The organism is Bradyrhizobium sp., assembly GCF_004799445.1.
Lineage (GTDB): Bacteria > Pseudomonadota > Alphaproteobacteria > Rhizobiales > Xanthobacteraceae > Bradyrhizobium.
This window is the reverse complement of the sequence record NZ_SSNA01000146.1, coordinates 1-57319: the sequence shown is the minus strand read 5'-3', so window position 1 is coordinate 57319 and position 57319 is coordinate 1. Positions and strand designations below refer to the sequence as shown.

The 57319-nt window shown below is 63.2% G+C and carries 50 protein-coding genes and 2 pseudogenes (1 of these 52 cut by a window edge); 23 read left to right on the top strand and 29 right to left on the bottom strand.

Annotation, left to right across the window (positions count from 1 at the left end; all coding sequences use genetic code 11):
* From E8A46_RS20185 to E8A46_RS20175, 3 genes are all read left to right on the top strand, one after another.
* A protein-coding gene (locus E8A46_RS20185) for an acetyl-CoA C-acetyltransferase (protein ID WP_291564977.1) crosses the window boundary here: on the top strand, positions 1 to 1025 show its 3' portion. It extends 163 nt beyond the left edge of the window; 1025 of the gene's 1188 nt are visible here — the last part of the coding sequence; the start codon falls outside the window, past its left edge; the stop codon is at positions 1023 to 1025.
* 130 nt (positions 1026 to 1155) lie between these two features.
* The gene (gene arsA / locus E8A46_RS20180) at positions 1156 to 2910 is read left to right on the top strand and encodes an arsenical pump-driving ATPase (protein WP_291564975.1); all 1755 of its coding nucleotides are present in this window, start codon (positions 1156 to 1158) and stop codon (positions 2908 to 2910) included.
* A gap of 296 nt (positions 2911 to 3206) precedes the next feature.
* Positions 3207 to 4094 carry an amino acid ABC transporter substrate-binding protein gene (locus E8A46_RS20175; protein ID WP_291564992.1) on the top strand — a complete coding sequence of 296 codons (888 nt, stop codon included), beginning with the start codon at positions 3207 to 3209 and terminating at the stop codon, positions 4092 to 4094.
* A gap of 81 nt (positions 4095 to 4175) precedes the next feature.
* On the opposite strand, the gene ispG is transcribed toward E8A46_RS20175, so the two are convergent.
* The 3 genes from ispG to E8A46_RS20160 form a co-directional block, all read right to left on the bottom strand.
* Positions 4176 to 5468, bottom strand: a complete 1293-nt coding sequence (gene ispG / locus E8A46_RS20170; RefSeq protein ID WP_291564972.1) for a flavodoxin-dependent (E)-4-hydroxy-3-methylbut-2-enyl-diphosphate synthase — start codon at positions 5466 to 5468, stop codon at positions 4176 to 4178.
* Positions 5469 to 5481: 13 nt separating this feature from the next.
* Complete coding sequence (locus E8A46_RS20165) at positions 5482 to 6441, bottom strand: DMT family transporter (protein ID WP_291564970.1); 960 nt, start codon at positions 6439 to 6441, stop codon at positions 5482 to 5484.
* Between the two features lie 89 nt (positions 6442 to 6530).
* Positions 6531 to 7019: a transcriptional repressor gene (locus E8A46_RS20160; protein WP_291564967.1), complete on the bottom strand. Its 489-nt coding sequence runs from the start codon at positions 7017 to 7019 to the stop codon at positions 6531 to 6533.
* 172 nt (positions 7020 to 7191) lie between these two features.
* On the opposite strand from E8A46_RS20160, the gene E8A46_RS20155 reads away from it, so the two are divergent.
* From E8A46_RS20155 to E8A46_RS20145, 3 genes are read left to right on the top strand one after another with little or no spacing between them, the layout of a single operon-like run.
* Positions 7192 to 7674, top strand: a complete 483-nt coding sequence (locus E8A46_RS20155; protein WP_291564964.1) for a MarR family transcriptional regulator — start codon at positions 7192 to 7194, stop codon at positions 7672 to 7674.
* Positions 7667 to 8830, top strand: coding sequence for an HlyD family secretion protein (locus E8A46_RS20150; protein WP_291564960.1), 1164 nt, complete (start codon positions 7667 to 7669; stop codon positions 8828 to 8830). Before E8A46_RS20155 ends, E8A46_RS20150 begins: the two co-directional genes overlap by 8 nt.
* 6 nt (positions 8831 to 8836) lie before the next feature.
* The gene (locus E8A46_RS20145; RefSeq protein ID WP_291564958.1) at positions 8837 to 10396 is read left to right on the top strand and encodes an MDR family MFS transporter; all 1560 of its coding nucleotides are present in this window, start codon (positions 8837 to 8839) and stop codon (positions 10394 to 10396) included.
* Between the two features lie 100 nt (positions 10397 to 10496).
* On the opposite strand, the gene E8A46_RS20140 is transcribed toward E8A46_RS20145, so the two are convergent.
* The 10 genes from E8A46_RS20140 to pcaF all read right to left on the bottom strand — a co-directional run bounded on the left by E8A46_RS20140 (position 10497) and on the right by pcaF (position 19450).
* Positions 10497 to 11153: an outer membrane protein gene (locus tag E8A46_RS20140; RefSeq protein WP_291564955.1), complete on the bottom strand. Its 657-nt coding sequence runs from the start codon at positions 11151 to 11153 to the stop codon at positions 10497 to 10499.
* A gap of 247 nt (positions 11154 to 11400) precedes the next feature.
* The gene (locus tag E8A46_RS20135) at positions 11401 to 12360 is read right to left on the bottom strand and encodes a Gfo/Idh/MocA family oxidoreductase (RefSeq protein WP_291564952.1); all 960 of its coding nucleotides are present in this window, start codon (positions 12358 to 12360) and stop codon (positions 11401 to 11403) included.
* A 1-nt stretch (position 12361) separates the two neighbouring features.
* Positions 12362 to 13216 carry a class III extradiol dioxygenase subunit beta gene (locus E8A46_RS20130; RefSeq protein WP_291564949.1) on the bottom strand — a complete coding sequence of 285 codons (855 nt, stop codon included), beginning with the start codon at positions 13214 to 13216 and terminating at the stop codon, positions 12362 to 12364.
* A complete protein-coding gene (gene ligA, locus E8A46_RS20125; RefSeq protein ID WP_291564946.1) occupies positions 13216 to 13605 on the bottom strand; it encodes a protocatechuate 4,5-dioxygenase subunit alpha in 390 nt (129 codons plus the stop codon). The genes E8A46_RS20130 and ligA overlap by 1 nt, the downstream gene beginning before the upstream one ends.
* Before the next feature lie 12 nt (positions 13606 to 13617).
* Positions 13618 to 14550 (bottom strand): amidohydrolase family protein, encoded by a 933-nt coding sequence (locus E8A46_RS20120; RefSeq protein ID WP_291564944.1) that lies wholly within the window; start codon positions 14548 to 14550, stop codon positions 13618 to 13620.
* Positions 14551 to 14597: 47 nt separating this feature from the next.
* Positions 14598 to 15287: a substrate-binding domain-containing protein gene (locus tag E8A46_RS20115; RefSeq protein ID WP_291564941.1), complete on the bottom strand. Its 690-nt coding sequence runs from the start codon at positions 15285 to 15287 to the stop codon at positions 14598 to 14600.
* A 33-nt stretch (positions 15288 to 15320) separates the two neighbouring features.
* Positions 15321 to 16016: a 4-carboxy-4-hydroxy-2-oxoadipate aldolase/oxaloacetate decarboxylase gene (gene ligK, locus E8A46_RS20110; RefSeq protein ID WP_291564938.1), complete on the bottom strand. Its 696-nt coding sequence runs from the start codon at positions 16014 to 16016 to the stop codon at positions 15321 to 15323.
* A 2-nt stretch (positions 16017 to 16018) separates the two neighbouring features.
* Complete coding sequence (locus tag E8A46_RS20105) at positions 16019 to 17047, bottom strand: amidohydrolase family protein (RefSeq protein WP_291564935.1); 1029 nt, start codon at positions 17045 to 17047, stop codon at positions 16019 to 16021.
* 149 nt (positions 17048 to 17196) lie between these two features.
* Positions 17197 to 17934, bottom strand: coding sequence for a TetR/AcrR family transcriptional regulator (locus E8A46_RS20100; protein WP_291564931.1), 738 nt, complete (start codon positions 17932 to 17934; stop codon positions 17197 to 17199).
* 307 nt (positions 17935 to 18241) lie between these two features.
* Entirely contained in the window at positions 18242 to 19450 is a 1209-nt protein-coding gene (gene pcaF, locus E8A46_RS20095; RefSeq protein ID WP_291564928.1) for a 3-oxoadipyl-CoA thiolase, read from the bottom strand.
* Between the two features lie 367 nt (positions 19451 to 19817).
* On the opposite strand from pcaF, the gene mutS reads away from it, so the two are divergent.
* Complete coding sequence (gene mutS, locus E8A46_RS20090) at positions 19818 to 22547, top strand: DNA mismatch repair protein MutS (protein ID WP_291564926.1); 2730 nt, start codon at positions 19818 to 19820, stop codon at positions 22545 to 22547.
* Between the two features lie 92 nt (positions 22548 to 22639).
* Here the strand turns inward: mutS and E8A46_RS20085 are convergent, their stop codons facing one another.
* On the bottom strand, positions 22640 to 23428 hold the full coding sequence (locus E8A46_RS20085) for a hypothetical protein (RefSeq protein WP_291564923.1): 789 nt from the start codon (positions 23426 to 23428) through the stop codon (positions 22640 to 22642).
* 138 nt (positions 23429 to 23566) lie between these two features.
* Entirely contained in the window at positions 23567 to 24076 is a 510-nt protein-coding gene (locus E8A46_RS20080) for an OsmC family protein (protein WP_291564920.1), read from the bottom strand.
* Between the two features lie 264 nt (positions 24077 to 24340).
* Between E8A46_RS20080 and E8A46_RS20075 the strand changes: the two genes are divergently transcribed.
* Positions 24341 to 27124 carry a [protein-PII] uridylyltransferase gene (locus E8A46_RS20075; RefSeq protein ID WP_291564918.1) on the top strand — a complete coding sequence of 928 codons (2784 nt, stop codon included), beginning with the start codon at positions 24341 to 24343 and terminating at the stop codon, positions 27122 to 27124.
* A 25-nt stretch (positions 27125 to 27149) separates the two neighbouring features.
* Here E8A46_RS20075 and E8A46_RS20070 read toward each other — a convergent pair whose 3' ends face one another.
* Positions 27150 to 27575, bottom strand: a complete 426-nt coding sequence (locus tag E8A46_RS20070) for a DUF1330 domain-containing protein (RefSeq protein ID WP_291564989.1) — start codon at positions 27573 to 27575, stop codon at positions 27150 to 27152.
* Between the two features lie 89 nt (positions 27576 to 27664).
* Between E8A46_RS20070 and E8A46_RS20065 the strand changes: the two genes are divergently transcribed.
* The 3 genes from E8A46_RS20065 (at position 27665) to E8A46_RS20055 (ending at position 31810) form a co-directional block, all read left to right on the top strand.
* Complete coding sequence (locus E8A46_RS20065) at positions 27665 to 28027, top strand: DUF1304 domain-containing protein (RefSeq protein WP_291564914.1); 363 nt, start codon at positions 27665 to 27667, stop codon at positions 28025 to 28027.
* A gap of 134 nt (positions 28028 to 28161) precedes the next feature.
* Positions 28162 to 29388: an ABC transporter substrate-binding protein gene (locus tag E8A46_RS20060; protein WP_291564912.1), complete on the top strand. Its 1227-nt coding sequence runs from the start codon at positions 28162 to 28164 to the stop codon at positions 29386 to 29388.
* 214 nt (positions 29389 to 29602) lie between these two features.
* A complete protein-coding gene (locus E8A46_RS20055; protein ID WP_291564910.1) occupies positions 29603 to 31810 on the top strand; it encodes a transglycosylase domain-containing protein in 2208 nt (735 codons plus the stop codon).
* A gap of 13 nt (positions 31811 to 31823) precedes the next feature.
* On the opposite strand, the gene E8A46_RS20050 is transcribed toward E8A46_RS20055, so the two are convergent.
* From E8A46_RS20050 to E8A46_RS20030, 5 genes are all read right to left on the bottom strand, one after another.
* Entirely contained in the window at positions 31824 to 33158 is a 1335-nt protein-coding gene (locus tag E8A46_RS20050) for a TolC family outer membrane protein (protein WP_291564907.1), read from the bottom strand.
* 192 nt (positions 33159 to 33350) lie between these two features.
* Positions 33351 to 34190 carry a SprT family zinc-dependent metalloprotease gene (locus E8A46_RS20045; RefSeq protein ID WP_291564905.1) on the bottom strand — a complete coding sequence of 280 codons (840 nt, stop codon included), beginning with the start codon at positions 34188 to 34190 and terminating at the stop codon, positions 33351 to 33353.
* 239 nt (positions 34191 to 34429) lie between these two features.
* Positions 34430 to 35758: a polyhydroxyalkanoate depolymerase gene (gene phaZ / locus E8A46_RS20040; RefSeq protein ID WP_291564902.1), complete on the bottom strand. Its 1329-nt coding sequence runs from the start codon at positions 35756 to 35758 to the stop codon at positions 34430 to 34432.
* Between the two features lie 123 nt (positions 35759 to 35881).
* The gene (locus E8A46_RS20035; protein ID WP_291564986.1) at positions 35882 to 36685 is read right to left on the bottom strand and encodes an ABC transporter permease; all 804 of its coding nucleotides are present in this window, start codon (positions 36683 to 36685) and stop codon (positions 35882 to 35884) included.
* An 11-nt stretch (positions 36686 to 36696) separates the two neighbouring features.
* Positions 36697 to 37491, bottom strand: coding sequence for an ABC transporter ATP-binding protein (locus E8A46_RS20030; protein WP_291564899.1), 795 nt, complete (start codon positions 37489 to 37491; stop codon positions 36697 to 36699).
* A 258-nt stretch (positions 37492 to 37749) separates the two neighbouring features.
* Between E8A46_RS20030 and E8A46_RS20025 the strand changes: the two genes are divergently transcribed.
* Complete coding sequence (locus E8A46_RS20025) at positions 37750 to 39075, top strand: ActS/PrrB/RegB family redox-sensitive histidine kinase (RefSeq protein ID WP_291564895.1); 1326 nt, start codon at positions 37750 to 37752, stop codon at positions 39073 to 39075.
* Positions 39076 to 39237: 162 nt separating this feature from the next.
* Positions 39238 to 39792, top strand: a complete 555-nt coding sequence (locus tag E8A46_RS20020) for an ActR/PrrA/RegA family redox response regulator transcription factor (RefSeq protein ID WP_291564892.1) — start codon at positions 39238 to 39240, stop codon at positions 39790 to 39792.
* A gap of 134 nt (positions 39793 to 39926) precedes the next feature.
* Here the strand turns inward: E8A46_RS20020 and E8A46_RS20015 are convergent, their stop codons facing one another.
* From E8A46_RS20015 to E8A46_RS20005, 3 genes are all read right to left on the bottom strand, one after another.
* Positions 39927 to 40379 carry a hypothetical protein gene (locus E8A46_RS20015; RefSeq protein WP_291564889.1) on the bottom strand — a complete coding sequence of 151 codons (453 nt, stop codon included), beginning with the start codon at positions 40377 to 40379 and terminating at the stop codon, positions 39927 to 39929.
* Between the two features lie 19 nt (positions 40380 to 40398).
* Positions 40399 to 40770, bottom strand: a complete 372-nt coding sequence (locus E8A46_RS20010) for a hypothetical protein (RefSeq protein ID WP_291564886.1) — start codon at positions 40768 to 40770, stop codon at positions 40399 to 40401.
* Between the two features lie 251 nt (positions 40771 to 41021).
* Positions 41022 to 41507, bottom strand: a complete 486-nt coding sequence (locus E8A46_RS20005; RefSeq protein WP_291564884.1) for an MmcB family DNA repair protein — start codon at positions 41505 to 41507, stop codon at positions 41022 to 41024.
* Positions 41508 to 41656: 149 nt separating this feature from the next.
* Between E8A46_RS20005 and lpxD the strand changes: the two genes are divergently transcribed.
* Together lpxD and E8A46_RS19995 are read left to right on the top strand one after the other, a co-directional pair.
* The gene (gene lpxD, locus E8A46_RS20000) at positions 41657 to 42724 is read left to right on the top strand and encodes a UDP-3-O-(3-hydroxymyristoyl)glucosamine N-acyltransferase (protein ID WP_291564983.1); all 1068 of its coding nucleotides are present in this window, start codon (positions 41657 to 41659) and stop codon (positions 42722 to 42724) included.
* Positions 42725 to 42803: 79 nt separating this feature from the next.
* Positions 42804 to 43472, top strand: a complete 669-nt coding sequence (locus E8A46_RS19995; protein ID WP_291564883.1) for an MBL fold metallo-hydrolase — start codon at positions 42804 to 42806, stop codon at positions 43470 to 43472.
* Positions 43473 to 43518: 46 nt separating this feature from the next.
* Here the strand turns inward: E8A46_RS19995 and E8A46_RS19990 are convergent, their stop codons facing one another.
* Positions 43519 to 44733 carry a PHB depolymerase family esterase gene (locus E8A46_RS19990; protein WP_291564880.1) on the bottom strand — a complete coding sequence of 405 codons (1215 nt, stop codon included), beginning with the start codon at positions 44731 to 44733 and terminating at the stop codon, positions 43519 to 43521.
* An 82-nt stretch (positions 44734 to 44815) separates the two neighbouring features.
* Positions 44816 to 44995: a hypothetical protein gene (locus E8A46_RS19985; protein ID WP_291564877.1), complete on the bottom strand. Its 180-nt coding sequence runs from the start codon at positions 44993 to 44995 to the stop codon at positions 44816 to 44818.
* A 48-nt stretch (positions 44996 to 45043) separates the two neighbouring features.
* Between E8A46_RS19985 and E8A46_RS19980 the strand changes: the two genes are divergently transcribed.
* From E8A46_RS19980 to E8A46_RS19965, 4 genes and pseudogenes are all read left to right on the top strand, one after another.
* Positions 45044 to 45634: a hypothetical protein gene (locus E8A46_RS19980; RefSeq protein WP_291564875.1), complete on the top strand. Its 591-nt coding sequence runs from the start codon at positions 45044 to 45046 to the stop codon at positions 45632 to 45634.
* Positions 45613 to 46293 (top strand): hypothetical protein, encoded by a 681-nt coding sequence (locus E8A46_RS19975; protein ID WP_291564872.1) that lies wholly within the window; start codon positions 45613 to 45615, stop codon positions 46291 to 46293. The genes E8A46_RS19980 and E8A46_RS19975 overlap by 22 nt, the downstream gene beginning before the upstream one ends.
* 120 nt (positions 46294 to 46413) lie before the next feature.
* Positions 46414 to 47379 carry a formylglycine-generating enzyme family protein gene (locus E8A46_RS19970; RefSeq protein WP_291564869.1) on the top strand — a complete coding sequence of 322 codons (966 nt, stop codon included), beginning with the start codon at positions 46414 to 46416 and terminating at the stop codon, positions 47377 to 47379.
* 183 nt (positions 47380 to 47562) lie between these two features.
* A pseudogene (locus tag E8A46_RS19965) lies at positions 47563 to 48807 on the top strand (LLM class flavin-dependent oxidoreductase).
* 21 nt (positions 48808 to 48828) lie between these two features.
* Here the strand turns inward: E8A46_RS19965 and E8A46_RS19960 are convergent.
* Positions 48829 to 49737 (bottom strand): annotated as a pseudogene (locus tag E8A46_RS19960) (ABC transporter substrate-binding protein).
* Between the two features lie 291 nt (positions 49738 to 50028).
* Between E8A46_RS19960 and E8A46_RS19955 the strand changes: the two are divergent.
* Positions 50029 to 51405 carry a cytochrome P450 gene (locus E8A46_RS19955; RefSeq protein WP_291564866.1) on the top strand — a complete coding sequence of 459 codons (1377 nt, stop codon included), beginning with the start codon at positions 50029 to 50031 and terminating at the stop codon, positions 51403 to 51405.
* Positions 51406 to 51410: 5 nt separating this feature from the next.
* Here E8A46_RS19955 and E8A46_RS19950 read toward each other — a convergent pair whose 3' ends face one another.
* Positions 51411 to 52433 carry an adenylate/guanylate cyclase domain-containing protein gene (locus E8A46_RS19950; protein WP_291564863.1) on the bottom strand — a complete coding sequence of 341 codons (1023 nt, stop codon included), beginning with the start codon at positions 52431 to 52433 and terminating at the stop codon, positions 51411 to 51413.
* Positions 52434 to 52563: 130 nt separating this feature from the next.
* The gene (locus E8A46_RS19945; protein WP_291564860.1) at positions 52564 to 53406 is read right to left on the bottom strand and encodes a glucose 1-dehydrogenase; all 843 of its coding nucleotides are present in this window, start codon (positions 53404 to 53406) and stop codon (positions 52564 to 52566) included.
* Positions 53407 to 53597: 191 nt separating this feature from the next.
* On the opposite strand from E8A46_RS19945, the gene E8A46_RS19940 reads away from it, so the two are divergent.
* From E8A46_RS19940 to E8A46_RS19930, 3 genes are all read left to right on the top strand, one after another.
* The gene (locus E8A46_RS19940; RefSeq protein ID WP_291564857.1) at positions 53598 to 54560 is read left to right on the top strand and encodes an HWE histidine kinase domain-containing protein; all 963 of its coding nucleotides are present in this window, start codon (positions 53598 to 53600) and stop codon (positions 54558 to 54560) included.
* Positions 54561 to 54734: 174 nt separating this feature from the next.
* Positions 54735 to 56519, top strand: a complete 1785-nt coding sequence (locus E8A46_RS19935; protein ID WP_291564853.1) for a GGDEF and EAL domain-containing protein — start codon at positions 54735 to 54737, stop codon at positions 56517 to 56519.
* A 180-nt stretch (positions 56520 to 56699) separates the two neighbouring features.
* Complete coding sequence (locus E8A46_RS19930) at positions 56700 to 57104, top strand: YccF domain-containing protein (RefSeq protein ID WP_291564852.1); 405 nt, start codon at positions 56700 to 56702, stop codon at positions 57102 to 57104.
* Positions 57105 to 57319 lie beyond the last annotated feature (215 nt).

Here is a 57319-nt window from a genome sequence, read left to right as displayed (position 1 = left end):
TGGGCAACGTGATCCAGGCGGGCAATAAAATGAACCCGGCCAGACAGGCGGCCATCAACGCCGGCATTCCGGTCGATGTTCCTGCGCTGACGGTTAACCGCGTCTGCGGTTCGGGTGCGCAGGCGATTGCGAGTGCGGCACAGGAGGTGATGCTCGGCTTGATCGATAGTGCAGTCGCCGGCGGCATGGAGAACATGGATCGTGCCCCGTATCTCATGGGATCCGGGCGCTGGGGTTACCGAATGGGTGACGCGAAAATCTTTGATGCGATGCTGATGGACGGTCTCAATGACGCCTTTTCCGGTCAACATTCCGGATGGCACACCGAAGATCTGGCGACCTCGCACCAGATTACCCGTGAAGAGCAAGACCGCTGGGCTGAACGCTCGCAAAAGCGCTTTTCCGGGGCTCAGGCTGCCGGCAAGTTCGCTGCGGAAATCGCCTCCGTCGAAATTGCCTCGCGCAAGGGGCCGACAAAATTCGACAAGGACGAGCACAATCGGCCGGAGACGACGCTGGAGAGCCTCGGAAAGCTCAAGCCCGCCTTCCGCAAGGACGGCACCATTACGGCTGGCAACGCACCTGGGCTTAATACGGGTGCTGCGGCGATGATCGTGGCCGATCGCGCATGGGCCGACAAGAAAGGCCTGGCGCCGATGGCGCGCCTTGTCGCCTACGGTATTGGCGCCGTCGAGCCGGGCATGTTCGGATTGGGTCCGGTGCCGGCGGTGAAGCAGGCGCTCGATCGCGCCGGCTGGAAAACCGCAGACATCCAGCGCATCGAGATCAACGAGGCCTTCGCGGCAATAGCGATTGCGGTGACAAAGGACCTCGGCCTGAATCCTGACGTGGTCAATGTCGAAGGTGGTGCAATCGCGCACGGTCACCCGATAGGGGCGTCCGGCGCGGTGCTCACCACGCGCTTGTTGCATTCGATGAAACGCGATGGCATTAAGAGAGGCATCGTCACACTCTGCATCGGTGGCGGTCAGGGAATTGCGCTTGCCCTCGAAACGGTGAATTGAGCCGATCAGAGACTTAGCCCAATGCATTCATGAGGCGATTGGGCGCGCCGCTTTCCGGCGCGTCCGCTCACACTTCCACGCGACAGCTCAGTTGGACGCGTGAACCGGCCTGTCCCTGGGATGGATTTCAATGTTTCACGTTCACGCTCTGAAAGCTCCCACACCATTTCTTTTTTTCACCGGCAAGGGCGGCGTCGGCAAGACCTCTCTTGCGTGCGCGACCGCCATCGGCCTCGCCGATCGTGGATTGCGGGTCCTTCTTGTCAGCACCGATCCCGCGTCGAACCTCGACGAGATGCTCGAAGTCGCCTTGAGCGATAGCCCGACACCGGTGCCAAACGTCGCCGGACTTTCGGCGATGAATATTGACCCGGAGGCAGCTGCCGAGAGTTATCGAACCCGTGTCTTGGAACAACTCGGACCAGAGGTTACCGCCGGCGAGAGATCAACTGTGCGCGAGCAACTCTCCGGCGCTTGCACCACCGAAATAGCCGCCTTCGACGAGTTCGTGGGGCTTCTGGACGGCGATATGGCCGGGTTCGACCACATCATTTTCGATACGGCCCCGACCGGCCACACGCTGCGCCTCCTTAGCCTCCCCAAGGCATGGACCGGCTTTCTCAAGGACAATGACCGGGGGGCGTCCTGCCTCGGTCCACATTCAGGTTTGAAGATGCAGGAGGATCGTTTTCGCAAGGCGCTTGAAGCCTTGGGCGATTCCGAACGGACCACCATTATCTTGGTCACCCGCGCCGACCGAGGCGCGATCCGCGAGGCGGCCAGAACTGCGGGCGAACTCGATGCGCTCAATCTCTCCAATCAGGTTCTCGTCGTGAATGGACGCTTCCACGCCATGGACCCAACCGATGTCGTGGCGGTTGCGCTTGAGCGGGATCAGGACGAGGCTCTGGCCGCGATGCCGGCGTCGCTCACGAAGCTGCCGCGAGACGAAATCCCGTTGCTTGGTTTCGACACCGTCGGCCTTACGGCTCTCAGAGCGCTCTTGTCGCCCTCCAATCCGCCTCCGATTGCAGCCAGCGAGCAAGCCGCCGCGCCGGTCGATCTGCCCGGCCTCAACCGGCTGGTCGATGAGATCGCGCAGGGCAACCGTGGTCTCGTCATGGTCATGGGCAAGGGCGGCGTCGGGAAGACGACGATTGCCGCCGCTATCGCCGTCGGACTCGCGAAGCGAGGTCACGCCGTCCATCTCAGCACAACCGACCCGGCAGCTCACGTAGCTTTCGTCGTTGACGGCGCGATGCCCGGCCTGACGGTCGATCGGATCGACCCAGCGGTCGAGACCGAACGGTATGTCGCAAAAATACTGGCGACCCGTCGCGCTGAACTCGATGAGCAGGGTATGGCGCTGCTGCGCGAGGATCTTGCTTCGCCATGCACCGAGGAAGTGGCCGTGTTTCATGCTTTCTCGCACATTGTCGCGGAGGCCCGAGCCGCCTTCGTGGTGCTCGACACGGCTCCCACCGGCCACACCCTGCTCCTACTGGATGCGACCGGCGCCTATCATCGGCAGATGACACGCCAACTCGAACCGAGCGGACCCGGGCGCATCATCACCCCGCTGATGAGGCTGCAAGACCCCGCCTACACCCGCGTGATCCTGGTAACCCTGCCGGAGACAACGCCGGTTTCCGAGGCCGCTGCCCTTCAGGCTGACTTGCGGCGCGCCGGCATCGAGCCGTTCGGCTGGGTCATCAACAAAAGCCTTGCCGCCTCGGGAACTCACGATCCCTTGCTGCGCTTGCGGCTCGTTAGAGAGCGGACGCAGATCGCCCGCGTTCAGAACGAGCTGGCAAAGCGAGCGTTTATGATCGGCTGGCGAAGCAAGCCTCCGATCGGCGTTGGCGAGCTTCAGACTTTATCGTGAGCGTTGAGAGGCCATTGCAACAATCGAAAACGCATCCATCCTGATTCCCTGATGATGTCCGGCTCGGGTCAAACCCGGCCCTCGCTCCGTGCAACCGGCATGTCGGCTTTATCCCTGCGTACAGGCATCTCTGGCGAGACCGGCTATGTCGTTTTGCGCCAGCAACCGGCGTCAACCCAGCTATTCGATCACGTCGCCGTTTCGACGACTTGATAAATTGTCCGATATCGCGAAGCATGGCCGTGAAGAGCAATTGACGATGGAGAATCCCGGTGCGGAAAGACCTATTGGTGGCGATGGCGCTGGCAACGCTTCTGTCAGGACACGCAACCGCGATGGCGGACGAACTCACAGGCACGCTCGCGAAGGGGAGGGAGCTCGGATATATCACCATCGGGCACCGCGAGGCGTCGGTGCCGTTCTCCTACCTCGACGACAAGCGGCAGCCGATCGGCTTCGCCATAGACATCTGCGCCAGGATCGTCGACGCGGTGAAACGCCAATTGAAGCTGGACAAACTCGAAGTGCGGTATCAGCTGGTGACGTCTTCGACGCGCATTCCGCTGTTGGCCAATGGCACGATTGACCTCGAATGCGGCAACACCACCAACAACGCCGAGCGGCAACAGCAGGTCTGGTACACCAATACGCATTTCCTGACCGCGAGCCGTTTCGTTTCGAAAGTCGAATCGAAGATCGGCTCGATCAGCGGCCTCAAGGGCAAGACGGTCGTCTCTCCGGCCGGCTCGACCAACATCAAGCAGGCGCTCGAATTCAATAGCCGATTGAATCTGGGGATGACGGTCATCCCGGCTCAGGATCAAGCCGAAGCGTTCCTGATGGTCGAGACCGGCAGGGCAGTGGCCTTTATCCAGGACGATATCGTGATCGCGGGCCTGATTGCCAACGCGAAGGATCCGAAGGCCTACGTGATCTCGGAGGACGCGTTCTCCAGGCCTGAACCCTATGGAATCATGCTGCGCAAGGACGATGTGGCGTTCAAGGCGATTGCCGATGCCGCGACCGCAAGCCTCTATCAGAGTCCCGAGCTTGCGGCGCTCTACGCCAAGTGGTTCACCCAGCCAATCCCGCCGAAGGGGGTCAACCTGGATATCCCGATGAGCCCGGCGATGAAGCGGGCCTTCGAGAAGCCAACGGATTCGCCGGATCCGTCGACCTACTGATCGGCCGCCGCGCGGCGCTATAAGGCCGTCAAAGTGGGCCTTCAGGATATATCCGATGACGCCGTCGGGCGACCGCGCGCTTTACTCCGCCGCCGTCACCGTCTCGCCCGGCACCTTCGCGCCCGACCCATAGCGCTGATCGATATAGTCGATCACCATCGCCTTGAATTCGGTAGCGATGTTGGGGCCGCGCAGGGTGCGGAATTTCTTGCCGTCGACGAACACCGGCGCCGCCGGGGTTTCGCCGGTGCCGGGCAGCGAGATGCCGATATCGGCGTGCTTGGATTCGCCGGGGCCGTTGACGATGCAGCCCATGATCGCGACGTTGAGTTCCTCGACGCCGGGATAACGGGTTTTCCAGCTCGGCATTTCCTCGCGGATGAAATCCTGGATCGAGCGCGCCAGTTCCTGGAACGTGGTCGAGGTGGTGCGGCCGCAGCCGGGGCAGGCCGCCACCAGCGGCACGAAGGTGCGGAAGCCCATGGTCTGCAGCAGCTCCTGCGCCACCTGGACCTCCAGCGTGCGATCGCCGCCGGGCTCGGGCGTCAGCGAAATCCGGATGGTGTCGCCGATGCCGTCCTGCAGCAGGATGCCAAGCGCGGCGGAGGAGGCGACGATGCCCTTCGATCCCATGCCGGCTTCGGTGAGGCCGAGATGGATCGCATAATCCGAACGCCGTGCGAGTTCCTTGTAGACCGCGATCAGGTCCTGCACCGCGGAAACCTTGGCCGACAGGATCATCCTGTTCTTCGGCATGCCGAGTTCCTGGGCGCGCGCGGCCGACAGCAGCGCCGACTGCACCATGGCTTCGCGGGTGACCGCGCGGGCATCGACCGGATCGGGCGAGGCCGCATTCTCTTCCATCAGCTTGGTCAGCAGTTCCTGATCGAGCGAACCCCAATTGGCGCCGATGCGGACCGGCTTGTCGTTCTTGTTGGCGATCTCGATGATGTCGGCAAACTGGGTGTCACGCTTGTTCTTGAAGCCGACATTGCCGGGATTGATCCGGTATTTGTCGAGCGCTTCGGCGCAGGCCGGATATTCCGCCAACAGCTTGTGGCCGATGTAATGGAAGTCGCCGATCAGCGGCGTGGTGATGCCGCGCTTGCGCAGGCCGTCGCGGATATGCGGCACGGCGGCGGCGGCTTCGTCACGATCGACCGTGATGCGCACCAATTCCGAGCCGGCGCGCGACAACGCCGCGACCTGCGCGATCGTACCTTCGATATCGGCGGTGTCGGTATTGGTCATCGACTGCACCACGATCGGCGCGCCGCCGCCGACGGCGACCTTGCCGACCATGACCTGGGTGGTTTTGTGACGCGCCTTGGGACCGACGACGTCGTTCTGGGGTGGTTTTACGGGCTGGTTCATGGGGTCTCGAATATCAGGTTTTGGTGACATTCAGCAATGGATCAGTGGCGGCCGGGACCACCGCGGGCTCGGGGCGATTAACCAGATATAGCCCGGCAATGACGAGCAGGGCCGCGGCGCCGAATGTCAGGGTCAGGGCGTCATCCATGATGAAATAGCTAGCCACCACGCCAAACAAAGGGGTGATAAAGGTAAATGCCGACAATTTGCTGGCGGAATAGGTTTTGACCAGCGCAAACCATAGCAAAAACGTCAATCCGACCACCCAGAACGCCTGATAGACCATCAAGGACAGCGCCAGGGGTCCGGGAACCCGGGTCAGGGTTTCGCCCGACATCCAGGCCGCCAGGGCCAGAATCGGGATCGACAGCGCCACCTGGTAGCCCAGCGCCTTTTCCGGCGCGGCCCGCGACAGCGCCGTCGCCTTCACCATCACGGTCGTGGCCGCCCACAAGGCGCCGCCGCCGACGATCAGGAGGTCGCCGAGCAGCACCCTGGCATCGACATTGGGTTGCGGAACGCCGATCGCGAGCGCCACGCCGGCGAAGCTCAGGCCCAGTCCGCCCCATTGCGAGGCGCGCAGCCGCTCGCCGAGAAACTGATACATGCCCAGCGCCACAAAAAACGGCGCGGTATAGAGGAACACCACCGCGCGCGACGCCGATGTCAGCCGCAATCCCTGAAAAATAAAGATGAATTCGACGCCGAACAACAACCCTGCGAACAGGCCGGCGCCCATCGTGCCGTCGGATGCGAACATCTTCACGCCGCGCGCCCGCGCGATCAACAGCAGCACCGGCAACGCGCCGGCGGAGCGGATGGTGGCCTGCAGCATCGGCGGAATATCCGGCAGCGCCAGCTTGACCGCGATCTGGTTGAAGCCCCAGCTCAGGCAGAGCATCAGCATCAGCGCGACCGCGCCCGGGCTGAGCGGACGCCCGGCCGATGCAAGCGCCGGTTCTTCTGGAGTCATGAACCCTCGTGCCGGCTTATCGCCGTGTTGTTGGGACATGGTCCCGAGAAGTGGTGTTCCGGTTCCCGGAAAGGATCATGCCCAAAACATCAAACCCTCTGGCAATGCGCGCAAATGCCGGTGATTTCGACCACCGACATTTTCGGAGCAAAGCCGGTGGCGCGCGCGGCCGCGTTGAGGCTCTGCGCCACCGGGGCCGCCGGAATTTCGCCGACCGAGCCACAGCGCTCGCAGATCAGGAATGCCACCATCGCGGCCGCGTCATGGTCGTGCGCGCAGGCCAGAAACGCGTTGCGGCTCTCGATGCGATGGACGAGGCCGTTCTCGATCAAAAAATCGAGAGCGCGATACACCGTGATCGGCGCCGGCCGCGGCATTGATTTAGCGAGTTCGTCGATTACCTCATAGGCGCCGAGCGGCCGGTGGCTGGACAACAGCGCCTCCAGCACCTGGCGGCGGATCGGCGTGAATTTCTGGGCCCGGAGCGCGCAGACTTTTTCGGCATGCAGCAAGGCATCCGCGGTGCAGCGGCCGTGATCGTGATCGGGCGCGGGAAATGTCGGTTTGGCCAGCCTCATGCCGGTCAACCCTAGCATTTTGGCCGGCAAACCCAAGTCCCGTCCCCAAGTCCCGTCGGTTGCTTAGGTTCCATCGTCAGCCATGTGCTTTCGACGGATCAGCCCTCCGGCCGGCGGTCATGAAAAAATCATAAGCTAGCTTATTATATCCAAAGCTTATGGAGACGATGCCATGCCCCGCGGTTCCGTCGATACGCATTTCCTGTTCGCGCTGGCCGAATTGCAGCGGCTGGTGCGCGCCTATGCCGACAAGCAGGCGGCGCGTTACGGTATTACCCGCGCGCAATGGGCGGTTCTGGCCAAGGTCGAACGCCATGAGGGCCTCAAACAGTCGGAACTGGCCGAACAGATGGAGATGCAGCCGATCACATTGACGCGATTGATCGACCGTCTCTGTGACCATGGCTGGATCGAGCGCCGCAGCGACGATGCCGACCGCCGCGTCAACCGGCTCTATCTGCGCAAGGCGGCGCGTCCGTTGCTCGGCAAGTTGAGCGGGCTGCGTTCGGAGATCACGGCGACCGCGCTTGAAGGCATCAATCCCTCCGACGCCCAACGATTTCTCACCCAGCTGGAAACGATCAAGGAAAACGTCCGCAACGCGATCCAGGGTCCGGCGGGCGAACCTGCAAGGAAAGAACAGCGCTATGGCTGATCCCGTTTTGAAATTCCCGCCCGATCAGAAGGGCAATCCGCAGCAAGCCCCCCGGAAAAAGCTCTCCGCGGAGCCGCGCCGCCGCTTGATGGCGGCCCTGCGTCGCTATCGCCGCACGCTGTTGCTGGTGGTGCTGCCGCTGGTCGCGCTGGTTGCGGGCGTGATTTTCTATCTCAATGGCGGCCGCTACGTGACCACCGACGATGCCTATGTCGGGGCGCAAAAGGTGCTGATCACGCCGGATATATCCGGCAAGATCGAAAAGGTCGTGGTGCGGGAAGGCCAGCGGGTCAACGAAGGCGACGTGCTGTTCGAAATCGATCCGGTGCCGTTCCAGCTCGCCGTCGATCAGGCCAAGGCCACGCTCGCCCAGGCCCACACCAGCTATGACAATCTGGTCGCCAACATCAAGATCTATAGCCAGATGGGCGACCTGATGCAGCAATCCGCCGATCTGAAGCAGCGCGACGTCGACCGCAAGGCAGTGCTTGCCAAGAACAGTTTCGGTTCGCAGCTCGACCTCGACAATTCGTCGAACTCGCTGATCACCGTGCGAGCAGAACTGGCGTTCATCCAACAGCAGACATCCAGCGCGAAAACCCAGTTACTCGGCGATCCCAATTTGCCGCTCGATCAATTTCCTCCCTACGCCCAGGCCAAGGCGGCGCTGGCGCAGGCCGAGCGCAATCTCGATCACACCACGATGCGCGCGCCGATGGACGGCATCGCGACGCAGGTCGATCAGATTCAGCTCGGCCGCTTCGTGATCGCCGGCGCGCCGGTGTTCTCCATCATCGACACCACGAAACCCTGGGTCGATGCCAACCTCAAGGAATCGGACTTCACCTATGTCGGGGTCGGGCAGCCGGTCTCGATCGAGGTCGATGCCTTTCCCGACCATGTCTTCAAGGGCACCATCGGTTCGCTCAGCCCCGGCACCGGCGCGCAGTTCGCGATCCTGCCGCCGCAGAACGCCACCGGCAATTTCGTCAAGGTGGTGCAGCGCCTTCCGGTGCGGATCTACCTCGACAGCCATGACAACGACGTGCGGAAGCTGAAGGCCGGGATGAGCGCCTATACCACCATCGACACCGGCCATCGCCGCTCGCTGGCCGCCCTGCTCGGCCTTTCGCCGGCGGCGGCGAAACAGGATTAGTCGACCATGGCGACGTCAGCCGCAGCCCCGGTCGCTGTCCCCGGGCTTCGCCGCAACATGGTGACGATCTGCGCCATGACCGCGACCATCATGCAGGCGCTGGACACCACCATCGCCAACGTCGCGCTGCCCTATATGCAAGGGTCGCTGTCGGCGTCGCAGGACCAGATCAACTGGGTGCTGACCTCCTACATCGTGGCGGCCGCGATCATGACCGCGCCGGTCGGCTGGATCGCCAACCGCTTCGGGCGCAAGCGCATCTTCATCATCTGCTCGGCCGGATTTACCATCGCCTCCGTGATGTGCGGGCTGGCGCAGGACATCAACCAGATGGTGCTGTTCCGCCTGCTGCAGGGCGTGTTCGGCGCGGCGCTGGTGCCGCTGTCGCAGGCCGTTATGCTGGATTCCTACGCGCTGCACGAGCGCGCCAAGGCGATGTCGATCTGGGGCATGGGCGTGATGATGGGGCCGATCATGGGCCCGTCGCTCGGCGCCTGGCTGACCGAGACCTATTCCTGGCACTGGGTGTTCTTCGTCAACATTCCCTTCGGCATCGTCACGGTGGCCGGGCTGCTGGTGTTCATGGACGAGACCAAAGCGGACCGCGCGCTGCGGTTCGACTGGTTCGGATTTGCGGCACTCGCGATCGCCATCGGCGCGATGCAGGTGGCGCTCGACCGCGGCGAGCAGCTGGGCTGGCTGGGATCCAACGAAATCATCGCCGAGATCATCGTCTCGATCGTCGGTTTCTATTATTTCTTTGCGCATTCGTTGACGACCGCGAAGCCGTTCATCCAGTTCGCGATCTTCAGGGACAGGAACTTCGTCGGCGGCTGCGTATTCATGGCGGTGATGGGCCTGGTGCTGTTCTCCACCATGGCGCTGTCCTCGCCCTATTTGCAGAACGTGATCGGCTACCCGATTTTGACCGCCGGCGTGCTGCTGGCGACCCGCGGCTGCGGCACCTTCGTCGCCATGATGCTGGTCGGGCGCTTCATGCGATATATCGAGGCGCGGACATTGATCATCGGCGGACTTGCGCTGATGTCGCTGTCGCTTTTCTTCATGACCGGGTGGACCGACCAGACCGATGTCCCGACCATCGTCGTCGTCAGCATCGCGCAGGGCTTCGGTCTCGGCCTGGTGTTCGTGCCGCTCTCTACCGTGGCGTTCCTGACGCTGCCCAATCATTTGCGCACCGACGGCACCTCGATGCTGACGCTGATGCGCAACGTTGCCAGCTCAATCGGCATCTCCGTCGTCATCGCGCAACTGACCGAAGGCGGCCGGCGCGCCTATGCGGTATTGAACGAGCACGTCACCCCCTTCAACCACGCCATGCAGATGCCCGACGTTCGCGGCATCATCGACATGTCGACCGACGCCGGCCGCGCCATGGCCGACGTGATGATCGGCCTGCAGGCGCAGATCATCGCGTTTTCGCTGGATTACCAGATGGTGATGGTGTTCACGCTGTGCGCGATCCCGCTCGCGATCATGATCGGCTCCACCAAGGTCGCGCTGCGCAAGCAGTCGGCGGGGCCGGACCATGCGGTGATCGAGTAGGCCCGGGAGACATCCGGAGTCCAGCGCGAACGGCGCCCAAAAGAAATAGGCGCTGCGTCATCCGACGCAGCGCCTCGATTTTTTTCTCGCGCTGACGCGATCAGAAATGGAAGTTGACGCCGACCTGTCCGCTGTTCACGTTCAGCGTGCCGGTCGCGATTCCCGGCGGGAACTGGGCTGCGAAGAAGGTCTGGCCACCAAAGCTGCGATAGAGGTACTCGGCCTTGAGCGACCAGTGCGGCATGAACATCCATTCCGCGCCGGCGCCCACGGTCCAACCCGTCAGCGTCTTGCTGTCGCTGAAAGTCACGCCGAGCGCGGAGGCGCTGACCGTGGTGTCCGCCAGGGCAAGGCCGCCGGTGCCGTAAAACAGCACCTGATCGAACGCCACGCCGACGCGGCCGCGCAGGGTGGCCAAAGCGTCGACCTTTGCCGCCACGGTGATGCCGGCAATAGTGGTGGAGTTGCTGACGTCGGCCCACGCGCCGTCCGCCTCAAGGCCGGCGACGATGGTGCCGAATTGCCAGTTGTAGCCGACCGTACCGCCGGCAAAGCCACCCTTGATCCCGAGCGGATCACTGGTGTTTTCGGAGGCGTAGCCCCCCACGGCGCCGATGTAGAAGCCGGTCCAGTTGACGACGGGGCTGACCACCGCCGGCGCCTTTGTGTAAGCCGGGCTTGGTGCAGCAGGCAGGTCGGCCGCGCAAGCCGCGCCGGCGATCGAGGCCAGCAGAAGTCCCAAAGCAAGTTTTTTCATTTTCTCTTTTTTCCTCAGCGGTAAAGTAAGCCGCTTCCCAATAATTGAGCGCTCCGGCCGGTACAACCGGCGGGGCCGGCATCGGAGCGAAGAATCGGAAGGTGTGACCTGGGGGACACACAATTTTTGGGGGGATCATATTGACCGCTTGGGCGTCGCGAATTCCCGCATCGAATTCGCGAACCCGGAGCGTTGGCGGAGGCAACGCGCGCGAAGGGTTTGTGATCGCGCTTCTCGCGACGCGAGGTTAGCCTGAAGCGAGCTGTTGCTCGAGCCCGTGCAGCACCTGATAGCACGGCAGCACCTGGGCGACGCTCGAGTTCGGCTCGCGGCCCTCGCGGATGGCGGCAAAGAACTCGCGATCCTGCAGTTCGATCCCGTTCATCGACACATCGACCTTCGAGACGTCGATCTTTTCTTCCTTGCCGGTGAAGAGATCGTCGTAGCGCGCGATATAAGTGCCGGTGTCGCCGATATAGCGGAAGAAGGTGCCGAGCGGACCGTCATTGTTGAAGGACAGGCTGAGCGTGCAGATCGCGCCGCTCTCGGCCTTGAGCTGGATCGACATGTCCATGGCGATCCCGAGCGTCGGGTGAATGGGTCCCTGGACCGCGTTCGCCTTCACGATCGGCGAGCGCGCCTGGTAGGCGAACAGATCCACGGTGTGCGCGGCGTGGTGCCACAACAGGTGGTCGGTCCAGCTCCGCGGCTGGCCCAGCGCGTTCATGTTGGTGCGGCGGAAGAAGAAGGTCTGCACATCCATCTGCTGGATGTTGAAGTCGCCGGCGACGATCTTCTTGTGCACCCATTGATGGCTGGGGTTGAAGCGGCGTGTATGGCCGCACATCGCCACCAGCCCGGTCTTCTTCTGCAGGTCAACGACGGCCTGCGCGTCCTGCAGGGAATCGGCCAGCGGGATTTCGACCTGCACGTGCTTGCCGGTCTTCAGGCAGGCGATCGATTGCGACGCATGCATCTGGGTGGGCGTGCACAGGATCACCGCATCGACCTCCTTGAGCGCGAGGCTGTCGGCGAGGTCGGTGGCGGCGTGGGCGATGCCATATTTGGCGGCGACTTCCCTGGTCGGCTCCGGCCTGCGGCCTACAAGCGACACCACCTCGACGCCGTCGATGTTCTTGATGCCGTCGAGATGCTTGATGCCGAACGCACCGGCGCCGGCGAGGGCAACCTTGATGGTCGCGGCCATATCAATTGTTCTCCAGGATCAGATGGCCGACGGCGGTGTTGCTCGCGGGCACATGGTAGAAGCGGTGTCGAACCGTTGGCTTCTTGCCGCCATTGGTGTCGCTCATGGCGCCGCGCGCAATCAGCCACATCACCAGTTCAATGCCCTCGCTGCCGGCTTCGCGGACGTAGTCGATGTGCGGCATCCTGGAGAGCCCCTCGGGGTCGTCGATCAGGCGATCGAGGAAGGCCTGATCCCACGCCTTGTTGATCAGCCCGGCGCGCGGCCCCTGCAGCTGGTGGCTCATGCCGCCGGTGCCCCAGATCTGCACATTGAGCGGCTCATCGTAGGATTCGACCGCCTTGCGGATCGCCTTGCCGAGCATGAAGCAGCGCCGGCCCGATGGCGCCGGGTACTGCACGACATTGACCGCGAACGGGATCACCGGGCACGGCCACGCCTGCGGCTGGCCGCACATCAGGCTGAGCGGCACCGTGAGACCGTGGTCGACGTCCATCTTGTTGACGATGGTCAGGTCAAAATCGTCCTGGATCACCGACTGCGCGATATGGGAGGCGAGCTTCGGGTGGCCGATCACCTTCGGCACCGGGCGCGGACCCCAGCCCTCGTCGGCCACCGCGAACTCGGGCGCGGTGCCGATCGCGAAGGTCGGGATGATGTCGAGGCTGAACGCGTTGGCGTGATCGTTGTAGACCAGAAAGATGACGTCCGGTTTCTGGTCTTTCAGCCACTGCTTGGAGAATTCGTAGCCCTTGAAGACCGGCTGCCAATAGGGCTCAGTGGTCTTGCCGAGATCGATCGCCGCGCCGACCGCCGGCACATGGGACGTGTAGACGCTTGCGGTGATACGGGCCATCACTTCTTCTCCCCGATGCGGCGGTTGCCTTCGATGGAACGGCCACCATGCACCATCATGTCGCGGTATTGTTCCTCGCTCATGCCGGTCATGCTGCCGGCCATCTGCTGAAAGCTCTTGCCGTCGGTCGCGCCGATCTTGGCCAGGAAGTAGATGTTGCCACCTAGCTCGATGCAGCGGTTGAGGTCGCGCGCCAACACGGCCTGCTTCTGCTCCTCGCTCATCGCCCATTCGTCGAGATAGGCGCGCTCGTTCGCCTTGAAGCGCGCGCGGTTCTCCGCCTTCATCAGCGACATGCAGAACTGATTCAGGTGATAGCCTTGCCGCGACATGTCGGCATCGAAGATGGTGGTGCCGGGTACGTCCGTGTAGGGTTTGTCGAGTGCCATGGAGTGCCTCCTTTAGGATTCCTCGGGCCAGTACAGTCGCATCGGATTGTCGACCAGGAGTTTGCGTTGAAGTTCAGGCGTGACCGCGATGTGCGGAACGAAATCGACCAGCAGGCCGTCGTCCGGCATGTGGTCTTTCAGGTTGGGATGCGGCCAGTCGGTACCCCAGAGCACGCGATCCGGAAACGCTTCGACGATGCGCCTGGCAAACGGCACCACATCGCGATAGGCATTCTGCTCGCCGTTGAGTGCCGGCGGGCCTGAAATCGACAATCGCTCCGGACAACTGACCTTGGACCAAACGTTCGGATTATCGCTCATGAATTTCACGAACAACTCGAACTCGCCGCCGTCGACCGGCTTGGCGAGGTCGGGCCTGCCCATGTGGTCGACGACGACCGCGGTCGGCAGCGACGTGAAGAAATCCCAGAGCTCCGGCAAGTCCACGGCCTCGAAATAGATCACGACATGCCAGCCGAGCTTTGAAATTCGGCCGGCGATCTCATTGAGTTCGTCGCGCGGCGTGAAATCGACGAGGCGCTTGACGAAATTGAAGCGGACGCCGCGCACGCCGGCCGCATGCATCGCCTCAAGCTCGGCATCGCTGATGCTGCGCTTGACGGTGGCAACCCCCCGCGCCCTGCCTCCGGAATGAGCCAGGGCGTCGATCATCGCGCGATTGTCGGCACCGTGACACGTCGCTTGCACGACCACATTGCGGGCTACGCCCAAATGGTCGCGCAGCGCGTAGAGCTGATGCTTGGACGCATCGCACGGTGTGTATTTCCTCTCCGCAGCGTAAGGAAACTCCGCGCCCGGGCCGAACACATGGCAATGCGCGTCAACGGTGCCGGCCGGCAGCTTGAACCGGGGCTTGGACGGACCAGCATACCAATCGAGCCAGCCCAGGGTCTTCTGGAATGGCCCAGCAGCGGGTTTCGACACAAACACGTCCTCTCGATGTTTCGTTAGATGTTGAGGTGCGGCGATCGTCATGCCGGCTCCATGCCATGACGTCGTTTGGACGCATCCGCCTCCGGGAAAGTCAGATAGCCGATGAAGCTGCGCGCCCCGGCCTCATTGGCTGCCAGCGCGCCCACTCCGCATGAAAACCGGGTCAAGGATTGAATCTCTTGAGGCAAGGTTCCGGCGATGTCGATGCCTGGCACATCCAGAAACTCGCTCAATTGCTGAAAGCCGAGTTCGGCTTCGCCGCTCGCCACCAGGGTGCCGACGGGCACGCCAGGCGGCGCCTGAATGATCCGCACCGTCTTCGATTGATCGGCGCCCCATTTTTCCAGCAGCTTGAGCACATGCGTGCCGCTCGGCCCGGTGGAGTAGCCAACCGATTGTGCCGAGAGAACTGCGGCTTTCGTCGCAGCCTCGTTCGAGAGATCAGGACGCCTGGCTCCGGATCGCACAGCCACCGCAATCGCCGAATCCGCAAACCCGGCGCGGCTCCCTGGTTTCAGGAATCCGTCCTCCTCGAGCCCCCTCATGGCGTCGTCGGCGAGCACAACGATATCGAATTTCTCGCCGGCCCGGATCCGGCGTGCAGCATCGACCCCGCCGACGGACTCGATCGCGACCGAGTGTCCCGTCTTTTGCTGGTACGCGCCGGAACGCTCCGCCAGGATCTGGCGGGTCGCCATCGACGATATGCCAACGATGTCAGCGGCCATTGACCAACTCTCTTGAACCCTCGTCGCTGCGCGTCAATCGATATATTTCAATCCGGCCTTCGCGAGCGGCTCGCGCATCTTGTACATGTCGAGCCCGAGAACGCCTGCCGCAAGCTTTTCGCGCTTGTCCGCTTCGTTGGCCTCGCGTGCTTCCGCCGCGTCCGCAGCCTGATGCGCGATTCCCGCGGCGACGATGACCACTCCGTCCATATCGGCGATCACCACGTCCCCCGGATTTACGGTCGCCCCGGCGCAGACCACTGGAATGTTCACCGAGCCGAGCGTCGCCTTGACCGTGCCGCGGGCACTGATCGCGCGCGAAAAAACCGGGAACCGCATTTCGGTGAGATCCGTCACGTCGCGCACGCCGCCATCGATGACCAGGCCCTTCGCGCCGCGGGCACGGAAGCTGGTGGCGAGCAGATCGCCGAAAAAGCCGTCGGTATTGTCGACGGTGCAGGCCGCCACCACGACGTCACCCGGCTGTATTTGCTCGGCGGCCACATGCAGCATCCAGTTGTCCCCCGGCTGCAGCAGCACGGTAACCGCGGTGCCGCACATGTGCGCGCCGGCGTAGATCGGGCGCATATAGGGATGCATCAGGCCGACCCTGCCCATCGCCTCGTGGATGGTAGCGACGCCATAGCGCGACAATTTATCAACGGCGGCCTTGTCCGCCCTGACGATATTGCGCTTGACGATTCCGAGATCGTTCATCGCAATGCTCATGGTCAGTTTCCTTTTGCCTTCAACGCAGCATCCAAGCGCGGAAATACCCGCCGTGCGTTGCCTTCGTAGATCTTGTACCGGTCCTGCGCGCTGAGCGTGGTGGCGCCTTCGATATAGCGCTTGGTGTCGTCATAGTGGAATCCGGTTTCCGGATCGATACCGCGAACGGCGCCGATCATCTCGCTGGCGAACAGAACGTTCTCGACCGGGATCACCTTGGTGAGCAGGTCGATGCCCGGCTGGTGATAGACGCAGGTATCGAAAAATATGTTCTTCAGGAGGTGATCCTTGAGCAGCGGCTTCTTCATCTCCTGCGCCAGGCCTCGGAAGCGGCCCCAGTGATAGGGGACGGCGCCCCCGCCATGCGGAATCAGGAATCTCAAGGTCGGAAAATCCTTGAACAGATCCGACGTCAGACATTGCATGAAGGCCGTGGTGTCGGCATTCAGGTAGTGCGCGCCGGTGGTATGAAAGCAAGCGTTGCAGCTCGTGGAGACGTGGATCATGGCCGGGATGTCGAGCTCAACCATCTTCTCGTAGATTGGGTACCAGTGACGATCCGAAAGCGGCGGCGAGGTCCAGTGCCCGCCTGAGGGGTCGGGATTGAGGTTGATGCCGACGAAGCCGTACTCCTTGACGCATTTCTCGAGTTCAGGAATGCAGGTCTTTGGATCCACGCCTGGCGATTGCGGCAACATCGCTGCACCGACGAAACTGTCGGGGAATAGCTTGCTGACGCGCCAGCACAGCTCGTTGCAGATCGCAGCCCATGTCGACGACACCTCGAAGTCGCCGATGTGATGGGCCATGAAGCTTGCGCGCGGGCTGAAGATGGTTAGATCGCTGCCCCGCTCTCTCATTTGCCTGAGCTGGTTGTTGACGATGGACTCGCGCAGCTCGTCGTCGCTGATCTTCAACTCGCTGGCCTTGGGCCTGACCGCGGGATCCTTGATGCCTGCGATCTGTCGGTTGCGCCAATCCTCAAGCGCCTTGGGCGCTGTCGTGTAGTGGCCGTGCACATCGATGATCACTTGATCTCCCCATCAGCAATGGCGGTGGGTCGAGCGACGCTGCTGGCCCCGATTCCCTGTCCGGCAAGACCAGTGAACATCTGCAAGCATTCCCGCCTGTTCATTTCCTCTTCCCCGTCAAGCTACCTGGACGGATCCAGGATATCCGGTCACCTTAGCGCGTGACCGTCGTGCGCGTGAGCTTTGGTTGGCGCCGCGGATCGCCGCCGCGATGGCGCGGGCCGATCGCGCGCAGGCGCCTGCAACGAAGCTACCGCAGCCTGTACCAGTTGCTCGATCGCATCGCCCGCATCGGTCCCGTCGGAATCGCCGCGCGACAGGCGAGAGACGCGCTCAGGCGTCACCAACGTATAATAGAGTGCCCCGAGAAGGAAATGGCTGCGCCATACGATCTTCGCGCGCGGGATATGCGGCAAGCTGTCATGGATCGCATCGATGAAGGCGTGACTGGTATCGTCGAAGGTCTGCGCGATGATCCGCCCGGTGACTTCGTTTCCCTCGGCCGACATGATAGCGCGCAGCCGCGTGAAACGCGCTCCGCCGCCGGCGAGATCGCTGCCCGAAGAAAATGCCGGCAGCACGTAGGCGCGGACGATCGCCTCCAGCCTGTCCTGCAGATCGCGCACCCGCCTGGCGGCAGCCAGCAGTTCGAAGCGCCTGTGGTTCATCGGTCCGCAGTGACGCCGGTAGATTTCGAGCAGCAACGCGTCCTTGGTCTTGAAATGATATGTCACGCTGCCCGGATTGGCTCCGGCCGCATGCGCGATATCGCGCACCGTCACGGCGCTGAAGCCGTTGGTCGAGAACAGCTCCTCCGCGGCCACGAGAATCGCTTCGCGCATGTTTGGCTTGCGCGTCTTTTCCTTCTCGGTGGATTTCATGACCATATCAATTGTACCCTTGTACAAATCAATCGTACAAGTCAACAAGGGCCGCCGGCCGAAAAGACCATCGGTCAGTGAATGGATCTTCAGGTCGGCCGCCAATATTGTCGAGGTGAACGATGGAACTCGCGAGACCGGTGCTGCCGCCGCGCAAGTTCTTTCCTCGGCTCAGCCCTTGTCGGGGGAAAGCAATCGCCTCAGGCTTGAGGCTGGCAGCAGATTTCTTGACACGGTGCGCGCGGTTCTAAGTGGCATGTCTGCTCACGGACATAGCGCTAGGTCTGCCGCGAGTCCGTTATGCGCCCAGACCTCAGTTCAGCTTCTCGATCGCCATCGCGACGCCCTGCCCGACGCCGACACACATGGTCGCGAGCGCGCGCTTGCCGCCGCGTTTCTCCATCCCGTGGACCGCCGTCATCGCCAGCCGGGCACCGCTCATGCCGAGCGGGTGACCGAGCGCGATGGCGCCGCCATGCGGGTTGACGAAATCGGCATCGTCCTTGACGCCGAGCTGGCGCAGGCAGGCTAGCCCCTGGCTGGCGAAGGCTTCATTGAGCTCGATCAAATCGAAATCGCTGATTTTCAGCCCCAGCCGCGCCATCAGCTTGCGGGTCGCCGGCACCGGACCGATGCCCATGATGCGCGGCGGCACCGCGGCCGACGCAAGACCGAGAATCCGCGCCCGCGGGGTAAGGCCGTGCTTTTTCACGGCGGCTTCCGAGGCCAGAATCATCGCCGCCGCGCCGTCATTGACGCCGGAAGCGTTGCCGGCGGTCACCGTGCCGGGATTGCGCACGATCGGCTTCAGTTTCGACAACCCTTCCAGCGTGGTCTCGGGGCGCGGATGTTCGTCCTTGTCGACGGTCATCGGTCCGGCCTTGCCGCCGGGCACCGAGATGGGCGTGATTTCCTCGGCGAAATAGCCCGACGCGATCGCCTGTCCGGCGCGCTGCTGCGAGCGGATCGCGAACGCGTCCTGGTCGGCCCGCGATACCTGGAATTCCTCGGCGACATTCTCGCCGGTCTCCGGCATCGCATCGACGCCGTATTGCGCCTTCATCAGCGGGTTGATGAAGCGCCAGCCGATCGTGGTATCGAAAATCTCGGCGGAGCGCGAAAACGCCTCCGGCGCCTTGCCCATCACGAACGGTGCCCGCGTCATCGACTCGACGCCGCCGGCAATGGCGAAATCGATCTCGCCGGCGCGGATCGCGCGCCCCGCGGCGCCCACGGCATCGAGGCCTGAAGCGCAGAGCCGGTTGAGCGTGAGGCCGGGAATCGAATCCGGCAGGCCCGCCAGCAACAGCGCCATCCGCGCCACGTTGCGGTTGTCCTCGCCGGCCTGGTTGGCGCAGCCGAAATAGACCTCATCGACTTGCGACCAGTCGAGTTTGGGATGCCGCGCCATCAGGGCCTTGATCGGGGCGGCGGCCAGATCGTCGGCGCGGACCTTGGCGAGCGCGCCGCCGAACCGGCCGATCGGGGTCCGCACGGCATCGCATACAAATACATCACCCATCGATCTCTCCTTAGGAATGCTGCGGGTTCCGCGCTGACGGCTCGAATTGAGGCCGAGTTTTAGGAGCGGGGGTGCGGCAGGTCAATTGAAGGAAACGCTAGCGCTTGCCGTTCCCTCCCCCGCTTGCGGGGGAGGGTTAGGGTGGGGGCAGCCACAAACACCGGCGCCAGCTGCTCCCCCACCCCGACCCTCCCCCGCAACAGCGGGAGAGGGAGCAGATCGCGACTGCCGCACCGCCTGCTTCCTCATCCTTTGCAAGAAAGTCGCGCGGGTTCCTCGCGACGTTGCCGCCGAAGGCGGGGAAAAACGCCGCAACTGCCCCAAACCCATGTGATTGCGCCGCAAACTTTTGCTAGCGTCCGCCGCAATGACGATCCAGCAATCCATTCCCCTGCCATCAGACGAAGCGCCCGCCGCCGATGCGGCGGCGCGCGTCACGCCGATGATGGAGCAATATCTCGAGATCAAGGCCGCCAATCCCGGACTGTTGCTGTTCTACCGGATGGGCGACTTTTATGAACTGTTCTTCGAGGACGCCGAGATCGCCTCCAAGGCGCTTGGCATCGTATTGACAAAACGCGGCAAGCATCAGGGCCTGGATATCCCGATGTGCGGCGTGCCGGTGGAGCGCTCGGACGACTATCTGCATCGCCTGATCGCCTCAGGTCACCGCGTCGCGGTGTGCGAACAGACGGAGGATCCGGCAGCCGCGCGCGCGCGCGGCAACAAGAGCGTGGTGCGCCGCGCCGTGGTGCGGCTGGTGACGCCAGGCACGCTGACCGAAGACACCTTGCTGGACGCGAGAGCCAACAACTATCTGCTGGCGATCGCGCGCGCGCGGGGATCGGCGGGCGCCGATCGCATCGGGCTTGCCTGGATCGATATTTCCACGTCCGAATTCATCGTCACGGAGTGCTCGACCGGCGAACTCGCGGCGACGCTTTCGCGCATCAATCCCAATGAGGTGATCGTCACCGATGCGCTGTTCGGCGATCCCGATCTGGGCCCCTCCTTGCGCGAATTGCCGGCGGTGACGCCGCTGACCCGCGACTTCTTCGACAGCGCCACCGCCGAACGGCGGCTGTGCGATTATTTCGCGGTCGCCACCATGGACGGCTTGAGTGCGATGTCGCGGCTGGAGGCGACCGCAGCTAGCGCCGCCGTCACCTATATCGACCGCACCCAGGTCGGCAAGCGTCCGCCGCTGTCGCCGCCCTCGCGCGAAGCCGCCGGCACCACCATGGCGATCGATCCCGCGACCCGCGCCAATCTCGAACTGACCCGGACACTCGCGGGCGAACGGCGCGGATCGCTGCTCGACGCCATCGACCGCACCGTAACTCCCGCGGGATCGCGGCTGCTGGCGCAACGACTGGCGGCGCCTCTTACCGACGGCGCGGCCATCGCCCGGCGGCTGGATGCGATCGCGGCGTTCGTGGCGGATGCCGCGGTTCGCGACCAACTGCGCAGCACATTGCGCGCGGCGCCCGACATGTCGCGCGCGCTGGCGCGACTGTCGGTCGGGCGCGGCGGCCCGCGCGATCTGGCTGGCTTGCGCGATGGCATCCTTGCCGCGGATCAGGCGCTGGCCCAGCTTGCCGCGATCGAGCCGCCTGCGCAGGAGATCGCGTCCGTCATGGCGGCGTTGCGCCGCCCGCCGCGAGACCTTGCACGTGAATTCGAACGCGCGCTTGCGGAGCAACTGCCCCTGATCAAGCGCGACGGAGGTTTCGTCCGCGAAGGCTATGAGGCCGCGCTCGACGAGGCCCGCAATCTGCGCGACGCCTCGCGCCTGGTCGTCGCCGCGATGCAGGCGCGCTACGCCGACGACACCGGCGTCAAGGGCCTGAAGATCCGCCACAACAATGTGCTCGGCTATTTCGTCGAGGTCACCGCGCAGCATGGTGACAAGCTGCTGGCGCCGCCGTTGAACGCGACCTTCATCCATCGCCAGACGCTCGCGGGCCAGATCCGTTTCACGACCTCCGAACTCGGCGAGATCGAAGCCAAGATCGCCAATGCCGGCGACCGCGCGCTCGGGCTGGAACTGGAAATCTTCGAACGGCTCTGCGCGCTGGCCGTCGCGGCCAGCGACGAGCTGCGCGCCGCCGCGCACGCCTTCGCCATCCTCGACGTCGCCACCGCGCTGGCGAAACTCGCGGTCGACGACAATTATGTGCGGCCCGAGGTCGATGCCTCGCTCGGCTTCGCGATCGAAGGCGGACGCCATCCGGTGGTCGAGCAGGCCTTGAAGCGCGATGGCCAGCCGTTCATCGCCAATGCCTGCGATCTGTCGCCGGGACCGGGACAGAAATCGGGCCAGATCTGGCTGATTACCGGCCCCAACATGGCGGGCAAATCGACCTTCCTGCGCCAGAACGCGCTGATCGCGCTGATGGCGCAGGCCGGCTGTTTCGTGCCGGCGTCGCGGGCGCGGCTCGGCGTTGTCGACCGGCTGTTCTCGCGCGTCGGCGCGGCCGATGACCTGGCGCGCGGCCGTTCCACCTTCATGGTCGAGATGGTGGAAACGGCGGTTATCCTCAATCAGGCCAGCGAGCGTTCGCTGGTGATTCTCGACGAGATCGGCAGGGGAACCGCGACCTTCGACGGGCTCTCGATCGCCTGGGCCGCGATCGAGCATCTGCACGAGGCCAACCGTTGCCGCGCGCTGTTTGCCACCCACTACCACGAACTCACCGCGCTCTCGGCCAAACTGCCGCGGATGTTCAATGCGACCGTCCGGGTCAAGGAATGGCAGGGCGACGTCGTGTTCCTGCACGAAGTGCTGCCGGGTTCGGCCGACCGCTCCTACGGCATCCAGGTCGCCAAGCTCGCAGGGCTGCCAGCACCCGTGATCGCGCGGGCCAAATCCGTGCTGGCCAAACTGGAGGCGCAGGACCGCGGCCAGACCGCCCGCGCGCTGGCCGATGATCTGCCGCTGTTCGCGGTGCCGTCGCGCGCGGCCGCCGAGCCGGCGCCGCCAAGCGAGACCGAGAAGCTGATCGAAGCGGTGAAGGCGCTGCACCCGGACGAGATGTCACCGCGCGAGGCGCTGGAAGCGCTGTATGCGCTGAAGGCGAAGCTGCCGAAGCAGTGACCGTCATTGCGAGCGAAGCGAAGCAATCCACAGTTTGACAAGATAGCTAGAGGTTGGATTGCTTCGTCGCTTTGTTCCTCGCAATGACGAATTCAGCGCTTCCTTCGCCCCAACCACCACAATCCCAAATTCCAGCCGATGCATGTCGCCAGCGCGAGGCTCAGCCCGATCGCGGAGCCAAACTGCAATGCGGCCAGATGCAGCACCGCGATCCCCAGGCTAAATCCCATCAAGCCCCAGCCGCCATTGGCGATCACGGCGGCGGTCGCCGGCCCGCCGACGCGCGGATGCAGAATCAGCATGATGCTGGTGAACACCACCGGAAACAGCGCGATGGTGCCGCTAACGCCCGGGCCGACCCAGCCGGACAGGGCCGTGACGGTTGCCACCACCGTCGCGACCAGCATCGCGCGCAGCGGGATGTCATACCAGCGGCGGGTGATCAGCGGCATCCGGACGTGGCGAAAGCGGCGCAGCAGCGGCAGGCAGACCGCAAAGGCAACGGCATTCGCGATCAGGCCGCCGCTGAGCGACCATTGGAACATGCGCGCCAGCACAGCGAGCGTGAGCCACACCGCCACCGCGCCGCCGGCACTGACCGCGGCATTGCAGCGCTGCGCCAGCACCACATAGGTCAGCCCGAGGAAGATGGTCGCGGCATTGATCGGCAGGCTCGCCAGCGCGCCTTCCGCGATGAACGCCGCATTGTGATCGAGCGCGAGGAAAGCGTAAGAGGGGCCGGCCGAAATCGGCAGCGTCGCCACCAACGCGCCGATCACCGGGCCCGATCGCTCGGCAATGAAGGATGCCGTCACCACGAAAGCGGCCGCCACCGCCATCCGCAGCGCGAGCATCAGAATGAAAGCGAGGTCGGGGGACATGGGGGCTCGCGCGGACCGTATTTTCCCTCCCCCCTTGCGGGGGAGGGTTAGGGAGGGGGTGAGCCACAGGCACCGAACCCGCGGTACCCCCCACCCCCGACCCCTCCCCGCAAGGGGGAGGGGAGCGGGAGAGCGCCTTCACACCCTTCGCATCGCCACCGAAACCCTCGGGCCGTTCTTGATGGTCTGATAGACCACGCAATAACGCTCGGTGAGTTTCAGCAGGAGATCGAGCTTGTCCTGCGGCGCCGAGGTATCGACGTCGAAGCGCAGGCGAATTTCGGCAAAGCCGACCGGCGTCTCCTTGTCGATGCCGAGCGTGCCGCGGAAATCGAGATCGCCCTCGGCGGTCACGATGCCGGTTTTCAGCGGCACCTCGATCGCGGTCGCCACCGATTTCAGCGTGACGCCGGCGCAGGCGACCAGCGCTTCCAGCAGCATGTCGCCGGAACACAATTCAAGTCCGGAACCGCCGGTCGCCGGATGCAGGCCGGCCACCGCCAAGGCGCGGCCGGTCTCGACCTTGCAGGCGATGCCTTCGCTGTCGATCGAGCCCCTGGCCTTCAAGGTGATCAGCGCGGCGTTCGGATCGCTCTTGTACTTTTCCTTGATCGGGGCCTGCGTGGCGCGGAGTTCGGCGGCGTCCATATCGTGCTCCAGAAAAATTTATGCGTCGGATGTAATGAAAGTTTGCTCCGGTGTCACCATTTGGTGGCGCATGGCGGCTCTTCCCGATTTAGAAATACCTTCCTATTTCAATCGGTTAGTCGGATACTGCAGCGAGGAAATGGGCCCGCCGGCGCCCTGCGAAGGGAACCGCCGCACGCCAGGCCAAAGGAAGGCAGCATGGCTCGGCTGCGATTTTTTGAATGTCCGTGACAGGCTCGGTGCCGTCCGATATCGGGGTAGGTGATGGATAGCGTTGTCACACATGCCCGGTCCGAGACCGACGAACGTTTCGATACCGCGAGGATTACCGCCGCGGTCGACGCGCTCGCCGCCGAGTACGCCGGACGCGAAGATGTTTTTCGCGCCGCCGTGGCGAAACTGCTGAAGGCCGAACTGATCGCCGCGCGCGCCACGGCGCAGGCCGTGCTGCTGAAGGATCGGCACGGGCGGCGCTGCGCCGAGCGGCTGTGTTTCGTCCAGGACGAGATCATCCGCATCCTGTTCGCCGCCGCCACCCGCCATCTCTATCACTCGCCGATTCCCTCGGGCGCCGAGCGCATGGCGGTGGTCGCCACCGGCGGCTATGGCCGCGGGTTGATGGCGCCGGAATCCGATATCGATCTGTTGTTCATCCTGCCCTACAAGCAGACCGCCTGGGGTGAGCAGGTCGCCGAGGCGATACTCTATTGTCTGTGGGACATGGGGTTGAAGGTCGGCCACGCGACCCGCTCGGTCGACGAATCGATCCGGCAGGCCCGCGGCGACATGACGATCCGCACCGCTATACTCGAGACCCGGTTTCTGACCGGGGACCAGCCGCTCTACAATGAGCTGGTGGCACGGTTCGACAAGGAGGTGGTGCAGGGCACCGCCGCCGAATTCGTCACGGCGAAGCTGGCCGAGCGCGAAGAGCGGCACCGCCGCGCCGGGCAATCGCGCTATCTGGTCGAACCCAACGTCAAGGACGGCAAGGGCGGCCTGCGCGACCTGCATACGCTGTTCTGGATCGCGAAATATGTCTACCGCGTGCGCGAGACCGACGAACTGCTCGAGCGCGGCGTGTTCGACGCGCAGGAATACCGCACCTTCCGCCGCTGCGCCGATTTCCTGTGGTCGGTCCGCTGCAACATCCATTTCTTCTCGGGCCGCGCGGAAGAGCGGCTGTCGTTCGACATGCAGCGCGAGATCGCGATCCGGCTGGGATATACCTCGCACCCCGGCATGCAGGATGTCGAACGCTTCATGAAGCACTATTTCCTGGTCGCCAAGGAGGTCGGCGATCTCACCGCGATCCTGTGCGCCAAGCTGGAAGATCAGCAGGCCAAGCCCGCGCCGGTGCTCAGCCGCATGATGGCGCGGCTGCGGCCGAGCACCAACCGGCGGCGGGTGCCCGACAGCGACGACTTCATCGTCGACAACAACCGCATCAATCTCGCGACGCCCGATATCTTCAAGCATGATCCGGTCAACCTGATCCGGATCTTCCGCCTCGCGCAGAAGAACAATCTCGCCTTCCATCCGGATGCCATGCGCACCGTGACGCGCTCGCTGAAGCTGATCAATACCCAGCTGCGCGACGATCCCGAAGCCAACCGGCTGTTCATGGAAATCCTGACATCGAACGGCGCCGAGATCGTGCTGCGGCGCATGAACGAGGCCGGCGTGCTCGGTCATTTCATCCGCGCCTTCGGCAAGATCGTGTCGATGATGCAGTTCAACATGTATCACCACTATACGGTGGACGAGCACCTGTTGCGCTGCGTCGGCTTCCTGCAGGAGATCGAACGCGGCGGCAACGACGAATTCATCGTCGCCAGCGATTTGATGCGCAAAATTCGCCCCGAGCACCGCGCGGTGATCTACATCACCACGCTGCTGCACGACATCGCCAAGGGCCGTCCCGAGGATCACTCGATCGCCGGGGCGAAAGTGGCGCGAAGGCTGTGTCCGCGGCTCGGTTTCAATCACGCCGATACAGAACTGGTGGCGTGGCTGATCGAACAGCATTTGACGATGTCGACGGTGGCGCAATCGCGCGACCTGTCCGACAGCAAGACCATCGAGAACTTCGCGGCCGTCGTGCAATCGGTCGAGCAGATGAAGCTGCTGACGATCCTGACCACCGCCGATATCAGGGGCGTCGGTCCCGGCGTCTGGAACGGCTGGAAGGCGCAACTCTTGCGCACGCTGTATTACGAAACCGAGCCGGTGCTGACCGGGGGCTTCTCGGAAGTCAACCGCGCGCAGCGCATCGCCGCGGCGCAGTCGGAGTTTCGCGCGGCGTTCACCGAATGGCCGGAGCAGCAGCTCAATGCCTATATCGCGCGGCACTATCCCGCCTACTGGCTCAAGGTCGAGCTGCCGCGCAAGATTCGCCACGCCCGCTTCCTGCGCGCCAGCGAGCAGGCCGGCCACAAGCTCGCGATCAATGTCGGCTTCGACGAGGCACGCGGCGTCACCGAGCTCACCATCCTGGCAACCGACCATCCGTGGCTGCTGTCGATCATCGCCGGTGCCTGCGCTTCCGCGGGCGCCAATATCGTCGACGCGCAGATCTACACCACCACCGATGGCCGCGCGCTCGACACCATCGCGATAACGCGGGAATACGACCGCGACGAGGACGAAGGGCGGCGCGCGACACGGATCGGCGACATGATCGAGGATGTGCTGGAGGGCAAGCTGCGGCTGCCCGAAGTGGTGGCGCGCCGCGCCGCCGGACGCGGCAAGGCCCGTCCATTCGTGGTCGAGCCGGAAGTGACCGTCAACAACCAGTGGTCGGACCGCTACACCGTGATCGAAGTCTCCGGCCTCGACCGGCCGGGCCTGCTGTATGAGCTGACGACGGCGATTTCGAAGCTCAACCTCAACATCGCCTCGGCGCATGTCGCGACCTTCGGCGAGCGCGCCCGCGACGTGTTCTACGTCACCGACCTGCTCGGCGCGCAGATCACGGCGCCGACGCGGCAGGCCGCGATCAGGAGCGCGCTGACCCACCTCTTGGCCAACGAGCAGGCCGCGGCGTAGGCCGTTTCGCGATCCTCGGGGCTTTTTACGGGATCTCACCAAAGGTGTTGCCGGGCGCCAGCGGCTTCAGGCGAATCAGCCGCGAGTCCTGCACCGCGGCCTGGCGGTGTTTCACGGCTTCCCGATAGACCGGATCGCGGATCATCTCGACGAACGCGGCAACGCTGGGATATTCCGCGATGAAGCAATGGTCCCAGTGCTCGTCGGACGGCCCGATCAGCATCAATTCGAAGCGGCCTTGCCAGATCACCTTGCCGCCGAGGCGCATGAAGACCGGCCCGCTGTCGCGGCCATAGGCGGCATAGGCTTCTGCGCCGCTGGCGGCCCGTCCATCGGGATAGCTTGCGTGATCGCGCAAGCGGACCAAATTGAGCATGTGGATCGGCCCGGCGCGATTATTGTCGCGAAACCGGGCAAACACTTCCTTGGTCGGATCGACATGGCCTGTCATGGTCATTGCCTCACTGCCAGCCATCACCTGCCGCTGCGTGCTATCATGGTGCAGGCGATCAATCGCTTGGTGTCTAGGGGGAGAGCCAAATGAACGCAATTGCCAACATTTTGGTGGCGCTGGTCGCCGTGCTGCACGTCTATTTTCTGATTCTGGAGATGTTCCTCTGGACCAAACCGCTCGGCCTGAAGACCTTTCGAAATTCACCCGAGAAGGCGGCCGATTCCAAGGTCCTGGCCGCCAACCAGGGCCTCTATAATGGCTTTCTCGCCGCCGGCCTGGCCTGGGGGCTGATTCAGGCCAGTCCGGGTTTCGCCTTCCAGATCAAGGTGTTCTTCCTGCTTTGCGTGATCGTCGCCGGCGTCTATGGCGCGGCAACGGTCAGCCGCAGGATTCTGCTGGTGCAGGCCATGCCGGCCGCCATCGCTCTGGCTCTGCTCTGGCTGGCGTGAGACCGTTCTCATTATCCTGCGTCCGCATCGCCTTGCGTTGCCATATTCGTTCATCCAATATCTTGTCAGCGATGGCATCCACTACGGTTGGACCAGATCATCGGAACAATCAAAAACCCGGGTGAGGCAACGACATGAGGAACAGCCTTTTCAATTTCGTAACAGCAGCGACGGTTGTCCTCGCGCTATCGGCGTCGTCGGCCCAGGCGCAGAAAAAGTACGACCCCGGTGCGACCGATACCGAGATCAAGATCGGCCAGACCGTGCCGTTCAGCGGCCCGGCCTCCGCCTATGCCTCCATCGGCAAGACCCAGGCGGCCTATTTCAACATGATCAACGAGCAGGGCGGCGTGAACGGCCGCAAGATCAACCTGATCCAGTATGACGACGCCTATAGTCCCCCCAAGGCCGTCGAGCAGGTGCGCAAACTGGTCGAGAGCGACGAGGTGCTGCTGACCTTCCAGATCATCGGCACCCCCTCCAACGCGGCGGTCCAGAAATACCTCAATGCGAAGAAAGTGCCGCAATTGTTCGCCGCCACCGGCGCCTCCAAATTCACCGATCCGAAGAATTTTCCGTGGACGCTGGGCTTCAATCCCAACTACTTCGTCGAGGGCCGCATCTACGGCCAGTACATCCTCAAGCAATATCCGAACGCCAAGGTCGGCATCCTCTACCAGAACGACGACCTCGGCAGGGACTATCTCAACGGCGTCAAGGCCGGTCTCGGCGACAAGGCCGCGACGATGATCGTGGCCGAGGCGTCGTACGAAATGACCGACCCGACCATCGACTCGCAGATCCTCAAGCTGAAATCCGCCGGCGCCGACCTGTTCTTCAGCGCGTCGACGCCGAAATTTGCCGCGCAGGCGATCAAGAAGAACGCCGAACTCGGCTGGAAGCCGGTGCATATCCTCGACATCAACGCCACGTCGGTGGGCGCGGTGATGCAGCCTGCCGGCCTGGAGGCCTCCAAGGGCGTGATCAGCGTCAACTACGGCAAGGATCCGCTCGATCCGACCTGGAAAGACGATCCGGGCATGAAGAGATATTTCGACTTCATGGCGAAGTATTTTCCGGAAGGCGACAAGAATTCCAGCTTCAATACCTATGGCTACAGCACGGCGCAGCTGATGGTCCATGTCTTGAAACAGTGCGGCGACGATCTGACCCGCGAAAACGTGCTCAGGCAGGCCACCAATCTGAAGAATGTTCAGTTGGACCTCTCGCTGCCCGGCATCGTCGGCAACACCACGCCCAACGATTATCGGGTCAACAAGCAGTTGCAGATGATGAAATTCAACGGCGAGCGCTGGGAGCTGTTCGGCCCCATCCTCGAGGACAGCGGCCCCGCCGGCTGAGGCGCTCCGTCCTGATAGCCTGCAGCGGTGCCATCGCGAACGCTGCTCGCGATCGGCCTCAAATTCTCGCCCGCGGTAGGGTTAAGCGTCTCTGAACGCCTTGTCCGTCAGGCAGTTACGCATCGCGGCGGGCGTTTCGATTAACCATCGTTTAAGACGGCTTTAAACCCGCCCCGCTACCTTGGCCCGCATCTGACGGTGTGGGCGTTCGCGTATGGCGTGGGGACGAAAAAAAGGCGGCGGACGCAAGGAGCCGCAATTCGGCCTCGCCGCTTCGCTCGCCGAATTGCGTCTCGGTCCGCAGGATCGCGTGGCGCCGGCCGGAGAAGACAAACCGAAGAAGCCCTTGCCCAGGCGCAAGCCCATCGACAGCGATTGCGACGACGACGAGGCTCCGCGCGAGCGCAAGCCCCGCGCCAGCCGGTCCAGCCGCAAGCGCAAAGCTGGCGGCCGGGCGCGCGGCGGTCTGTTTCGCCTGTTCTATTGGGGCGCGGTGCTCGGCCTGTGGGGCGCGATCGCGGTGGTTGGCGTCATGGTCTGGGTCGGCGCGCATCTGCCGCCGATCCAGTCGCTTGAAATCCCGAAACGGCCGCCAACGATCCAAATCACCGGCCTCGACGGCAGCGTGCTGGCCACCCGGGGCGAAATGGCCGGCGCCAACATCGCGCTGAAGGATCTGCCGCCCTATTTGCCGAAGGCCTTCATCGCCATCGAGGACCGCCGCTTCTATTCGCATTACGGCGTCGATCCTCTTGGCATCGCGCGGGCGGCGGTGACGAACATCCTGCATCGCGGCGTTTCGCAAGGCGGCTCGACGCTCACCCAGCAGCTGGCCAAGAATCTGTTCCTGACCCAGGAGCGCACGTTTCAGAGGAAATTGCAGGAAGTCGAACTGGCGTTCTGGCTGGAGCGCAAGCACTCCAAGGCCGAGATTCTCGAACTCTACCTCAACCGGGTCTATTTCGGTTCCGGCGCCTATGGCGTCGAGGCCGCAGCGCAACGCTATTTCGGCAAGTCCGCCAAGAACGTGACGCTGGCGGAGGCGGCGATGCTCGCAGGCCTGGTGAAGTCGCCGTCGCGGCTGGCGCCCAACCGCAACCCGGAAGGCGCCGAGCAGCGCGCGCAGACGGTGCTCACCGCCATGGCCGACGCCAAATTCATCACCGAGGCCCAGGCGCAGGCCTCGATCGGGCATCCCTCCTATCATGTGAAGCCGGTGGGCGCCGGCACCGTCAATTATGTGGCGGACTGGATCGGCGAAGTGCTCGACGATCTGATCGGCCAGATCGACCAGAGCGTCGTGGTCGAAACCTCCATCGATCCGAAACTGCAGGCGGTCGCGGAGGCCGCCGTGATTGACGAACTCGCGGCGAAAAGCGTGAAATTCAACGTCAGCCAGGGCGCGCTGGTGGCGATGACGCCGGACGGCGCGGTGCGCGCCATGGTCGGCGGCCGCAACTACGCCGAAAGCCAGTACAACCGGGCGGTGACCGCCAGGCGGCAGCCGGGTTCGGCCTTCAAGCCCTTTGTCTATCTCACGGCGATCGAAGCCGGCCTGACGCCGGAGACGATCCGGCAGGACGCACCGCTCGACGTCAAGGGCTGGAAACCCGAGAACTACAGCCACGAATATTTCGGCGCGGTGACGCTGACGCAGGCGCTGGCGATGTCGCTCAATACGGTGGCGGTACGGCTCGGGCTGGAAGTGGGGCCGAAGAATGTGGTGCGTACCGCGCACCGGCTCGGCATTTCATCGAAGCTGGATGCCAATGCTTCGATCGCGCTCGGCACCTCCGAGGTCTCGCTTGTCGAACTGGTCGGCGCTTACGCGCCGTTTGCCAATGGTGGCCTCGGCATCTCGCCGCATGTCGTCAACAAGATCCGCACTGTCGAGGGCAAGTTGCTGTATGCGCGGCCCGCCGACCAGCTTGGCCAGGTGATCGAACCGCGCAATGTCGCTGCCATGAACACCATGATGCAGGAGACGCTGCTCAGCGGCACCGCGCACAAGGCCGAGCTTCCGGGCTGGATGGCCGCCGGCAAGACCGGCACCAGCCAGGATTTTCGCGACGCCTGGTTCATCGGCTACACCGCCAATCTCGTGACCGGCGTCTGGCTCGGCAACGACGACAATTCGCCGACCAAAAAGGCAACCGGCGGCGGCTTGCCGGTGGAAATCTGGACCCGATTTATGAAAGCAGCCCACCAGGGCGTGCCGGTCGCGGCCTTGCCGGCCTCGCAAGCCGGCGGCTTGTTCTCGAATCTCGCGCAAGCTCTGCCGCAAACCAGCGTGGCGGCGGTCAACTCGCCGCAGCCGCCGGCAATCATCGCAGGCCGGCCGGCGCCGACGCGCGCCTCGGTTCGTCCCGGGGCGGCGAGCGGGCTCGACGGCTGGCTGATGGACCGGCTGTTCGGGCGATAAACGCTTGCCGGATTCAGCGGCCGTCGGGAGTGCGAACGCCGAACCAGTTGTCGCGCACCTGATGATAATGAACGCCCGGATCGTAGACCGGCGTGGCGAGACGGAGCACCTGGGGCGATAATCGTCCTATGGTGTTCAAGACAGCATACGACGCGACCACGCGATCATGCTCCGCAGTCACCAGCGCGACGCGGGCGTTGACCAGCGCCTGCTGCGCGTTCAGCACGTCGAGCACGGTACGCTGGCCGACGGTTGCTTCCTTTCTCGTGCCGAGCAGCGCGATCTCCGACGCCGTGACCTGGGCTTGCGCGGATGCGACCTGCGCCTTGCCCGCCAACAGCTGGCCCCAGGCCGTGACAAGATCGGCCCTCGCCTGATCGCGAACCTGCTCGAGATTGAGGCGCTGCCGCTCGAGCGTTTCCTTCGACTGCCGTATCAGCGAATATTCCGCGCCGCCCTGATAGATCGGCACGCTCACCTGGGCGGCCGCCGCAGCGCTGGATAGCTTTATCGACGTGATGGTCTGTTGCCAGCTCTTCTGAGCGCTGGCCTGCAGCGTGACGCTCGGAAACAACGCCCCCTCGTTGACTTTCACATTGAGAAAACCGACGTCGATGCCGAACATCGCGGCCGTCACGTTGGGGTTTTCCGCCAGGCTGAGCGCGATGGCGCCTTGCAGCGTTGCCGGCAAATAGCGGTCCACCGGGGAACCCGGCGCGAGTTGCGCCGGTTCGGTGCCGATGATGCGGCGAAAGTTCGCGCGCGTCGTCGTCAAAGTGGCCTCGGCGGCGAATTCCTGGCTGCGGCCTGCCGCAAGCTGCGCTTCGGATTGCGCAACGTCGGTCGGGGTGACCAGCCCGGCACTGTACCGATCGCGGGTCTGTTTGAGGGTTACCTCAAGAACCCGCGTGTTATTGCGCTGGACCTCCAGAATGGCGGCATCGCGCAGGTAGTCCATGTAGATGGTCGCCGCCGCCAGCAGAACCGACTGTTCCATGAGCCGCAGGCCTTCCCGCGCTCCCGAGACCTGGCTCTCCGCGGCCCGGGTCTTGTTGGCGGTTTGATTGCCGTTGAACAGCGTCTGGGTCACCGTGACGCCCACCGCGTGAGGGCTCTGCGGCCCGTCTTCGAGCTTCCGGCCGGTCGAACCTATAGCGAGTTGGTTGGTGTATTGGGCGCCGCCGCTCGCAGTGACGGCGACCTTGGGGCGGTAGCCGGACAATGCCTGGGGCACGTTTTCATCGGTGGCCCGCACCGTGGCACGTTGCGCATTGAGCTGCGGGTTGTTCTGGTAGGCGCGCAGCAGTGCGGCCTCCATGGTATCGGCACGGGCAGGGGTTGCGGCCATCTGAAGAAGGATAAGAACCGCCGTTACGGCTCCGCCCGGGACTGTCACGCGTTGCATGCGTGACTTATCCAACGCCACACGCCGCCTGACAACATCCATATGCATTTCTTGCACGGCTCAAAAGCGCATACCTGCGCCGGCCGTGCTGCCGCGGCGGCTCGATCGATGAGAGGCTTTGCGCGCTAGCGCAACCTAGTCCTGGATGCCATAGCGATGCAGGTCGTTGCCGTGGGTGTCGAGCCAGGTCTTGGCGCGCTCGACGTGACTGCAGGCCCTTGCGACGACCCTCCAGAACCGCGTCGAATGGTTCATTTCGACGAGATGGGCCACCTCGTGGGCGGCAAGGTAGTCCAGCACGTAAGGCGGCGCGAGGATCAGTCGCCACGAGAACGACAGCGAGCCGGCGGATGTGCACGAACCCCAGCGGCTCGACTGATCGCGAATCGACAGCCGCTTGACCTTCACGCCCATGGCCTGGGCATAGGACAGCGACGCCTTGTGCAGATCCTTGCGGGCTTCGCGCTTCAGGTAATCATGCACCCGTCGCTCGATATGTTCGGCACCGCCTGCGACGCAGAGAATCCGCTCGCCGCTTTCGCGCATTTCAGTCCACACCGTGCCGCGCTGGCCGGCGCGATGCACGATCTTGTGCGCGGCGCCGCGCAGCGGAACCAGGGTGCCCGGAAGAAACGGCGCCGCCTTGGGCAACCGGCCGAGGCGCGCGGCAATCCATCCGCCGTGACGCTGCGCGAAATCCTTGGCGTCGGCGATGCTGCCACGTGGCGGCATGGTCAGGATCGCTTCGCGGTCGCTTGGATGAATGCGCAAGGTGTAGCGGCGCGCCCGTCGATGGCGGCGCAGCCGAATCGAGTAGATCTGCGAGCCGTGCTTGACCAGAAGAGTCGAAGGTTCGTAAGGCCGCCGATAAAGGAGGGCGCGAGTGGCCATGTCTGCGATTCCGGGGATCAGAAGTTCGCCCGGATTCTGCCATATCCGCCGCCAGTGAAATCGCTCGGCGCAAAAACAAATCATTTGCCCAATATACAGGGGTTGGCCGGCCAGCCGGCCCTATAGGATGGGCCCGGAACAAAAAAAATCCGCCCCGAAGCCGCTTGGCCAAGCACCCCAAGGAGTGAGGTGAAACTCATTCTTTCGCGGTCCCCGGAATCGGGCTTTCCGCAGGCCAATTCAGGGGGTTACCCCACCCCTCGAATCACGCCCGATTCGTTCTCGAACCGGCTATTCCGCATCGAAGTCGCCAGATTGGCGGCTTACTCCGCGGCATAAGCCAATGAAGGCTTCACATTTGCCGCCGACATCATGAAATCGGAAATCCGTGGCACGATTTCCGATTTGAAGCGCGAGCCGTTGAAGACGCCGTAGTGGCCGACGCCCTTTTGCACATAATGCACCCGGCGGTGATTGGGGATCGAACTGCAGAGCGCGTGGGTCGCCTCGGTTTGCCCGAGCCCGGAAATGTCGTCGTGCTCGCCTTCCACCGTCATCAACGCGGCGCGCCTGACCTTCGACGGGTCGACCAGCTTGCCGCGATGGGTCATCTCGCCCTTCGGCAAAGCGTGCTTGACGAACACGGTATCGACGGTCTGCAGGTAATACTCCGCCGACAGATCCATCACCGCGAGATATTCGTCATAGAAGTCGCGGTGCTTGTCGACCAGGTCGCCGTCGCCTTTCACCAGATTCCTGAACAGGTCCTTGTGGGCGTCCATGTGGCGGTCGAGGTTCATGCTGATGAAGCCGTTAAGCTGCAGGAAGCCCGGATAGACGTCGCGCATGACTCCCGGATGCGGAAACGGCACCTTGGTGATGACGTGATTGCGAAACCAGTCGATGCCGCGCTCGGCGGCAAGGTTGTTGACCGCCGTCGGATTGCGCCTCGTATCGATCGGACCGCCCATCAGCGTCATCGAAACCGGAACGTAGGGATCGTTCTCGGCTTCCATGATCGAGACCGCCGCCACGACCGGCACCGAAGGCTGGCACACCGCGATGACATGCATGTTGCCGCCGAGCACGTGCAGCATCTCGATGACGTAATCGACATAATCGTCCAGATCGAACCGGCCCTCCGTCAGCGGAACCATCCGCGCATCGGCCCAGTCGGTGATGTAGACCTCATGGGTCGGCAGGAACGCCTCCACCGTGCCGCGCAACAGCGTCGCATAGTGACCGGACATCGGCGCCACGATCAGCACCCTCGGCTGGGGCGCGCGCAACGCACGCGTCAGCTTGCGATCGAAGTACAACAGACGGCAGAACGGCTTTTCCCAGATGACCCGCACTTCGATCGGGGTGCGGATGCCGTTCACATCGGTGTCAGTGAGGCCCCATTCGGGCTTGCCGTAGCGGCGCGTGGTCCGCTCGAACAGCTCGCAGCCGGCGGCGACGGATTTGCCGAACTCGGTATGCGACCACGGATTGAGCGGATTCTGAAACAGGATTTTCGTGGCGTCGGTAACGGCGCGCGCGGGATTGAGCGACGCATGCGCCATTTCGTACATCCAGTACATCGGCGTCGTAACCGCCGGACTGCCTTCGGCCACCAGTGGCGGTGCGCCGCCAAATTCACCAATCGGCATTTAGTCCTCACCTCTTTTGCATCGCAGCATAGTGCCGAATGCGTAATAAAGCGTCAATGCACAGATCGGTATTTCTACGCGGCATACAAGCTGATCACAGCTAAAATCCCCCGTAAAAGCCCGCTATTCACCACTCTGGATCAGCGACCCGTGCCGCCGCGCGCTGCGCAAAAGCACAAGAAATGTCGCAAATGACGCCATAAACAGCACGACGTTGATGGCGAGCGCATCCAACATCAGGTCGGCGCGAAACACGTGGTCCATCAACAGCGCCCGCATGCCCTCGAACACGTAAGTCGGCGGCAACGCCCAGGCGACATATTGCAGCCAGTGCGGCAGCACCGTCACCGGATAGTAAATGCAGGACAAGGGCATCAGGCCGAACATCAGCGTCCAGACGATGCTTTCGGCACCGAGGCCGTGGCGGAGCACCAGCCCCGAGACGAAGATCCCCACCGACCAGCTGGTGAAAATCAGGTTGCAGAAGAACGCGATCAGCGGCAGTCCGATGCCGTAGAGGTTGAAGTCGAAGAAGATCATCGCCAGCAGCGTCATCGGAATGACGCCGATCGCGAGCCGGATCAGGCTCATGATCATCAGCGCGATCAGCAACTCGATCGGCTTTAGCGGGCTCATCATCAGGTTGCCGAGATTGCGCGCCCACATCTCCTCGAGAAACGAGATCGAAAAGCCGAGCTGGCCGCGAAACAGGATGTCCCACAGGATCACCGCGCCGACCAGCGTGCCGCCGGCGCGGGCGAAAAACCCGGCATTCTGCGAGATGTAGTTCTGCAGGAAACCCCAGGTGACGATCTGCAGCGCCGGCCAATAGAGCAATTCCAGCAGCCGCGGCCACGACGACATCAGGAGATAACAGTAGCGCAGCACCATCGCGTTGATCCGATGCGGCGCGATACCCCCGACCATGACCAGCCTGCTCACGGCGTGCCTTCTTGAACGCGGCCGCGCGCGACATCGAGAAACACTTCTTCCAGTGTCGTCCGGTTGTAGCGGGCCATGATCCTGTCCGGGCTGTCGTCGTCCTCGATGCGGCCGCGTTTCATGATGATGACGCGGTCGCACAGCCGTTCCACTTCAAGCATGTTATGCGATGCCAACAGGATGGTCGCGCCGTTTTCCCTGCGGTAGGTCTCGAGGTGCTGCCTGATCCAGTCGGCGGTGTCGGGATCGAGCGATGCCGTCGGTTCGTCCAGCAACAGCAATTCGGGTTGATTGATCAGCGCCTTGGCCAGCGCCACGCGGGTCTTTTGCCCGGCGGAGAGTTTGCCGTTGGCGCGGTCGAGGAAATCGCCAAGATCGAGATCGGCGGCGAGTTTCTCGATGCGTTCGCGCAGATTCTCGACGGCGTAGAGGCGGCCGAAGATGGTGAGATTCTGCCGCACCGTGAGCCGCATCGGCATATCGACATAGGGACTTTCGAAATTCATCCGGCCCAGCACCTCGGCGCTCTGCTCCGGCATCGGATAGCCCAGCACCCGGATGCGCCCCGAACTCGGCAGCACCAGCCCCATGATCATGGCAATCGTCGTGGTCTTTCCGGCGCCATTGCCGCCGAGCAGCCCCGTGATGCTGCCGCGGCTGATGCGGAACGACACATCGTCGACGGCGCGGGTGGTCTTGTAGAATTTTATCAGGTGCGCAACCTCGATCGCGGCCGATTCGTCGGGATGGGCCGCGGCAGGTTGGGATTTGATCGCACCATCATTCATCATGCGGGCCGTTCATTGGGCCATCGGGGCCATAAGCGCAAGACTTCAAGCGCAAGACTTCAAGCACAACACTTCGGCAGCAATTTGCGGCCGTTCGATCTGGCGCCGGGAAAGCCAGTTTGTCGTCGGCGCCGTGCGAAGCTAAACTCCGGCGCGGTCGATTTGAAGCTTGCGTGGCATTGCCAGTGCCCTTTTGCTCCTGAAGCTCGTATATGAGGGTACCGCGACGTAACACGAATTTCGGAAAGCCGGGCACCGGGCATGACTGACGTCGCAGCCTCCGATTTTCGCCATCCGCGCCGCTATGTCCGTCTGGATACGATATTGCGGCTGCGCTGGCTTGCCGTGCTTGGCCAGCTCGCGGCCATCTTTATCGTTGTACAGGGGCTCGAATTCGACGTCGAGGTCGCCCCCTGTGTGATCATCGTCGGGCTGTCCGCACTGCTCAATCTCGTCCTGCAGACCAGCTTCGACCCGATGCAGCGGCTGGAGCCGGCCTACGCCGCGGCGCTGCTGGCGTTGAACATCGTCGAACTGGCCGGACTCCTGTTCTTCACCGGCGGCCTGCAGAACCCCTTTTCATTTCTGTTTCTTGCTCCGGTTCTGATCTCGGCGGCGGCACTGCCGATCAGGCTCACCATCGCGCTCGGCCTCCTGGCGGTCGCCTGTGCCTCCGTGCTGGTATTTTTTCATCTGCCGTTGCCGTGGGATAGCGACGACCCGCTGGTGCTGCCGCCGATCTATTTGTTCGGCGTGTGGCTCTCGATCGTGGTCGCCATCGGCGTCACCAGTCTTTATGCCTTCCAGGTCGCGGAGGAATCCCGCAAGCTGTCGGACGCGCTGGCAGCGACCGAGCTGGTGCTGACGCGGGAACAGCATCTCACCCAGCTCGACGGTCTTGCGGCCGCGGCCGCCCATGAACTCGGCACACCGCTTTCCACCATCTTTCTGATTTCGCGCGAGCTGGAGCGGACCTTGCCGGATAACAGTCAGATCGCCGGCGACATCAAGACGTTGCGGGAACAGGCGCAGCGCTGCCGCGATATCCTGGCCAAGATCACCCAGCTCTCTTCGACCGGTGCGCCGTTCGACCGCATGCCCTTGTCGGCGCTGATCGAGGAAACCGTGGCGCCGCATCGCGATTTCGGTGTGGTGATCAAGGTCCGCATTGCGGTTGCGGGCACCCCCGAGCCGGTGGGAACACGAAATCCGGCGATCCTTTATGGCGTCGGCAATATCCTCGAAAATGCCGTCGATTTCGCGCGCACGACCGTGGAGGTGAATGCGTGGTGGAATGCCGACACCGTCGAGATCATCATTTCCGATGACGGGCCGGGCATTGCGCCCGACATGCTGAAACGCATCGGCGAACCCTATCTGTCGCGGCGGCGCAGCGCGGATGAGGCCCAGGGCGCGCATAGCGGGCTCGGTCTCGGGGTGTTTATCGCCCGCACGCTGCTTGAGCGCACCGGCGCCAAGGTCTCCTTCACCAACCGAATTTTTCCGGACCATGGCGCGGTGGTTCAGATCGGCTGGCCGCGAAACCGTTTCGAGGGGCGCGAACCTGCTGCGGAATCGCCGCCTTAGGCGTCATTGGGAAGAGCGGGAACCGGCTTTTCCGAATGGATCATACTCCGGAACGGTGTCGCGGGCGTCGCGAGGGTGGCGGGATCGACCTTATGCGGTCTTGGCAGCGCCGGGCCGCCACGCCATATGCTGTATGGTCCGACATAGAGGATAGGCCGAATCGTGAACGCCATCGCTGAACTGACGGGACACGCCGATCGCTCCCTCCTGATCGTGGAGGACGACAAGCCGTTTCTGGAGCGCCTCGCGCGCGCCATGGAAACCCGTGGCTTCACGGTGACCTCCTGCGACAGCGTCTCCGACGGCCTGGCGCAGATCGGCCGGGCGGCCCCCGCCTTCGCGGTTGTGGATCTCCGGCTTGCCGACGGCAATGGCCTTGACGTGGTGTCGGCGCTGAAGCGCAAGCGGCCCGATGCGCGGGCGATCGTGCTGACCGGCTACGGCAACATCGCCACCGCCGTGACCGCGGTGAAGATGGGCGCGGTGGACTATCTCGCAAAGCCCGCCGACGCCGACGATGTGGTTGCGGCGCTGCTCGCCAGCGGCACCGAAAAGTCCGAACCGCCGAGCAATCCGATGTCGGCGGACCGTGTGCGCTGGGAGCACATCCAGCGCATCTATGAGATGTGCAATCGCAACGTCTCGGAAACCGCGCGGCGGCTGAACATGCATCGCCGCACCCTGCAGCGGATTCTGGCCAAGCGCGCGCCGCGCTAGGCGGGGCATGACGGGGCCGTGATCGCAATGAACGGCGTGCCGACGACGTAGGCGCCTCCGGCAGGGGGCCATCTAGCGATAGAAATGATACGCGAGCTGCGCCTGCCTAGTGACTTGCAGGGCGGCGCGGAACGCTACGCCGCGCTGACGAACGTTCTGGGCGACCCGAAGTCAGGGTCGTCACCAAACACCTCGATGCGGCGATCCAGTTCGTCTTTCTTAATATCCCGCGGAATTTCACGCAGCGCTGCGTAGTCGCGGCGCGTGGTTTTGGTCCCGCTCCATCGCGCCGGCAGTTGGGGTAGCCGTTCGCTGCGCCTCGCCAGCGGTTTTGCCAAGGTCCAGAACAAAAGGCTGAGACGGACGTAGGCCATGCCTTCGAGGCTGGCCACCGAAGTGCCCGGCGGAATCGAAAACATCTCGAGGCCGACAATCGGGCCTTCGTCGGCCCGGGCGACCATGACGTGCGCGGTCGCGCCGAACTCGGTGGCGCGCCCGTAAAGCGCGAAATGCGCCGGTGCCCGGCCGGGATAGGTCGGCGGCCCCGGATGAAAATTGTAAGCGCCGTAGCCAAGCCGATCCAGCACGTCAGGTGACGGCCTGTTTTCATTTCAGGTTGAGGGTGGCCTTGTTGTCGGTTTGGATGCCGGTGTTGGGATCGGTCACGATCGTGTCGATCTGCGCGACGCCCTTTCCGGTGAGTATGAACTGGGAATTGCCGATTCGAAACCTGCCCTTGGTGGTGATGAGCGCTCTTTGAAACTGAAGACCACTGGAATCCTGAAGCGTCACGTTGGCGCGGTAGCCGCTGACCTTGGTGATCGAAATGGTTATCGGCTGATTTTTATAATCCTTGCCGGTCCAGGTGCCCTGATACTTGGTTGGATCGACGGGGGCGAATTTGTCTCCCGGTGAGATCAGGTTCGCGCTGGTATTTGCCGAATAGGAAGACTGCAGGACGCTCATGATGCTGCTCATTTGAAACCTCCTTCGCCCCTTGGGATACCGGGCTGCCACGATTATCGCTGGCAGAACGGAATTAATCGTTGGCTAACTTTCGCGGCCGGCGCGCCCGTATTGGATGCGCCCCCGGATTTCGGCGCCGGTTTCGCCGCGGGCGTGATTTGGCCGGATCAAGGCCCGAGGATCGCTGCCGGGGCGCAACGCGTCGCGATTGTCCGACCCGCGTCCGCGCTGCGCCGGTGAGCCGCTTCAAGCCAAGGCGTTTGCTAGAATTCGGCATGCCCCTGCGGATCGACCAGACGATTGATCCGCTGCGCCGCGGCGATCGCAAACCGCACCGTCATCAGTTTGCGGGTCGGCGCCGGTAACCGATGCTCCGGCGCCGCGCAATGCATATGCGCGCCATAGGCGTCGGCGACGATCAGGCCGGTGTCGCCAGGGAAGATCTCGCACGGCAGCTCCTGCGTGAAGGCGAAGAACAGCCGGTCGCAATGGGCCCTGTATTCCGGCCATTTCTGGTCGGCGCGCAAATCCTCGATCGATGATTTGATCTCGACGATCCAGATCTCGCCGCGCTCGTTGATAGCCACCAGGTCGGCGCGCCTTCCCGACGGCAGCGGCAATTCGCTGATGCAGGAAAATCCCAGCGACCGTAACAGCCGCGCGGTGCCGCGCGCGATCGCAAGCGCCGTCTCCGACTGACGGCGGTCCGGCGCGGGCACGAGACTGGCCTGGCGGGCTGGCGATTCCATCGCGACAAACATAGAGCGCCGGCGGCAAAACAGGAAACCCGTTTTGCGTTCGGGCCAGCCCGTGTGCCGAATCTGCCGCTGCCGGTCCCGAATTACCTTGGGAACACCGGCTGAAGGGGTTATCGTGGACATAGCCGGGAGTAAGGACACTGACCGAGTTCAGCTTTTTTTCGCGCTCGGCGGGTCTGAGCGTGGCGGAAATCGCTTCGTTGACCGGGGCGGAGCCATCTGCGGGATCGGATCTGTCCCGCCGCCTGACCGGCATCGGTCCGGTCGACTGTGCCGGCGCCAACGACCTGACCTTCGTCAAGGATGCCAAGTTTGCCCACGCGCTTGCGGCGACTGGAGCCGGCGCGGTGCTGACCAGCGCGCGTTTCGCAGGCCAGGCGCCGGGCAGCGTAGCGGTGCTGAGCGTGCCCGAGCCTTATGACGCCTTCGTCAAGGTCGTGCGTGAAATCTATCGCGGCGCGCTGCGTCCGACCTCGGTGTTCGGTAGCGACGGTGTCTCGCCCAACGCAGCCGTGCATCCCTCCGCGGCGCTGGAGCGTGACGTGACGGTGGACCCGTTCGCGGTCATCGGGCCGTCGGCCAGAATCGGATCGGGCACATTGATCGGCGCCCACGCTGTGATCGGCGAACATGTCCGGATCGGGAAAAATTGCGCCATTGGCGCCCATTGCACGATCACGCATGCCCATCTCGGTGACGGCGTGGTGATCCATCCCGGTTGTCACATCGGCCAGGACGGGTTCGGTTATGTCTCCTCCGCCGAAGGACATATCAAAATCCCGCAGATCGGCCGCGTCATCATTCATAACGACGTTGAGGTTGGTTCGGGCACCCGGATCGATCGCGGTGGAATGCGCGACACCGTGGTCGGCGAAGGAACCAAGATCGATAACCTCTGCCAGATCGGACACAATTGTGTCATCGGCCGCCATTGCATCATCGTCGCTCAATCCGGCTTCAGCGGCAGCGTGACGATCGAGGATTTTGTCGTGCTGGGAGCCCGCACCGGCATCGTCCCGCATGTCACCGTCGGCAAAGGCGCGATGCTGGCGGCGCGATCCTCTGTCTATGAGGATGTCCCCGCTGGCGCCGTCTGGGGCGGCATTCCGGCCAAGCCGACCCGGGAATGGATGCGTGAAATGGTCGTGCTGCAGCGCCTTGGGGCGCGGGGCCGCGTGAAATCCAAGGGCCGCGCGGTCAAGTCGTAGTCACGCGATACGCACTGTTCCACCGAAAATGCGCGAATCTTTGACTTGGCGGCCTGCGAAAAATCGGCATTGTGCTGACATGACTCAGGAAACCGAAACCCAGGCAAAGGCCGGTGCGCTCATCATCCCGGTGACGCTATTTGAGCAGAACTGCACCCTAGTATGGTGCGCGGCCACCAAAAAAGCGGTGGTGATCGATCCCGGCGGGGACGTTGCGAAAATTCAGGCGGCCATCAAGCAGGCCAATGTCACGGTCGAAAAGATCTGGCTGACCCACGGCCATATCGACCATGTCGGCGGCGCAGCTGAGCTGCGCGACGCGCTCAAGGTGCCGATCGAAGGCCCGCATATCGCCGACAAGTTCCTGCTCGACAATGTGGTGACGAGCGGGGAGCGTTTCGGCATGACCGGCATGCGCGATTTCGCGCCGGATCGCTGGCTCGAGGAAGGCAACCAGGTCGGAATCGGCGAATTGACTTTCGACATCCTGCATTGCCCCGGTCACTCGCCCGGCAGCGTGGTGTTCTTCAACCGGGAAATGCGCTTCGCGCATGTCGGTGACGTGCTGTTCAACGGCTCGGTCGGGCGCAGCGACATTCCGGGCGGCGATCACGGCACGCTGATCAGGTCGATCAAGGACAAGCTGCTGCCGCTCGGCGACGATGTCGGCTTCATCTGCGGCCACGGCCCCGGATCGAGCATCGGCCAGGAACGGTTGACCAATCCGTTTCTCACCGGCGCGATGTGAGCGACGGCGGCGTGCTCCGCTCACGGCATTCGTCGATGCCGTCGCCTTATTTCATCAGGCCTGCCGCCGTGAGCGCGCGCGTGATCACGCCGCCGACGTCAATGCCGCGGCGCCGCGGCGGCTCGGCGGCCGGCTTAAGCGTCGTCAGCGGCCACAGCACCTTGGCGAGATCCGGCATTGGCACGGGTATCTGCGAGACCATCGGGCTGGTCTTGGTGGTTCGCGCCGAAGCCGTTGCAGGCGCCGCCTTTGCGGCTTCGCCGGGTTGGCGAATCCAATCCGTCAGGCCGAAGAAATTCGCAATGTGATACGAGGACGAGATGCCCGCCTCGATCAGGAACGCGCCCTGGGTGCCGTAGCGCTCGTCGTTGTCGGCCGTTCCCAGCGGAGTGCCATGGGCCATATCGGTGATGGTGTAGGATTCGACGATGGTTTCGCCGTCCGCATTCCACCAGATCTGCCGGGGATAGCCGTCGACAGTGCCCTCCGACATCGGCGCTGAAGACAGCTCATGCACGTCGAGCCATTGCTTGACGATCTCATTGGCGTTCGCAGGATTGACCGTGCGATCGGCGCTGCCATGCCACACCGAAATTTTCGGCCAGGGGCCGCGGTGAGTTGAGGCCTTGCGCACCAAGTCTCCCAGCTCGCTGGCCGGGCGGGCGGGCGACTGAAACATTCCGTTCAACGCTTCCCGCACATTGGTCGCAACGCCGTACGGCAGTCCGGCGATAACGGCGCCGGCTGCAAATATTTCGGGATAGGTCGCGAGCATGACCGTGGTCATGGCTCCGCCCGCCGATAGCCCGGTGACGAAAATGCGATCTGGGTCGATCTGATGGTCGCGTGCCATCCGCGCGATCATCTGCCTGATCGAACAGGCTTCGCCACCCCCGCGCCTGCTGTCTTCCGGGTTGAACCAGTTGAAGCATACGTTGGCGTTGTTCGAGGACTGCTGCTCGGGCATCAGCAGCACGAAACCATAATGTTTTGCCAGCGTGGACCAGCCGGCGCCCAAATCGTAGCCGGCGGCGGTCTGACCGCATCCGTGCAAAACGACGACCAGAGCGGGTGTCGGCTGCAGGCTGTCAGGCACGTATGAGAACATCCTGAGGTCGCCCGGATTGGCTCCGAATCCTTTGATTTCGACAAGAGGGCTGCGGACACCTCGCCGCATGCCTCGCCCGAAGCCTTCAAAGGCATTGATTCCGTGCAGTTTGGGTAGATTCCGCAGGAATTCGACATTCTTGGCAAGCGACACCGGCAGCTCCTTGGCGAGTGATCTATAACGCCATCCAAGAGCAGATAGTTGCTGCACTGCAAAATAAAAAGACCGTGTGCTGTCAGCCCTCGGATTCGTGATGATCGTCCTTAATTGGTGCAGCAATTGGTGCAGCGTGTCGCATCGACGACAGAAATGAGGCAGCGGCGACGATCGCCAGCGCAAACAGTGCCAGCGAAACAAGCAGCGCCCGGGTGGAGCGCGCCGCTTCGTGGGCGGTATTTCCCAAATCTTGACGCATGCGCTTCTCGCTGCGCGCGATAGAGTGCGCGCCGGAGCGATATTTCAGATGATAGCGCAGAGACCAAAAATCCTTCTCAGCGAGGGCTCCAGCCTGTCGTCGCGCGAGGCGATCACGGCACTGGGGCTCGCTGGCCATCGGGTCGAACTGGTTTCCGCCGATCCGATCTGTCTTGGACGTTTCTCGCGTTTTGTCAGTCGTGTGCTTCGGGCGCCTGCGTCGGGCGCCGATCCCGATGGCTATCTGGCGGCCGTGCTCGAAGTCGTCAAAGCCGGCAATATCGACGCGCTGATTCCGGTGCATGAGCAGGCCTACCTGTTTGCCGCCGCGCGCAAGCGGCTTCCCCTCGGCCTCGGAATCGCGCTCGCCGATTTCGAGGTGTTCGAACAGGTCCAGAGCAAGGCCAGTCTCGCCGATCTGCTGACGCGGCTGAAAGTGCCGCAGCCCAAAACCGATGTTGTTCGCTCGGCGGACGAATTCGCTGCCGAGCGGCCCTATCCGTTTTTCGTCAAGGCCGCGTTCGGCACCGCCAGTGTCGGCGTCTGGCGGATCGGCGACGCACGCCGGCGCGATGCACTGCTGCAGCAAGTCGAACAGGGAAGGCCTTCGCGGCAGGTTTGCTGGTCCAGGCCGCGGTGACGGGTTCGCTGGAGCGCACGCAGGCGGTGTTCGATCGTGGACGCCTCGTCGCCAGCCATATTTATCGGCAAGTCGTGGAGGGGCCTGGCGGCGGCGACGTGCTCAAGATCAGTGTCGTCAGTGCCGAGGTGCGCGAGATCGTGAGGCGGATAGGGCAAGCGCTGGGCTGGCACGGCGCGTTGTCGTTCGATTACATCCGAGAGGGTGCAACCGGAACGCCGCACTTCATCGACGCCAACCCCCGTCTGGTCGAGCCGATGAATGCCTGGCTGAGCGGCGTCGATTTGCCGGGCGCCTTGCTCCAGATATCGCTGGGCGAGGCGCCGCCGGTTCAGCCCGACGGCCGCGAGGGTGTCCTTACCCGACTGGGCATCATGGGACTGCTGGATGCCGCGCGGCAGCGGCAGCGCCATCGCAGACGGGACATCCAGCGTGAAATCGCTTTGCTCGCCTTTGGGTCGGGGCGTTACCGCGGCTCGCGCGAGGAACTGGTGCCACTGCTGACCGACCCATGGTGCGCGGTTCCTTTGGCGGTAGTGGTGACAAGACTGCTGCGCGCACCGGCGGCGGCGGCGCGATTCTCGGACACCGCAGTGGCGGCGTACAGCCTGACGCCCTCGGCGATCCGGCGGCTGCACGCATGGCGGCATGCCGCATAGGCCGCAAATGCCTATCGGCGATTGCAGATCCGGGTCTCGCCGAAGGTGCGTCCGGCAGGCGTGAACGCGATGCTATCTGGGCGCGACCAAGCATCATCGCTCCCGCTCGAAGGATAGCTCATGACTGCCAGGCTGAAGCTGCTCGCCGCGTTCACCGTGGGCGCGCTTGCCGTCTCACTTGCCGGCGCCGCATCGGCGAAATCGACGCGGGCCAGACCGATGCCTGCTCCGGCGGCGGAAGCGACGCCGGCGCCCGCAGCCCTGTCCCGGCAGTTCTTTGCAGCGAAGGGGGTGCAGCCGCTGACGCCGGAGATCGAAGCGGCGCTGAAACCAAAGGACAGTTTCAAGGAATGTGACGTTTGCCCGGAGATGGTGGTGGTGCCGAAGGGCTCTTTCACCATGGGCACGCCGGTGACCGAAGTTGATCGCTACAAGGGCGAGGATCCGCTGCATCGCGTCACCTTGGCTCGGCCGTTCGCGGTCGGGCGTTTCACGATTTCATTCGACGAGTGGGACGCCTGTCTCGCCGATGGTGGTTGCGACGGCAATAAGGGTGACGACAGGTTTGGACGAGGCCGGATGCCGGCGCAGGGCATCACCTTCGATGCGGCGAAATCCTATCTTGCTTGGCTGTCACGCAAGGTCGGGCGCACCTATCGGCTGCCGAGCGAGTCCGAGCGCGAGTATTTCACTCGCGCCGGCACCACGACGGCTTTCTGGTTCGGTAAAACCATCTCGTCGCAAAATGCCAATTATGCAGCCGGAACACCCTATGCCGGCGGCCCTCGCGGCGTCGACAGCAAGGGCCCGGCGGTGGTGGATTCCTACGCGCCGAACCCGTTCGGGCTGTATCAGGTGCACGGCAACGTCTGGGAATGGACCGAGGATTGCTTCAACAAGCGCTATACCGAGGATACGCCGACCGACGGCGCGCCGTGGCTGGAAGGCGACTGCACCAAACACATGGTGCGTGGCGGCCTGTGGAACTGGTCTGCCGACAAATCGCGTTCGGGCTATCGCGACGACAACTATTTCGACAGCGGCAACAGCTTTCGCGTCGTCAGGACGCTCAACGTGCAGCCATGAGGACGCGGTAGCATATCGGGCAATCCGGCAGCAGAATTCCGGGCGGCGGCATGCCGCCGCGCCCTGCACGCCAACCATGCTCCGATGCCGGCTTTCCGCGATTGCCTTTGCTCTTCCCTTGGCGCCTCCCACCCCATAATTTGGCGGCAAACAACCAAGAACAATCGTCCGGAGGGAAACCCCATGGCCCGCCTCAAATTCGGAGCCTTCCTCGCGCCGCATCATCCGATCGGCGAGCATCCGATGCTGCAATTCCGCCGCGACCTCGATTTCGTCGAGTAGCTCGACGCGCTCGGCTACGACGAATTCTGGTGCGGCGAGCATCACTCCTCGGGCTGGGAGACCATCGCCTCGCCCGAAATGTTCCTGGCCGCCGCCGGCGAGCGCACCAAGCGCATCAAGCTCGGCACCGGTGTGATCTCGCTGCCCTATCACCATCCCTTCAACGTCGCCCAGCGCATGGTGCAGCTCGACCACATGACGGGCGGCCGCGCCATCTTCGGCTCCGGCCCCGGCGCGCTCGCCTCCGACGCGCATACGCTCGGCATCGACCCGATGACCCAGCGCGATCGTCAGGACGAGGCGATCGCGATTATCCGCCGGCTGTTCAACGGCGAGCGGGTGACGGCGAAGAGCGACTGGTTCACGATCAACGATGCCGCGCTGCAGATCCTGCCGTTGCAGGAAGAGATGCCGTTCGTGGTGGCCTCGCAGATCTCGCCGTCGGGGATGACGCTGGCCGGCAAATACGGCATCGGCATCATTTCGCTCGGCTCGATGTCGACGCAGGGCCTAATGGCGCTGCCGACGCAATGGAGCTTCGCCGAGGATGCCGCGAAGAAGCACGGCACCACCGTGAGCCGCGCCGACTGGCGTGTGCTGCTCTCCTGGCATATCGCCGAGAGCCGGGAACAGGCACAACGCGAGGCTGGCGCCGGACTGATGCGCTGGCACAACGAGTATAACGTCGCCACGCTGCAGCGGCCCGGCCTGCAGCCGTTCACTTCGCCGGAAGACGCCGTCGAGAAGACCGCCGGCGGCGAGGGCGCGGCCTCCACCATCGGGACCCCCGACGATCTGGTCAGGACCATCAAGAAACTGATGGAGGTCTCCGGCGGCGTCGGCAGCATCATCGGCTTTGCGCATGACTGGGCCAACCCGGAGAACACCAAGCGCAGCTGGGACATGGTGGCGCGCTACGTGGTTCCGGAAATCAACGGCTACCTCACCAAGCTGCGCGAGTCACAGAAATTCCTGATCGAGAACCGCACGGTGTTCGAGCGCGCCGGGCAGGCGGTGATGGCGAAGATTATGGAAAACGACAAGGCGGCGGCCGCACTGCCGCTCACCGGTCCCGGCCGCGTCGCGATCCCGGCCGTCAATGCGCCGGATCTGCAGAAGGAAGCTGCGAAACTGAACAAGGCGTGACACGCGGCGCCACGCACCCAATCATTCGATTACCTCGTCGGCGCCGGTGAGCAGCGCCGGGGGAATGGTGAGACCGAGCGCCTTGGCAGTCTTGAGGTTGATCGTCAGCTCGAATTTCGTCGGCTGCATCACCGGCAAATCGGCCGGCTTCTCGCCCTTCAGGATCCGTCCGCAATAGATGCCGGAGTTGCGGTAGGATTCGTTGATAATGGTGCCGTAACTCAAAAGGCCGCCCATCGCGACATTTTCACGCCAGCGCTAGCTCGCGGGAACGGCGTGTCTTGCAGCGAGTTCGACGATCGCAGCACGCCGGCTGTCGAAGTAGGGTTCACCCGCGACAATGATGGCGCCAGCGTTCAACCCCGCCAACTGCGCAAATGCAGCTTCAATTTCCCGGTCATTGCTCGCATTCAGAATCTGCAAATCGATGCCGAATGTCTTTGCGGCCTCTTGCACAGCAATTACCTCGAGCCGGACGCTCGGATTGGCCGGGTTTGTCAGGTAGGCAATTCTGTTGGCCGACGGCACCAGTTCGTGCAGGAGTCCTAGCCGCTTTGCGCCGAGCGCCGAATTGAAAACGCTCATGCCGGTGATATTGCCGCCGGGCCGGCTCAGGCTCTCGACCAGTCCAAGGCCGACCGGATCGTCCGCGGCAGAAAAAATAATCGGGATCTTGGAGGTGGCCTTCTTTGCGGCGAGCGCGGACGGTGGGCCACCTGCCGCGAGGATTGCGGCGACCCGCAGGCTGACGAGTTCGGCGGCGAGCGTCGGCAATCGGTCATAGTTGCCTTCCGCCCAGCGGTATTCGATCGCAACGTTCTGGCCCACGACATATCCGGACTCGCCGAGGCCTTGACGAAAGGCAGCGACGACGGCCGCGGATTCGCCCGGCGACCTGCTGCTCAGATATCCGACGACCGGCGTCGCCATTTGCTGAGCACGCGCGTCCAGCGATGAAAGAAGAGAGGAACTCGTTAGCGCGCCAAAACCTACAATGAATTCACGGCGTTTCATTTAATTAATCTCCAGATGTACTCGAAGGAGAACACCAAGGGCCGAAAGATATTTCGGAGAAATCCAGCAGCCGCCAGCCTATCACGGGCCGGGGCTTTGTCGTGCATTTAAGAGCGGCAGAAATCTCGTCTGACGCGAGGCAGAGGCTTTGCTTGCGAGAGACAAAGGACTACTTTAGCAAAACCGTGGCCCGACGGAGCAATTGTCATGTCCATGCAAAGTGTGGCTTCCCCCGCAATTTCGCTTCAGCCACCCAAGCGCCATTCGCTGGCGCACATTCCCGGTGACGAGGGCTGGCCGGTCATCGGCCGGACGCTGGCGATCCTCGCCGACCCCAAGGGCGAAGTCGAACGGATGTCGGCCAAATATGGCCTCGTCTATCGCAGCCGCGTGCTCGGTGAAACCAGCATTACCGCGCTCGGACCTGAAGCCAACGAGCTTGTGCTGTTCGATCAGACCAGGCTGTTTTCCTCGACCCATGGCTGGGGAACCATCCTGGGCCTGTTGTTTCCGCGCGGCTTGATGCTGCTCGATTTCGACGAGCACCGCCTGCATCGGCGGGCGTTGTCGGTGGCGTTCAAGTCCGGCCCGATGAAGTCCTATCTCGCGGCGCTCGATGCCGGCATCAGGGAACGCGTCGCGCGATGGCGGCAACAACCCGGCCCGATGCTGTTCTACCCGGCCATGAAGCAGCTCACGCTTGATCTTGCGGCGACCTCGTTTCTCGGCACAGGTATCGGACCCGACGTCGAGGAGATCACAGCCGCGTTCGTCGATATGGTGGCGGCGTCGATCGCCCCAATCCGCCAGCCCTGGCCGGGCACGCAAATGGCGCGCGGCGTCAAGGGCCGCGCCCGCATCGTCGCCTATTTTTCCGAGCAGATTCCGATCCGCCGCGCCAAGGGCGGCGAGGACCTGTTCTCGCAACTCTGCCGCGCCACCCACGAGGACGGCGCGCTGCTCTCGACCCAGGATATCGTCGACCACATGAGTTTCCTGGTGATGGCCGCGCACGACACGCTGACCTCGTCACTGACGTCTTTTGTGGCCGCCCTTGCCGCCAATCCCGAGTGGCAGAACAAGTTGCGCGACGAAGTGACGGCGCTGGGCGTCGGCGCCGACGAGGCCACCACCTTCGACAATCTCGAAGCCATGCCGCTCACCGAGATGGCGTTCAAGGAGGCGATGCGGATAAGGCCGCCGGTGCCCTCGATCCCGCGGCGCGCGACCCGCGACTTCGGTTTTGCAGGTTATTCGTTCCCCGCGGGCACGCTGGTCGGGATCAATCCGCTGTTCACCCATCACATGCCGGAAATATGGCCCGATCCCGACACCTTCGATCCGCTGCGCTTTACCGACGAGGCGCAGCGCGGCCGCCATCGCTTCGCCTGGGTGCCGTTCGGCGGCGGCGCGCATATGTGTCTTGGATTGCATTTCGCCTACATGCAGGCGAAATGCTTCGCCCGGCATTTCCTGCAGAATCTCAGCGTCTCGCTGCAGCCCGGCACCACGCCGGATTGGCAAATGTGGCCGATCCCGAAGCCGCGGGACGGATTGCGCGTGACGCTGTCGCCGGTCAGGTAAGCGGGTCAGGCCAGGGCCGGGGCGTCGATCCCGACCACGTCGATGCCGTCGGCGCGCCCGCGAATGGCCAGCCGCCCGAGATCGCGAACCGCAAACGGCGGCGCTGAACCGAACCGCTGCATCGCCGCGTACGATGCCAGAAATCCGCCATCCACGCTGCGGCTGAGTTCTTCGAGCCGTGCGGCGGTATTCATGACGTCGCCATTGAAGACGATGGCGCGTTTGATGTCGCCGATCTCGCCGACGATCACCGGTCCGAAATGCAGGCTTCCGCGAATCCGCGGCGTCACTCCGAATTGCTGCTCGAACTGGTTCGCTGCATGCGCTAATTCATCGCGCATCGCCGCAAAGCAGCGCAGGGGACGGCAATCGATCGCCCCGCTGCGTTCCGGCCAGGTCACGATCACCTCGTCGCCGACATAATTGAGGACCTCGCCGCGGTAATCCACGACCGCGAGGGTGAGCAGACGAAAGGTTTCATCGAGCAAGCGATGAATGCCGGTACCGCCGAGCTGCTCGGCCAGTCCGGTCGAGCCGGCGATGTCGACGAACAGTACGAAGCGATTTTCCTCGACCGGCCTGTGATATCGCCCGGTGATGAAGTTCAGGAACGCGCGATGTCCGACGATGTTGGAGATTCCCATAGCGAGGTTGATCACGACCGAGAGCACGACGGAATAGATCAGGCCGAGCCAGAAAGTTTCATGGGACATGTCGGGCAGTCCGGCGATGGCCTCGCCGACCTGGAGCCATTGGATGACGACGGTAATCGTTGCGTAAATCGCGCTCCGTACAGCCAGGCTGGCGGCGAAGGGAAGTCCGCTGAGCCACCCGCGCATCGGCCCTTCCAGCACGAACAGTTCAATGCTCGCGAGCACGAAGCTTATGACGAGCCCGTACGCGCCTCCCACGACCATGGCGGAAGCCAGGGGGCGTCCCCGCGCGAGGTTGAACAGAACGCCCGAGATGGCCCCGGCCGCCACGACGGCGGCGAGCAATCGCAGTTTTCGTTCAAGCCTTGCGTTCATGCCATCCAGCCAGGTTGCGCCGGCTCCGACTATACACGGATCCGGTCAGCAGCCCTGATGAACCCGACGGTCCCGATGACGGAAGCCCGCCGCCGATTTTCGGCTCGATCGTTCCGCCCTTCCGTTGAACTCACCCCGCGCCTTGCTCGAAGGTCTTGCGCAGGGCGGCAAGGCCCTGCTGCTGGGCGGTCCAGTTGCGGCCACCGGTGATGGCGCCATCGACCACCAGATCGTGGCCGTTGATGAAGGAGGATTCGTTGCTGGCGAGAAATACCGCGGCGTGAGCGATGTCCTCGGGCAGCCCGGCGCGGGGTATCGGCTGGGCGGTCTTGTAGACCTCGCGCATCACGTCGGGGGTTTTCTCCGCCGCCTCGACCGACAGGCCCAGCGCCTTGCCGAAAATGCCGGTGGCGATCGCGCCCGGCGAAATGCTGTTGACGCGGATGCCGGATTCACCGAGTTCCATCGCCACGCATTTGGTGAGATGGATAACGGCGGCCTTGGCAGCGCCATAGACGAGCGACGACGAAAAGCCCGCCAGCCTGCCGGCAATGCTGCCATTGTTGATGATACTGCCGGAGCCCTGACGGCGCATATGGGGCGCGGCGTGCTTCATGCCGAGCATCACGCTGCGCACCAGTGTCGCCATCGCCGCGTCGAAGCGCGCAACCTCCAGGCCTTCGATCCCGCCGGTCTGCGCCGGACCGCCGGCATTGTTGAACAGGCAGTCGATACGGCCGAATTTCCCGACCGCCTCGCCGATCAGCGCGCGCACCTCGTCCTCGACCGTGACATCGGTCCGGCGGAAGACGCAATGGGCGCCAAGCTTTCTCGCGAGTGCCTCGCCCTCCGGGGCGCGGCGGCCGGCGATGACGACTTTCGCCCCTTCCGCGACAAAGATTTCGGCGGTGCGCAGGCCGATGCCGCTTGTCGCGCCGGTAATCACCGCGACCTTGCCGTCCAGCCGTCCCATATTGTCCTCCTTTTTGACACTGCCGGCTCAAAATATCTCCGGCTCGCCGGAATAACGCAAGCCGGGTGTATCGCTGATGGCGGCCAGATGTCCCGTTGTTGAACGATGCAGGTGGCTTTTTGCAGCCGCAGCTCGCGCATTTTTCGTTATGCTTGGCCCTGTTCTGGATTCGCGGACCGGCTGATGTGACCATGATGAAATTGATCGACGAGTTTCGGCGCGGCTGGCAGGGAACTTCCCAGCCATCCCTGCCATTCAGCCTTGGCTTTGCGATATCCTGCGTTGCCGTGTCGACCGCGGCGCGGTGGTGTCTTTCGATGATCCGGCCGGACGTTTACTTCACCCCGTATTTTCCGGCCGTCTTCTTTGCCACCGCGCTCGGCGGCTACCGCATCGGAATCGCGACAGCCGTCGTGGGCGGAATATCCGGCATATCGCTGAATTTCGGCGACGCGCCGACTGATATTGCAAGACTGGTGCTGTTGGTAATCTATGCGATCGTGTGCGGCCTCACGATTTGGGGCGTCCAGCACTATCGCTCGGTCGCATCGAAGCAGCGCGAAATTTCGAAGCGCCTGATCCGGGAGGAGACATATCGCAAGCTGGTGGTCGATGAGCTTCAACACCGGCTGAAAAACAAGCTATCGACGATTCACGCCGTGCTCCACCAGGTGCTGGAGGACCAACCGCAAATCTGGGCCAGCATCGACCGGCGGATGCGGGCGCTGTCGACGACCGATGATCTGATCGCCAAGCTGGACGGCCGCGGTTGCGATATCAAGGATCTCTTGCTCTCCGAACTCGGACCCTACGGACATGTCCGGTTTAGCTTGAACGGCGATCGGCTGTTTCTGCCCGACAAGCTGGCGGTGAGTCTCGCGTTGATCTTTCACGAATTGGCCACCAACGCCGGGAAGTACGGCGCGTTTTCCGCCGCACGCGGGCTATTGCAGGTATCTTGGTCCGTGACCGACGATCGCCTCAATATCGTCTGGGACGAGACCGAGGGGCCCGCGGTGGAAGCGATCGGAGAAGCAGGCTTTGGCAGCAAATTGCTGCAATCGGCGCTCAAACCCTTCGATGGCAGGACCGATATCTCATTCTTGAACACCGGCATTCATTGCACGATGCAATGCCGCATACCCCGGAGTTGAGTTCCCTCGCCCAAATCGAGCCTGTGGGGTTTCGTGCAGGCGTACCGATTCGTTGACGCTCTGTTAATGACGACTACGCGACGCCGCCGCAAAACGCGCTTGCACGCGGCGATTGTCGGCATTCCGGATTCAACTTAACCAAAACTACAAGAGACTCTGACAGTTTTGGCCGTGATGCAAAGCCTCATCCCGCACGACCCGCAGCCCGCCGCGACGCTCGGCGAAGGCGAATTTGCCGTTGAAAGCGAATTGAGCATTCTGAGAGATGTGTTCAGAATGCTCCCGACCGGCGTCACGGTTCAGGACGAGCACGGCCAATTCCTGCTGGTCAACGACGCCGCGGCGGCGCAACTGGGGATGGTTGCAGGACAGCCGCCCGTGCTGGTCTCGAAACCATTGAGCGATCGTCGCGAAGTCGGGCTTGAATTGCTCCGCGCCGGACGTTCCCTTGTTGCGGAGGAATGCGTCACCGGCCGCCAGGGCAAGCAGGTTTTTCTCACCGCCCATCGGCCGGTTCGTATCGCGGACCGCAACCTGCTGCTTTCGAACTCTACCGACATCAGCGAGCAAAAAGCCGTCGAGGATCATCTGTTCCGATCGGCTTACTTTGACGAGTTGACCGGCCTGCCGATGCGGCGTGTGATCGAGCATCGTGCCAACAGCCTGATCCAGCGCGACGAACTGCGCGGCAGGTTCGCGCTCGCCTTTCTCGACATCGATAATTTCAAGCACATCAATGACTATTATGGCCATGCGATCGGCGATGGGCTTCTGATAGAGGTCGCAAAGCGGCTCGGGCTTGACCTGCGTGAGTCGGACATGTTGTCGCGGATCAGTGGCGACGAGTTCATGCTGCTGCTTAACCCGATCCAGAACGAGCGGGAGGTGGCGGAATATATCCAGGCCACGTTGCAGCGGCTGAAAGCGCCGTTCTTCATCGATGGATCGGAAATCTTCACTTCGACTTCGATCGGGGTGAGTTTTTTCCCCGAGCATGGACGCAGCTATGACACGCTGCGCCAGAACGCCGACATTGCGATGTATCGGGTCAAGAATGACGGCAAGGGCGCCGCGGCGTTCTTCGACGCCGGCATGGAACGCGAGGCGCTGGCGCGCATGAAAGTCGAGCAGTCGCTGCGGCTCGCCATTCTGGAAAAGCGCTTCTGCTGCGCCTTCCAGGCGAAAGTAGATATCCGGACCCAGGATATCATGGGCATCGAGGCGCTGGTCCGCCTGCGCGACGACGAGGGAGTGATTCAGGCCCCCGGCACCTTCATCAACCTCGCCGTCGAGTTGGGACTGATCGACGAGCTGACGCACCTCGTGCTGGCGGAGATCGTCAAGTCGATCGATCTCATCAACGAAACATTTGGTCCAAACACCTGCATCAGCATGAACGTCGCGGCCAAACAGGCCGGCAATCCGGAGTTCATGCGCTCGTTTGCGCAGGCGCTGGAGGCGACCGGGTTTCCCGGGCGTTTCATGATCGAGGTGACCGAAGATGCCTTTGTCGCCAAGACCCATTTCCAGGCCGAGATTCTGCCGATCTTCCGCAAACTGGGTGTCGGGATATCGATCGACGATTTCGGCACCGGCTATTCGTCGCTGTCGGCGCTCGCCGATATCACGGCCGACGAAATCAAGATCGACCGGTCATTCATTACCGACATCCATCTGCGACCGCGCAGCCAGGGAATCTTGCGGGCGATCGAATCACTGAGCGAGGCGCTCGGCATGACCGTCGTCGCGGAGGGCATCGAGACGTTTGAGGAGCTCGCCTATCTGCAGGCGGCCACCAGGATCCGCTACGCCCAAGGATTCTATTTTTCCAGGCCGATCTTTCTTGACGAACTCAGGCCGGCTGTCCCGCTTGCCAGCGAGGCGCGCGTCAGTCTGGCAAGCCGCTCGCCGCAGCAGAGCCGCCCCACTCATTCACGTCCCGAACGCGCTCGCCGCTGACCGGGGGTGTGCTCGTCGGCGCGCCTGGTTTCGACGAGCCGCACGACGGTTGCGGGTCCCCGCCGATGCCCGTTCCCGGCTGATTTGGCTTCTTGCTTACTATCGTCGCCCCATCGGAAGGCTTATAAAGCGACATCGCCCGGCGCGGGCCCGCGCCAGTCCAATTTCACAAGAAGTCGCATGCCCCCGGTTTCGATACTTCTCAACATACTCTGGATTCTCCTGGGCGGGCTGTGGATGGCGTTTGGCTGGGTGGTCGCCGCCATCATCATGGCCATCACCATTATCGGCCTGCCCTGGGCAAAGGCTGCGTTCAATATCGCCGCCTACACGTTGATGCCGTTCGGTCAGAAGGCCGTGCGCCGCGATACCCTGACCGGCCGCGCCGATATCGGCACCGGTCCACTTGGCTTGATCGGCAACCTGATCTGGCTGCTGCTGGCGGGCTGGTGGCTGGCGCTCGCTCACATCGCCACCGCGGTGGTTCTTGCCGTGACCATCATCGGCATTCCCTTCGCCTGGGCCCATGTGAAGCTCGCCGGCATCGCGTTGTGGCCGATCGGCAAGGTGATTGTGCCGGCCTAGAATCCGGTTGGCTCTGATTGAACGAGAGCCGAGGCCCAGGTCTGTCATCATTTTCGCGATGCGAACCGGTACCCGTTTCGATCGAAAACGCTGCTAGTGCCTTATGGCATTTAGTTGAATCGACGCATGCGCGCGTTCGGTCACCTCGCCCCGCCTGCGGGGAGAGGTCGATCACGAAGTGATCGGGTGAGGGGGACTATCCGCGAGTCCGGCTT

Bases quoted from the DNA above. Each gene is read 5' to 3' on its own strand.
- phaZ (WP_291564902.1), bottom strand. From the start codon at position 35,758: ATGCCGATTGGTGAATTTGGCGGCGCACCGCCACTGGTGGCCGAAGGC.
- E8A46_RS20030 (WP_291564899.1), bottom strand. From the start codon at position 37,491: ATGATGAATGATGGTGCGATCAAATCCCAACCTGCCGCGGCCCATCCC.
- E8A46_RS20130 (WP_291564949.1), bottom strand. From the start codon at position 13,216: ATGGCCCGTATCACCGCAAGCGTCTACACGTCCCATGTGCCGGCGGTC.
- E8A46_RS19995 (WP_291564883.1), top strand. From the start codon at position 42,804: ATGACTCAGGAAACCGAAACCCAGGCAAAGGCCGGTGCGCTCATCATC.
- E8A46_RS20115 (WP_291564941.1), bottom strand. From the start codon at position 15,287: ATGGCCGCTGACATCGTTGGCATATCGTCGATGGCGACCCGCCAGATC.
- E8A46_RS20010 (WP_291564886.1), bottom strand. From the start codon at position 40,770: ATGAGCAGCATCATGAGCGTCCTGCAGTCTTCCTATTCGGCAAATACC.
- E8A46_RS20055 (WP_291564910.1), top strand. From the start codon at position 29,603: ATGGCGTGGGGACGAAAAAAAGGCGGCGGACGCAAGGAGCCGCAATTC.
- E8A46_RS19945 (WP_291564860.1), bottom strand. From the start codon at position 53,406: ATGGGACGGCTGGACGGCAAGGTCGCGGTGATTACCGGCGCGACAAGC.
- E8A46_RS20165 (WP_291564970.1), bottom strand. From the start codon at position 6,441: ATGACTCCAGAAGAACCGGCGCTTGCATCGGCCGGGCGTCCGCTCAGC.
- E8A46_RS20060 (WP_291564912.1), top strand. From the start codon at position 28,162: ATGAGGAACAGCCTTTTCAATTTCGTAACAGCAGCGACGGTTGTCCTC.
- E8A46_RS19955 (WP_291564866.1), top strand. From the start codon at position 50,029: ATGTCCATGCAAAGTGTGGCTTCCCCCGCAATTTCGCTTCAGCCACCC.
- ligA (WP_291564946.1), bottom strand. From the start codon at position 13,605: ATGGCACTCGACAAACCCTACACGGACGTACCCGGCACCACCATCTTC.
- arsA (WP_291564975.1), top strand. From the start codon at position 1,156: ATGTTTCACGTTCACGCTCTGAAAGCTCCCACACCATTTCTTTTTTTC.
- E8A46_RS20065 (WP_291564914.1), top strand. From the start codon at position 27,665: ATGAACGCAATTGCCAACATTTTGGTGGCGCTGGTCGCCGTGCTGCAC.
- E8A46_RS20035 (WP_291564986.1), bottom strand. From the start codon at position 36,685: ATGGTCGGGGGTATCGCGCCGCATCGGATCAACGCGATGGTGCTGCGC.
- E8A46_RS20025 (WP_291564895.1), top strand. From the start codon at position 37,750: ATGACTGACGTCGCAGCCTCCGATTTTCGCCATCCGCGCCGCTATGTC.
- E8A46_RS19985 (WP_291564877.1), bottom strand. From the start codon at position 44,995: ATGCGTCAAGATTTGGGAAATACCGCCCACGAAGCGGCGCGCTCCACC.
- E8A46_RS20075 (WP_291564918.1), top strand. From the start codon at position 24,341: ATGGATAGCGTTGTCACACATGCCCGGTCCGAGACCGACGAACGTTTC.
- ispG (WP_291564972.1), bottom strand. From the start codon at position 5,468: ATGAACCAGCCCGTAAAACCACCCCAGAACGACGTCGTCGGTCCCAAG.
- E8A46_RS20135 (WP_291564952.1), bottom strand. From the start codon at position 12,360: ATGGCCGCGACCATCAAGGTTGCCCTCGCCGGCGCCGGTGCGTTCGGC.
- E8A46_RS20005 (WP_291564884.1), bottom strand. From the start codon at position 41,507: ATGGAATCGCCAGCCCGCCAGGCCAGTCTCGTGCCCGCGCCGGACCGC.
- E8A46_RS20080 (WP_291564920.1), bottom strand. From the start codon at position 24,076: ATGGACGCCGCCGAACTCCGCGCCACGCAGGCCCCGATCAAGGAAAAG.
- E8A46_RS20140 (WP_291564955.1), bottom strand. From the start codon at position 11,153: ATGAAAAAACTTGCTTTGGGACTTCTGCTGGCCTCGATCGCCGGCGCG.
- E8A46_RS20045 (WP_291564905.1), bottom strand. From the start codon at position 34,190: ATGATTTGTTTTTGCGCCGAGCGATTTCACTGGCGGCGGATATGGCAG.
- ligK (WP_291564938.1), bottom strand. From the start codon at position 16,016: ATGAGCATTGCGATGAACGATCTCGGAATCGTCAAGCGCAATATCGTC.
- E8A46_RS19950 (WP_291564863.1), bottom strand. From the start codon at position 52,433: ATGAACGCAAGGCTTGAACGAAAACTGCGATTGCTCGCCGCCGTCGTG.
- E8A46_RS20175 (WP_291564992.1), top strand. From the start codon at position 3,207: ATGGCGCTGGCAACGCTTCTGTCAGGACACGCAACCGCGATGGCGGAC.
- E8A46_RS19940 (WP_291564857.1), top strand. From the start codon at position 53,598: ATGATGAAATTGATCGACGAGTTTCGGCGCGGCTGGCAGGGAACTTCC.
- E8A46_RS20100 (WP_291564931.1), bottom strand. From the start codon at position 17,934: ATGGTCATGAAATCCACCGAGAAGGAAAAGACGCGCAAGCCAAACATG.
- mutS (WP_291564926.1), top strand. From the start codon at position 19,818: ATGACGATCCAGCAATCCATTCCCCTGCCATCAGACGAAGCGCCCGCC.
- E8A46_RS20085 (WP_291564923.1), bottom strand. From the start codon at position 23,428: ATGTCCCCCGACCTCGCTTTCATTCTGATGCTCGCGCTGCGGATGGCG.
- E8A46_RS20145 (WP_291564958.1), top strand. From the start codon at position 8,837: ATGGCGACGTCAGCCGCAGCCCCGGTCGCTGTCCCCGGGCTTCGCCGC.
- E8A46_RS20150 (WP_291564960.1), top strand. From the start codon at position 7,667: ATGGCTGATCCCGTTTTGAAATTCCCGCCCGATCAGAAGGGCAATCCG.
- E8A46_RS19935 (WP_291564853.1), top strand. From the start codon at position 54,735: ATGCAAAGCCTCATCCCGCACGACCCGCAGCCCGCCGCGACGCTCGGC.
- E8A46_RS19980 (WP_291564875.1), top strand. From the start codon at position 45,044: ATGATAGCGCAGAGACCAAAAATCCTTCTCAGCGAGGGCTCCAGCCTG.
- E8A46_RS20160 (WP_291564967.1), bottom strand. From the start codon at position 7,019: ATGAGGCTGGCCAAACCGACATTTCCCGCGCCCGATCACGATCACGGC.
- E8A46_RS19930 (WP_291564852.1), top strand. From the start codon at position 56,700: ATGCCCCCGGTTTCGATACTTCTCAACATACTCTGGATTCTCCTGGGC.
- pcaF (WP_291564928.1), bottom strand. From the start codon at position 19,450: ATGGGTGATGTATTTGTATGCGATGCCGTGCGGACCCCGATCGGCCGG.
- E8A46_RS20070 (WP_291564989.1), bottom strand. From the start codon at position 27,575: ATGACAGGCCATGTCGATCCGACCAAGGAAGTGTTTGCCCGGTTTCGC.
- E8A46_RS20155 (WP_291564964.1), top strand. From the start codon at position 7,192: ATGCCCCGCGGTTCCGTCGATACGCATTTCCTGTTCGCGCTGGCCGAA.
- E8A46_RS20050 (WP_291564907.1), bottom strand. From the start codon at position 33,158: ATGGCCGCAACCCCTGCCCGTGCCGATACCATGGAGGCCGCACTGCTG.
- E8A46_RS19970 (WP_291564869.1), top strand. From the start codon at position 46,414: ATGACTGCCAGGCTGAAGCTGCTCGCCGCGTTCACCGTGGGCGCGCTT.